At 57.0% G+C, this 57,671-nt stretch carries 47 protein-coding genes and 2 tRNA genes (1 of these 49 only partly in view); 31 read left to right on the top strand and 18 right to left on the bottom strand.

The genetic code is table 11. From position 1 onward, the window contains the following. On the bottom strand, positions 1–212 hold the beginning of the coding sequence (locus tag IEN85_RS01670) for a ribonuclease R family protein (RefSeq protein WP_224772388.1). It extends 2,332 nt beyond the left edge of the window; the window shows 212 of its 2,544 coding nt (coding positions 1–212); its start codon is at positions 210–212; its stop codon lies beyond the left edge, outside the window. An 86-nt stretch (positions 213–298) separates the two neighbouring features. On the opposite strand from IEN85_RS01670, the gene glgA reads away from it, so the two are divergent. The 17 genes from glgA (at position 299) to gatB (ending at position 18,225) form a co-directional block, all read left to right on the top strand. Continuing rightward, positions 299–1,738 carry a glycogen synthase GlgA gene (glgA, locus tag IEN85_RS01665; RefSeq protein WP_191615319.1) on the top strand — a complete coding sequence of 480 codons (1,440 nt, stop codon included), beginning with the start codon at positions 299–301 and terminating at the stop codon, positions 1,736–1,738. A gap of 57 nt (positions 1,739–1,795) precedes the next feature. Continuing rightward, positions 1,796–3,235 carry a cryptochrome/photolyase family protein gene (locus IEN85_RS01660; protein ID WP_224772387.1) on the top strand — a complete coding sequence of 480 codons (1,440 nt, stop codon included), beginning with the start codon at positions 1,796–1,798 and terminating at the stop codon, positions 3,233–3,235. 5 nt (positions 3,236–3,240) lie between these two features. Then, positions 3,241–4,587 carry a TIGR01777 family oxidoreductase gene (locus IEN85_RS01655; protein WP_191615318.1) on the top strand — a complete coding sequence of 449 codons (1,347 nt, stop codon included), beginning with the start codon at positions 3,241–3,243 and terminating at the stop codon, positions 4,585–4,587. 258 nt (positions 4,588–4,845) lie between these two features. Further along, the gene (locus IEN85_RS01650) at positions 4,846–5,931 is read left to right on the top strand and encodes a hypothetical protein (RefSeq protein WP_191615317.1); all 1,086 of its coding nucleotides are present in this window, start codon (positions 4,846–4,848) and stop codon (positions 5,929–5,931) included. 132 nt (positions 5,932–6,063) lie between these two features. After that, the gene (cysK, locus tag IEN85_RS01645) at positions 6,064–7,023 is read left to right on the top strand and encodes a cysteine synthase A (RefSeq protein ID WP_191615316.1); all 960 of its coding nucleotides are present in this window, start codon (positions 6,064–6,066) and stop codon (positions 7,021–7,023) included. A 61-nt stretch (positions 7,024–7,084) separates the two neighbouring features. Beyond that, on the top strand, positions 7,085–7,822 hold the full coding sequence (locus tag IEN85_RS01640; protein WP_191615315.1) for a ComF family protein: 738 nt from the start codon (positions 7,085–7,087) through the stop codon (positions 7,820–7,822). Positions 7,823–7,871: 49 nt separating this feature from the next. Beyond that, positions 7,872–8,732, top strand: a complete 861-nt coding sequence (accD, locus tag IEN85_RS01635; RefSeq protein WP_191615314.1) for an acetyl-CoA carboxylase, carboxyltransferase subunit beta — start codon at positions 7,872–7,874, stop codon at positions 8,730–8,732. Between the two features lie 91 nt (positions 8,733–8,823). Then, entirely contained in the window at positions 8,824–10,128 is a 1,305-nt protein-coding gene (locus IEN85_RS01630; protein WP_191615313.1) for a bifunctional folylpolyglutamate synthase/dihydrofolate synthase, read from the top strand. A gap of 88 nt (positions 10,129–10,216) precedes the next feature. Then, positions 10,217–10,292 (top strand) — tRNA-Lys (locus IEN85_RS01625). Positions 10,293–10,338: 46 nt separating this feature from the next. Then, positions 10,339–10,414, top strand: a tRNA-Thr gene (locus IEN85_RS01620). A gap of 183 nt (positions 10,415–10,597) precedes the next feature. Continuing rightward, a complete protein-coding gene (rpmI, locus tag IEN85_RS01615) occupies positions 10,598–10,792 on the top strand; it encodes a 50S ribosomal protein L35 (protein WP_191615312.1) in 195 nt (64 codons plus the stop codon). 86 nt (positions 10,793–10,878) lie between these two features. Next, on the top strand, positions 10,879–11,250 hold the full coding sequence (rplT, locus tag IEN85_RS01610) for a 50S ribosomal protein L20 (protein ID WP_191615311.1): 372 nt from the start codon (positions 10,879–10,881) through the stop codon (positions 11,248–11,250). 174 nt (positions 11,251–11,424) lie between these two features. Further along, positions 11,425–12,465: a phenylalanine--tRNA ligase subunit alpha gene (pheS, locus tag IEN85_RS01605; RefSeq protein ID WP_191615310.1), complete on the top strand. Its 1,041-nt coding sequence runs from the start codon at positions 11,425–11,427 to the stop codon at positions 12,463–12,465. 38 nt (positions 12,466–12,503) lie between these two features. Then, positions 12,504–14,942: a phenylalanine--tRNA ligase subunit beta gene (pheT, locus tag IEN85_RS01600; RefSeq protein WP_191615309.1), complete on the top strand. Its 2,439-nt coding sequence runs from the start codon at positions 12,504–12,506 to the stop codon at positions 14,940–14,942. Between the two features lie 17 nt (positions 14,943–14,959). Then, positions 14,960–15,250: an Asp-tRNA(Asn)/Glu-tRNA(Gln) amidotransferase subunit GatC gene (gene gatC / locus IEN85_RS01595; RefSeq protein ID WP_191615308.1), complete on the top strand. Its 291-nt coding sequence runs from the start codon at positions 14,960–14,962 to the stop codon at positions 15,248–15,250. 46 nt (positions 15,251–15,296) lie between these two features. Further along, positions 15,297–16,769: an Asp-tRNA(Asn)/Glu-tRNA(Gln) amidotransferase subunit GatA gene (gene gatA / locus IEN85_RS01590; RefSeq protein ID WP_191615307.1), complete on the top strand. Its 1,473-nt coding sequence runs from the start codon at positions 15,297–15,299 to the stop codon at positions 16,767–16,769. Between the two features lie 7 nt (positions 16,770–16,776). Further along, a complete protein-coding gene (gatB, locus tag IEN85_RS01585) occupies positions 16,777–18,225 on the top strand; it encodes an Asp-tRNA(Asn)/Glu-tRNA(Gln) amidotransferase subunit GatB (RefSeq protein ID WP_191615306.1) in 1,449 nt (482 codons plus the stop codon). Positions 18,226–18,371: 146 nt separating this feature from the next. On the opposite strand, the gene IEN85_RS01580 is transcribed toward gatB, so the two are convergent. The 4 genes from IEN85_RS01580 to IEN85_RS01565 form a co-directional block, all read right to left on the bottom strand. Beyond that, a complete protein-coding gene (locus tag IEN85_RS01580) occupies positions 18,372–18,602 on the bottom strand; it encodes a hypothetical protein (protein WP_191615305.1) in 231 nt (76 codons plus the stop codon). 204 nt (positions 18,603–18,806) lie between these two features. Next, the gene (locus IEN85_RS01575) at positions 18,807–20,846 is read right to left on the bottom strand and encodes a hypothetical protein (protein WP_191615304.1); all 2,040 of its coding nucleotides are present in this window, start codon (positions 20,844–20,846) and stop codon (positions 18,807–18,809) included. 4 nt (positions 20,847–20,850) lie between these two features. After that, positions 20,851–21,477 (bottom strand): type II secretion system protein, encoded by a 627-nt coding sequence (locus IEN85_RS01570; RefSeq protein ID WP_191615303.1) that lies wholly within the window; start codon positions 21,475–21,477, stop codon positions 20,851–20,853. Between the two features lie 2 nt (positions 21,478–21,479). Further along, a complete protein-coding gene (locus tag IEN85_RS01565; RefSeq protein ID WP_191615302.1) occupies positions 21,480–22,049 on the bottom strand; it encodes a type IV pilus modification PilV family protein in 570 nt (189 codons plus the stop codon). A gap of 255 nt (positions 22,050–22,304) precedes the next feature. Between IEN85_RS01565 and metG the strand changes: the two genes are divergently transcribed. Genes metG through menD form a run of 3 tightly spaced genes read left to right on the top strand, consistent with a single transcriptional unit; the run spans position 22,305 to position 27,013 of the window. After that, entirely contained in the window at positions 22,305–23,843 is a 1,539-nt protein-coding gene (gene metG, locus IEN85_RS01560; protein WP_191615301.1) for a methionine--tRNA ligase, read from the top strand. A gap of 16 nt (positions 23,844–23,859) precedes the next feature. After that, a complete protein-coding gene (locus tag IEN85_RS01555; protein ID WP_191615300.1) occupies positions 23,860–25,284 on the top strand; it encodes an isochorismate synthase in 1,425 nt (474 codons plus the stop codon). 1 nt (position 25,285) lies between these two features. Then, positions 25,286–27,013, top strand: a complete 1,728-nt coding sequence (menD, locus tag IEN85_RS01550) for a 2-succinyl-5-enolpyruvyl-6-hydroxy-3-cyclohexene-1-carboxylic-acid synthase (RefSeq protein WP_191615299.1) — start codon at positions 25,286–25,288, stop codon at positions 27,011–27,013. A gap of 30 nt (positions 27,014–27,043) precedes the next feature. Here the strand turns inward: menD and IEN85_RS01545 are convergent, their stop codons facing one another. Then, positions 27,044–28,411: an alkaline phosphatase D family protein gene (locus IEN85_RS01545; protein ID WP_191615298.1), complete on the bottom strand. Its 1,368-nt coding sequence runs from the start codon at positions 28,409–28,411 to the stop codon at positions 27,044–27,046. 226 nt (positions 28,412–28,637) lie between these two features. Here IEN85_RS01545 and IEN85_RS01540 point away from each other — a divergent pair, with 226 nt between their 5' ends. Together IEN85_RS01540 and IEN85_RS01535 are read left to right on the top strand one after the other, a co-directional pair. After that, a complete protein-coding gene (locus IEN85_RS01540; RefSeq protein ID WP_191615297.1) occupies positions 28,638–29,276 on the top strand; it encodes a DUF4202 domain-containing protein in 639 nt (212 codons plus the stop codon). Positions 29,277–29,402: 126 nt separating this feature from the next. Next, positions 29,403–31,892 (top strand): beta-mannosidase, encoded by a 2,490-nt coding sequence (locus IEN85_RS01535; RefSeq protein WP_191615296.1) that lies wholly within the window; start codon positions 29,403–29,405, stop codon positions 31,890–31,892. Between the two features lie 108 nt (positions 31,893–32,000). Here the strand turns inward: IEN85_RS01535 and IEN85_RS01530 are convergent, their stop codons facing one another. Then, entirely contained in the window at positions 32,001–33,575 is a 1,575-nt protein-coding gene (locus IEN85_RS01530) for an MFS transporter (protein ID WP_191615295.1), read from the bottom strand. Between the two features lie 321 nt (positions 33,576–33,896). Between IEN85_RS01530 and IEN85_RS01525 the strand changes: the two genes are divergently transcribed. Further along, entirely contained in the window at positions 33,897–34,724 is an 828-nt protein-coding gene (locus IEN85_RS01525; protein WP_191615294.1) for an RraA family protein, read from the top strand. Between the two features lie 121 nt (positions 34,725–34,845). Here the strand turns inward: IEN85_RS01525 and trxA are convergent, their stop codons facing one another. From trxA to IEN85_RS01495, 6 genes are all read right to left on the bottom strand, one after another. Continuing rightward, positions 34,846–35,169 (bottom strand): thioredoxin, encoded by a 324-nt coding sequence (gene trxA, locus IEN85_RS01520; protein WP_191615293.1) that lies wholly within the window; start codon positions 35,167–35,169, stop codon positions 34,846–34,848. A 2-nt stretch (positions 35,170–35,171) separates the two neighbouring features. Beyond that, on the bottom strand, positions 35,172–35,435 hold the full coding sequence (locus tag IEN85_RS01515) for a hypothetical protein (RefSeq protein WP_191615292.1): 264 nt from the start codon (positions 35,433–35,435) through the stop codon (positions 35,172–35,174). Between the two features lie 44 nt (positions 35,436–35,479). Beyond that, positions 35,480–35,731 carry a hypothetical protein gene (locus tag IEN85_RS01510; RefSeq protein ID WP_191615291.1) on the bottom strand — a complete coding sequence of 84 codons (252 nt, stop codon included), beginning with the start codon at positions 35,729–35,731 and terminating at the stop codon, positions 35,480–35,482. A 15-nt stretch (positions 35,732–35,746) separates the two neighbouring features. After that, positions 35,747–36,544, bottom strand: a complete 798-nt coding sequence (locus IEN85_RS01505; protein WP_309026912.1) for a segregation and condensation protein A — start codon at positions 36,542–36,544, stop codon at positions 35,747–35,749. A 136-nt stretch (positions 36,545–36,680) separates the two neighbouring features. After that, positions 36,681–37,940 carry an RsmB/NOP family class I SAM-dependent RNA methyltransferase gene (locus IEN85_RS01500; RefSeq protein WP_191615290.1) on the bottom strand — a complete coding sequence of 420 codons (1,260 nt, stop codon included), beginning with the start codon at positions 37,938–37,940 and terminating at the stop codon, positions 36,681–36,683. A gap of 48 nt (positions 37,941–37,988) precedes the next feature. Further along, positions 37,989–40,292, bottom strand: a complete 2,304-nt coding sequence (locus tag IEN85_RS01495; protein WP_191615289.1) for an LPS-assembly protein LptD — start codon at positions 40,290–40,292, stop codon at positions 37,989–37,991. Positions 40,293–40,534: 242 nt separating this feature from the next. Here IEN85_RS01495 and glgB point away from each other — a divergent pair, with 242 nt between their 5' ends. The 3 genes from glgB to IEN85_RS01480 are packed head-to-tail and all read left to right on the top strand — an operon-like array spanning position 40,535 to position 43,832. Beyond that, the gene (gene glgB / locus IEN85_RS01490) at positions 40,535–42,745 is read left to right on the top strand and encodes a 1,4-alpha-glucan branching protein GlgB (protein WP_224772386.1); all 2,211 of its coding nucleotides are present in this window, start codon (positions 40,535–40,537) and stop codon (positions 42,743–42,745) included. Continuing rightward, positions 42,733–43,245: a gluconokinase gene (locus IEN85_RS01485; protein WP_309026915.1), complete on the top strand. Its 513-nt coding sequence runs from the start codon at positions 42,733–42,735 to the stop codon at positions 43,243–43,245. The genes glgB and IEN85_RS01485 overlap by 13 nt, the downstream gene beginning before the upstream one ends. Before the next feature lie 59 nt (positions 43,246–43,304). After that, positions 43,305–43,832 (top strand): SRPBCC family protein, encoded by a 528-nt coding sequence (locus IEN85_RS01480; protein ID WP_191615288.1) that lies wholly within the window; start codon positions 43,305–43,307, stop codon positions 43,830–43,832. 22 nt (positions 43,833–43,854) lie between these two features. Here IEN85_RS01480 and IEN85_RS01475 read toward each other — a convergent pair whose 3' ends face one another. Next, positions 43,855–44,127, bottom strand: coding sequence for a DUF1294 domain-containing protein (locus tag IEN85_RS01475; RefSeq protein ID WP_191615287.1), 273 nt, complete (start codon positions 44,125–44,127; stop codon positions 43,855–43,857). A 114-nt stretch (positions 44,128–44,241) separates the two neighbouring features. On the opposite strand from IEN85_RS01475, the gene IEN85_RS01470 reads away from it, so the two are divergent. The 3 genes from IEN85_RS01470 (at position 44,242) to IEN85_RS01460 (ending at position 48,431) form a co-directional block, all read left to right on the top strand. Then, positions 44,242–45,333, top strand: a complete 1,092-nt coding sequence (locus IEN85_RS01470; RefSeq protein WP_191615286.1) for a glucokinase — start codon at positions 44,242–44,244, stop codon at positions 45,331–45,333. Positions 45,334–45,522: 189 nt separating this feature from the next. Continuing rightward, the gene (locus tag IEN85_RS01465) at positions 45,523–46,269 is read left to right on the top strand and encodes a GvpL/GvpF family gas vesicle protein (protein WP_191615285.1); all 747 of its coding nucleotides are present in this window, start codon (positions 45,523–45,525) and stop codon (positions 46,267–46,269) included. Positions 46,270–46,520: 251 nt separating this feature from the next. Then, complete coding sequence (locus IEN85_RS01460) at positions 46,521–48,431, top strand: methyl-accepting chemotaxis protein (RefSeq protein WP_191615284.1); 1,911 nt, start codon at positions 46,521–46,523, stop codon at positions 48,429–48,431. Here the strand turns inward: IEN85_RS01460 and IEN85_RS01455 are convergent. The 4 genes from IEN85_RS01455 to ilvD all read right to left on the bottom strand — a co-directional run bounded on the left by IEN85_RS01455 (position 48,428) and on the right by ilvD (position 55,442). Next, the gene (locus tag IEN85_RS01455; RefSeq protein ID WP_191615283.1) at positions 48,428–49,315 is read right to left on the bottom strand and encodes a lysophospholipid acyltransferase family protein; all 888 of its coding nucleotides are present in this window, start codon (positions 49,313–49,315) and stop codon (positions 48,428–48,430) included. The two genes, IEN85_RS01460 and IEN85_RS01455, sit on opposite strands and share 4 nt — an antisense overlap. A 47-nt stretch (positions 49,316–49,362) precedes the next feature. Then, positions 49,363–51,711: an ATP-binding protein gene (locus tag IEN85_RS01450; protein WP_191615282.1), complete on the bottom strand. Its 2,349-nt coding sequence runs from the start codon at positions 51,709–51,711 to the stop codon at positions 49,363–49,365. A gap of 323 nt (positions 51,712–52,034) precedes the next feature. After that, positions 52,035–53,615, bottom strand: coding sequence for a glucose-6-phosphate isomerase (locus IEN85_RS01445; RefSeq protein ID WP_191615281.1), 1,581 nt, complete (start codon positions 53,613–53,615; stop codon positions 52,035–52,037). A 132-nt stretch (positions 53,616–53,747) separates the two neighbouring features. After that, entirely contained in the window at positions 53,748–55,442 is a 1,695-nt protein-coding gene (gene ilvD / locus IEN85_RS01440; protein ID WP_191615280.1) for a dihydroxy-acid dehydratase, read from the bottom strand. Positions 55,443–55,598: 156 nt separating this feature from the next. On the opposite strand from ilvD, the gene scpB reads away from it, so the two are divergent. Both scpB and pheA read left to right on the top strand, forming a co-directional pair. Next, positions 55,599–56,564: an SMC-Scp complex subunit ScpB gene (gene scpB, locus IEN85_RS01435; RefSeq protein ID WP_191615279.1), complete on the top strand. Its 966-nt coding sequence runs from the start codon at positions 55,599–55,601 to the stop codon at positions 56,562–56,564. A 1-nt stretch (position 56,565) separates the two neighbouring features. Beyond that, on the top strand, positions 56,566–57,633 hold the full coding sequence (pheA, locus tag IEN85_RS01430) for a prephenate dehydratase (RefSeq protein ID WP_191615278.1): 1,068 nt from the start codon (positions 56,566–56,568) through the stop codon (positions 57,631–57,633). Positions 57,634–57,671: the final 38 nt, after the last annotated feature.

Raw genomic sequence — 57,671 nt, 5'->3', positions numbered from 1 at the left:
GTTCCGGTCACTAGGTCGACATCCTTGGGGATGGCGAAGCGGTCTCCTTTGATGCGGACGATATCTCCGTTGGCCAGGAGAAGGCGGACTTCGTAGTCCAGTGTGCGGCGTTCCTTTTTGCCGAGTCCAAGTTCTGCGGAGATGCCAGACTTGTCGAGCGGAGCGTAGTCCGCTTGTTGCATGAGGGCGATTATTCGTTCCCTTATTTTCATTTATCTAGTAATTGGCCGATGTTTGGCCTTTGGGCGGTCAGATTGTTGTTGGATTTGCGCCCCTAATCCCTAGGACAGAGGAATCTATGAAAATAGTTCATGCAGCAAGCGAGATGTTCCCTTATGTGAAAACCGGGGGCTTGGCAGACGTCTGCGGTTCCCTCTTCAAGTCGCTGGCCGGTGTAGGGCACGAGGTTTCGTTTTTCCTTCCTGGATATCGAAAGATCATCGAATCGAAGGAATTCGAGAGCGCTAAGTTGAAGGTGGTGCTGCAAGTCGAGTTAGGCGAGCAATTTCTCAGGGGAGAGGTTTGGGCCCTTACTTTGGGGCGTCGCCAGACGCTTTACATCATCCGCCGGGACGAATTTTTCGATCGTACGAATTTGTACGGGACGCGCGAGCGCGACTACGACGACAACGACCGTCGTTTCATCTACTTCAGCAAGGCGGTCGTGCAGGCGATGCGCTTGCTCGAAATCAAGGCGGATATTTTGCATTGCCACGACTGGCAGACTGGGTTGTTGCCGCTCTTCTTGCGCATGGCGGAACAGGAGACGGGCAAGTCGCTGGCGCTCAAAACCTTTTTCTCTATCCACAACCTAGCGTTTCAGGGGCTTTATCCGCGCTCGTCCTTCAAGTTTACCAACTTGCCTAAGGAGTTCAACGGGATCGACGGTCTCGAGTTTTATGAGCAGATAAGCATGATCAAAGGCGGAATCTTCTTCGCGGACAAGATCATGACGGTGAGCCCTAACTACGCCCGCGAAATTTTGACGCCAGAGTTTGGCTGCGGCCTGGAGGGCGCCTTGAAGGTGCGGGAGGAGGATCTCGTCGGCATTGCAAACGGGATCGATACTGAGGTTTGGAATCCGCAGAAGGATCCGTATTTGATCAATCACTACAACGCTTCGGATCTATCCGGGAAGCAGGACTGCCAGGAAACCTTGCTGAAGAAGGTTGGCCTCGCGAAAGGCGAAGGTCCGGTTTATGGAGTGGTTGCTCGCCTCACCCAGCAAAAGGGCATCGACCTCCTGCTGAAGCAAATGAGCTTCTTCGTGAAGAACGACTGCCGCTTGGTGCTTTTGGGTAAGGGTGACCCTAACTACGAGAAGGCGCTCAAGCGCTTTGCGAAAAGCTACCCCGAACACATTGCGGTGTGCATCGTTCTCGACGAGGAGATGTCGCATCTCGTGGAAGCGGGATCGGATTTCTTCATCATGCCTTCGATTTTCGAGCCGTGCGGCCTCAATCAGATGTACAGTCAGCGCTACGGCACCTTGCCCTTGGTTTCTGGGGTGGGCGGCTTGAAGGATACGGTCATCGATATCGTAAGCGATCCCGAGAACGGCACCGGTTTCGTTTTTGAGGCGAACAACGATGGTTTGGCCGCGGGCTTGGAGGCTTCGCTGGAGCTTTACGGGAATGAGAAAGATTTCGTGCACGCGATCAAGCGGGCTATGAAACGGGACTTTTCTTGGAAGCGCGTGACGACCGAGTACGAATCTCTCTACCTCGACAGTATTTGAACTAGTTCGTAACTTATTGAAAAACAAGCCCTTCGCCGGAGTTAAACCTTGTTCTCAATGCGTGCCCGGTCGCATGATTGGGGCATGCCTGAGCAAAAGCCGGTTATCTTGTGGTTTCGCCGCGATTTGCGGCTAGCCGACAATCCAGCCCTTCAACGTGCGGTGGAGAGCGGCCAGCCGGTGCTGCCGGTCTACATCTTGGACGATGGGGGAGAGGGGAGCTGGCCGGACGGAGGCGCTAGCAAATGGTGGCTGCACCACTCGCTTGCGTCTTTGGCGGAGGATCTGGAAGGCGTGGGATCTCGTTTGCTGCTCAGGAGAGGAGCGTCGCGCGACGCGCTCTTGGAGCTCTGTCGCGAAACGGGAGCCGACGGCGTTTTTTGGAACCGTCGCTTCGAGCCGGCTATTGTAGCCCGAGACACTGAGATCAAGAAATCCTTGGCTGAGGCTGGAGTCATGGTTCGCAGCTTCAATGGCTCGCTGCTGCAGTCGCCCTTGAGCGTGGAAAACAAGTCCGGTTCCCCGTTCAAGGTTTTTACTCCTTTCTGGAAGCATATCCAGAACTTGAGTACGCGGGATCCGCTGGAAAAGCCGACCTCGCTTGCGGCGCCGAAGTCGTGGCCGGCGAGCGAGTCTTTAGGGTCCTGTAAGCTATTGCCTAAGCGTGACTGGGCGGACGGTTTTGAGAAAGAGTGGACGCCAGGGGAACGGGGCGCGGTAGAGGCTTTGGAAGGTTTTGCTGATGGTCCGGTAAACCATTACGCTGGTAAGCGCGACACGCCATCGGTTCGCGGCGTCTCCAAGCTCTCGCCGCACCTGCACTTTGGAGAGCTTTCCCCAAACCAAGTTTGGCATCGCATGGACCGCGAAAAGCACGAGCCGTACCTGCGGCAGATCGCTTGGCGAGAGTTTGCCCACCATTTGATGTTCCATTTTTCGGATACTCCAGAAAAGCCATTGCGGCCGGAATTCGCCTCGTTTCCTTGGAAGAAAGACGCTTCCTTGCTGAGGGCTTGGCAGAAGGGCATGACTGGCTATCCGATCGTGGATGCAGGAATGCGCGAGCTTTGGAAAACCGGTTGGATGCATAATCGTGTGCGAATGATCGCTTCGTCGTTTTTAGTGAAACACCTGCTGCAGCCTTGGCAGGCAGGGGCGGACTGGTTTTGGGATACGCTGGTGGACGCGGACCTCGCCAACAACACGATGGGCTGGCAATGGGTCGCGGGTTGTGGAGCGGACGCGGCTCCCTATTTCCGGATTTTCAATCCGATCACCCAAGGCGAGCGATTCGATGGAGAGGGAGCTTACACCCGCAAGTGGGTTCCTGAAATCGCGGACCTGCCCGACAAGTACCTCTTCAAGCCATGGGAGGCGCCAGGCGAATTGCTGGAGAAGGCGGGTATCGAATTGGGCAATACTTACCCTTGGCCGATCGTTGAGCATGCTAAGGCGCGGCAGGCAGCTCTGGACGCTTATGCCGCAATGAAGTCTTGATCCCGATGAAGTTTGAAAAACGTAGTTCGATGCCTGTCTCCGCCCAGGAACTGTTCAATTGGCACGGGCGTCCCGGAGCGTTTGCTCGCTTGTGCCCGCCATGGCAGGAGATGGAGGTGGTGAAGGAGGACCCGGGACTTGCGAAGGGAAAGCGAATCGAGCTGAAGATGAGTACCCCGATCGGCAAGCGAACCTGGCATGCGTTGCACACCGAGTGCGATGCAGGACTAGGATTTACGGATGTGCAGGAGAAGGGACCGTTCAAGAGTTGGAAGCACCGACACCGATTCGAGCCAACCGGGGATGGGCAATGCGATTTGGTGGACGAGATCGAGTTTGAGCTTCCGCTTGGCGGTTTGGGGGAGTCCGTTGCGAGAGGCGAGCTCGAGAAAGGCTTTGCTTACCGTCATTGGATAACGCGCCGCGACCAAGTTCTCAGGCAATCCATCCCGCGTTTCGAAACGCTTAAGGTTGCGATTGTGGGTGGTAGTGGTTTTTTGGGTACGCAGCTTAGAGCCCTCTTGGAAGCCCAGGGCCATGACGTTTTTATCGTGACTCGCAACAAGCGCAGCGAGTCCGACATTCGTTGGGATCCAGCTGCCGGAGAAATTGAGCTGGCTCGTCTCGAAGGTTTGGATGCGGTCGTTCATCTTGCGGGGGAAAACCTGACCTCGGGGCGTTGGACCGAGGAACGGAAGAAGCGACTCTGGTCGAGTCGAGTGGATGCGACTACGTTTTTAGTGGAAGCTCTAGGCAGACTTGAAAGGCCGCCTTCAGTTTTGCTGAGCGGGTCGGGCATTGGCATATACGGGAGCGACCCGGAGGCTGTTTTCAGCGAGGACTCGCCGCGTGGCGAAGGCTTCCTGGCAGAATTGTGTGAAGCGTGGGAGGCGGCGGCGGCGCGCGCTGAGTCTTTGGATACGCGAGTCTGCCTCTTGCGCACCGGAGTCGTTATCGATCCGCGCGGGGGTGCTTTGCCCAAGATGCTTCCTGCCTTTCGATTGGGGGCTGGAGGACCTCTAGGAAGCGGAGAACAGTGGTTTCCTTGGATTGGCCTGGAAGATTGGATCGGTGCGGTCAACTGGCTCTTGTTTGCCAAAAACGCTAGCGGGCCGGTAAACCTGGTGGCTCCCCAAGTGGTTCGCCAAAAGGATTTCGCCAGAGCGTTAGGGCAAGCCCTGAAGCGCCCGGCCTTCTTGCCGGCCCCTCGTTTCGCCCTGAGCGCGCTCCTAGGCGAAATGGCCGACGAGGCCTTGCTTTCCAGTATCCATGCCAAGCCCGGAGTCTTGGAGTCTGTGGGGTACTCCTTCGTTTTGCCGGATTTACGGGCTCTGTTCTCGAAAGTGATTTGAGCTCTCGACCGTTCGGGCTAGCGGCGGACTTGGGGCAGACGCCCCAGTTGGGCTTGATTCGATTTAGGATGATCAACCCGTCCGGCCATGCATTTTCCCGTTTCGCTTTGAGTTGTATCCATGCCGGAGCAGGGCGGTATTGGCGAGTCAGAGCGCTGTTTTTAGGCTTATCACTCGATTGCCGTTAGCGATCGAAGTTTGGTACTATCATCTGCTTGCGCGCTCGCGCTGGCATTTTGGAACAGAGGGATAAGAGTTATGGTATCGAGGGATGAGACGGACAGCCCGCCTAAGGAAACAGGCGGCGCCAGCTTGATTGCTGTTGTTTTCGCGGCAGGGATGCTGGGGGCCTTAAAAATGCTCGCTCCGGAGCTCTTGTCCAGCGTGACGGGAGTCGTGGCTGCATTGGCCTTTTGCGTCGTGGCCGGAGCGACTGTCTTTCTGGCGATTCGCAATGCTTCCCCAGGTCGCGCTCTTTCAAGAAGAGACCTAACGGGAATGGAAGAAGACAAGGCTCGCTACGTGGAAGCCCGGGTTCTTCGTTTTGAGGAGGAGAGGGAGCGATTGGAGCGGAGCGCGTTCGAGTTCTACCAGAACGTTCTGGACGAGATTCCGGGCAAACTGCGTGAATTGGTCGCTTCAAGCCGGGTTGCGTTGGATCAGGTGACCACAGATATCTCGAAGGCCTCCAAGCTGCCCAGGGACATGGGCGTCGCAGCTAGCGCGGAGGAGTGGCGTCGCGTTATCGGCGAACAATGGATGCCTTGGGAAAGCGATTTGGGATACCTTGGGGTCTCGGAGATCGGAATGCGAATCCATCAGGCCAGCGAATCGTGGCGTTCCTACCAGAACTTGAATCCCAAGTCTTTCGAAGGTCGGGAGCGGGATGGGGAGCATGGTCCGGCCTTGGGCCTGGCTCAGGTTATTTCCCGTCTTCGGATGGAGTCCGTAAACGAGCTGATGGAGGGGTACCGTCAAGTGGGGTCGCGTTTCCTGCTTGTTTACCGAAAGGAGCGTGAGTGGATGAGCCAAACGGTGTTTCAGAGTTTGGTTCTATTGAATGAAGTCGGTGAAGAGAATGCGACGCTTGCAGACACGAACATGCGTAGCCGAATTGTTCGTCTGAAGACTGTATTCGATTTAGTGATACGGATGGGGGATTCGATTGAAAGCGAGTTGCTGAACGTCGAAGATGGAGAAGCCAGGCGAAGCAAGGTCGTTCGAACCTGTATCAATCTGAGCATTCTCGGCGCGATGCCACGTTGGTTCGCGGAGGCGGGTAGCCTGGGATGCGACGATGGCGACGAAGCGGATTCGCTGTTCGCGGTTGCAGAATGCGTTTAGCTTTGGGCGGCCTTTGGGATGCCTCCCGTCCTGGCTGTCGACTTGGGGGGGGGAGAGTATCGGCAAACCTCATTACCTTGGCGTCAACAATTGTTGACTAAGGTAAGTCAGAAACCCATATAACCAAGTATTATGGCTAAAGCATTCCCTGATATCACTGCCGCGATTGGCAATACCCCGCTCATCAAGCTCAACCGCCTCACGGAAGGCTGCGTTGCTGACGTCTACGTCAAGTGTGAGTTCTTCAACCCGCTCTCCAGCGTCAAGGACCGTATCGGCAAGGCGATGATCGAGGCCGCCGAAAAGGAGGGCAAGCTGGGCGAAGGGTCGATCATCATCGAGCCGACTTCGGGCAACACGGGGATCGCTCTTGCGTTCATCGCGGCGGCTCGCGGTTATCGCCTGATCCTCACTATGCCGGAAACGATGTCCATGGAGCGACGCGTCCTGCTCGGCATGTTGGGCGCGGAACTTGTTTTGACTCCAGGACCTAAAGGGATGCCCGGCGCGATCGCTCGCGCTACGGAGCTGGTGGCCGAGTACGGCGAGAAGGCTTTCATGCCGCAGCAGTTCGAAAACCCTGCCAACCCAGAGGTTCACCGCCAGACCACTGCGGAAGAAATTTGGGAAGCGACGGAAGGCAAGATCGACGCTTTCGTGGCGGGCGTGGGCACAGGCGGCACCATCACCGGCGTTTCCGAGGTCATCAAGAGCCGCAAGGCGATTACGACCGTAGCAGTGGAGCCGGCTAACAGCCCGGTTATCTCTGGTGGCCAGCCCGGTCCGCACAAGATCCAAGGAATTGGGGCCGGCTTCATTCCGAAGAATTGCAACAAGGACATCATCGACGAGGTGATCACGGTCGAAAACGACGACGCCTTCGCGACTGCTCAGGAGTTGGCTCTCAAGGAAGGCATCAGCTGTGGCATTTCCTCTGGAGCGAACGTTTGGGCCGCCTTGCAGCTGGCGAAGCGTCCGGAGATGGCTGGCAAGATGATCGTCACAGTCGCGTGCAGCGCTGGCGAACGCTACATCTCCACCCCTCTCGGCGAGAAGGCTCGGGTCGCGGCGGCTGCCGCAACGGCTCAGTAGAGCGAACGGTTGATTTTTCCGGGGGCTTCCTGTGTTTTCACGGGAAGCCTTTTTTGTACCCTTGAACCTGCCCCGCATTTTTCGCCGCCTTTTCGACCCCGTCTTGGAGACGGCTTTTCCCAGCCAGTGCGCGGGATGCGGCGAGGCGGTGGAGGAGTCCCGTTTCTCTGGGATTTGTCGAAGCTGCCAACCGCGACTGCAGCTCATAGAGGATCCCAAGTGCTTGACTTGCGGATTTCCGTTTTTTGGCGATTCCGAATCTCACGGCCATTGCATGCACTGCGAGCACCTCCAGCCGGCATTCGGCCAGGGCTGGTCGATCGCCTTGTTTCGCGGACCTCTGCGGGAACTCATTTACGCTCTCAAGTACAAGCAGGGGCTATGGGCCTTGCGCGACTTGCGGGAGCTGGCGGCGACAGCCCCGGGACTGGCTCGTTTTGCGGGAGATGCCGTATTGGTGCCGGTACCGCTGCACCCTCGCAAGCAGCGGGAGAGGGGCTACAACCAGAGCGAGTTGCTCGTGCGTATGCTCTTGGAGACCTTGCCGGATTGTCGCTTCGAGGACCTGCTAGTCCGCAGCGTCGATACGGTTTCGCAGACCCAGTTCGACCGGAAGCAGCGGATTCGGAACCTCAAAAATGCCTTTTCATTGCGCCAAAAGCGTGCCATAGACCCCGCCCAACGCTATATTATTGTAGATGACGTCTTCACCACAGGTTCCACTGTCAATGCATGCGCCGCAGCTCTGCGGCGTGCGGGAGCTCGGTCGATAGACGTTTTGACCATCGGGCACGGCTAGCTTTTTTTCTGGCGAACCGGCCGCATCCAAAACTCATTGCTCAATCACCATGGCGCTTTTCCAAAAACCGAAGTATTCGACCGTTATCGTCAAAAAGAAGGACATTCCGCAGGGCATGTGGAAGAAGTGTCCCGTTTCTGGCGACATCATCTACAATAAGGAACTGGAGCAAAACCAGAACGTGGTTCCCAAGAGCGGCTACCACTTCCCCATCACGGCTCGCAAGCGCATCGGCCACTTGCTTGACGAAGGCAGCTTCACCGAGCTGGAGAAGGACCTCGTCGCGGGCGATCCCTTGGAATTCGTCGACTCCAAGCCGTATCCGGCCCGACTCGAGGCCTATCAGAAGAAGACCGGCGAAAACGATTCTATCGTAAGCGGGAAGGGGACGATCCATGGGATTCCCGTCTCAATCGCGGTTTTCGATTTCCAGTTCGCCGGCGGTTCGCTCGGTTCGGTGGCGGGTGAGAAGATCACTCGCGCCATCGAGCTCTCCATCAAGGAGAAGATTCCCTGCATCGTCGTTTCGGCCTCTGGCGGAGCTCGCATGCAGGAGGGTATCCTCAGCTTGATGCAAATGGCGAAGACCAGCGCCGCTCTTGGCAAGCTAGCGGAAGCTAAGGTTCCTTTCATTTCGATTTTGACCGACCCGACGGCGGGTGGCGTGACGGCGAGTTTTGCGACTTTGGGCGACGTGATTTTGGCGGAGCCTGGCGCTCGCATCTGTTTCGCCGGCGCTCGAGTGATCAAGGAAACCACCAACGAGGAATTGCCGGAAGGCTTCCAGTCGGCGGAGTTCCTTTTCCAGCGTGGCTTGATCGACCAGATCGTTCCTCGCACGGAAATGCGGAATCGCTTGCGCGACATTCTCTCGGCTCTCTACACGAAGAAAGAGCCGGTCCAGGCCTAGTCGGCGTGGGTAGCGACCTTGCGTCGCGATTCTGCACGCTTAGGTCGATGTAAAATCGCGGCGCGAGGCCGTTTCCTACGAGGTATATACAATGCCAGAGCTCGATTCTTACGAGGCTGCTCGCGACTGGTTGTACTCGCTCAAGAACCGCGGGTCCAAGTACGGCATAGACCGTATGGAGCGCTTTGCGGAGGTGCTCGGGCATCCGCAGCGGAACTATCCTTGCATCCATGTAGCTGGAACCAACGGCAAGGGCTCGACTTGCGCGATGCTGGAGCGGATCTTCCGCGACCAAGGTTTCCGCTCCGGCCTCTCGACGTCGCCGCATCTAGTTAGGCAAGGAGAGCGAATCCAGGTGGACCGCCGCATCCTTGGCGAGCCGCAGATCCTCGAGTACGTGCGCGAGCTACTTCCTTTTGCGGAAAAGGTGGCAGAGGAAGATCCGGATCTGCATCCGAGCTTTTTCGAGTTCATGACGGCGATGGCCTTCCTGCACTTTGCTCGGGAATCAGTCGATGTCGCCGTGGTTGAAGTGGGGCTGGGCGGGCGATTGGACGCGACTAACGTTTTGCTGCCCGAGGTGAGCGTGATCACTTCAATCGGTCTCGACCATTGCGAGATACTGGGAGACACGCTGGCGGCTATCGCTCGGGAGAAGGGAGGGATTATCAAGCCGGGTATCCCGGTGGTGGTGGGCTTGCTGGAGCCAGAGGCGATGAAGGCGATTCGCGAGATATGCGACGAGCGGGGTTGTGAGTTGGTTCGCGTGGAGGATCGCTTCGGTCGCGACCTTGCGAATTACCCGCAGACGAACCTGCACGGGAGCTACCAACGAATTAATGCGGCGATTGCTCTGACGGTGGCAGATGTCGTGCGGGAGCGGTTCGGCTTGGACCTGGAAAAGGCGAAGCGGAGCCTGCTCGAGGTCGCTTGGCCTGGGCGCTGGGAGGAACGTCAGCTCGAGAACCGCAAAATCGTTTTCGACGTTTCCCATAACTCCGAAGGGGCTCGCTGGCTGGACGAGAACCTGGCGGATCTCGTCGTTCGTAGCGGTGGCAAGCGTCCTGACATTGTCATGGGGGTTATGGGAACCTATCGCGCTGCGTCTCTGGTACCGGTAGCGGCGAGGTGGGCAGCCAGCCTGCTTTTCGTCATGCCGGAACAAGATCGGGCCTGCACCTTCGATGAGCTAAAGTCCTTCGTTCCTGTCGGTTTCGAGGGGGAGGTGTCGGATGCGAAATTGGCCGAGCTTTTTCCGGAGAAAGGCGTTTGCGCTCTCGATTTCCCCTCCGATCGGCCGGTGGTGGTGAGCGGATCCATCTATTTGATCGGCGAAATCTGGGATCGGTTTTACGAAGAAAGCCCGTTGGGGCAGGGCGCCTTGCAGGACTTTTGATTTTTCTCCAGAGGGGAAAACGAAAAAAAATCAAAACGGGGTTGACAGTTGGGTTCTTAAATAGCTTTTTCGGGGCCTTCCAAATGACGCCTCTCTAGCTCAATCGGTAGAGCAGTTGACTCTTAATCAATTGGTTCGGGGTTCGAGTCCCCGGGGGGGTACCACTTTCCTTTAGGTGAAGCGGTACAAGTCCGATTCACAGACAAGTTTGCCGGTGTAGCTCAATTGGTAGAGCAACTGATTTGTAATCAGTAGGTTGCGGGTTCGAGTCCCATCACCGGCTCCACTTTCGAAAAAACCGCTAGTTCTCGGGCTGGCGGTTTTTTTGTGTTTCGAACGTGGAGCTCGTTGGCTCCCGAAACCGGATTCGCGAACCGGCGAGTCCCTGCTTTTTGAAGATGCAAAATTGCTTTATTTCCCCTTTACACAGGAGAGCTTTTGTATCTTTGTCATCGATTCCTTCAAAGTCATGCAAAAGACCAAGAAATCTATCGCAAAACGCTTCAAGCTCACCGCCAACGGTAAGCTGCGTCGTCGTTCTCCTGGGCAACGTCACCATTTGCACCAGAAGAGCACGAAGCAGAAGCGCAACCTCAACAAGGACAAGGCAGTCTCCGCTGGACGCCAAGCCGACCTCATGCGCGGCTTGCCTCACGGCCTCTAAGTCCCTGTTTCGACGAGAATTATTTCGGCTAGGTAAATTGTAATCAAGGCGACCTGACGAAATCCAATACTAGAAAGTTATAAAACATGCCTAGAGCAACAAACGCACCCGCATACACAAGGCGCCGCAAGAAGATGCTGAAGCAGGCCAAGGGCCACTTCGGTAACAAGTCGCGTCTCTACAAGTACGCCAAGGAATCCGTAGCCCACGCGCTGCAGTACGCATACCGTGACCGCCGCGCCAAGAAGCGCACCTGGCGCGCTCTCTGGATCGTACGCATCAACGCCGCTTGCCGCGCCGAAGACATGAGCTACAGCCGATTTACCGAAGGCCTCAAGGCTGCGGAAATCGTTCTCGATCGCAAGATCCTCGCCGACATCGCTGTCAACGATCCTATCGCGTTCAAGGGACTGGTCGAAAAGGCCAAGGAAGCCCTGAAGGCGAAGGCAGCAGCGTAAGGCCCGAAGCGAAAGCGTTTTTCCGAAGCTCACAAAAAGAGCTCGGACAACACAATTTTCCTTTCACTAGAAGGAGTTCGAGTATCTGCTCGGGCTCCTTTTTTTATTCCTTTTTCCCGCGGCTGTCGATGCGACTCGCTCGATCCGCATGACCATCAGAAAACCTCCCTTCTCATGGAAGACGAACTCAAGACAATCGTAGAATCTGCCAAGCAAAAGGTAGCCGCCGTGACCAGCCGCGCTGGTTTCGAGACCGTGAAGGCGGAAATCACCGGACCCAACGGAGCGCTCACCAAGGTGATGAAAAACATGGGCTCGATCGCCAAGGAAGATCGCCCCACCTTTGGCAAGCTCATCAATCAGGCCAAGACCACCATCCAAGGTTTCTACGACGATGCCATCGCCACTCTCGAGCAAGCGGAACTCGCGGCCCGCATCGGTCCCGCCATCGACCCGTCGCTTCCGTCGCCGAACGACGCGTTGGGCAGCCAGCATCCTTTGACCAAGGTGCGCGAGGAGATCTGCAGCATCTTCAAGCAAATCGGATTCACGGTTACGGAAGGAACGGAAGTTGAGACCGAGTACTACTGCTTCGACGCGCTCAACACCCCGGCCGATCACCCAGCTCGCGATTTGCAGGACACCTTCTACCTGCCCAACAACGCCCAATTCGGCAACGTATCCAAAAAGGCAGACGAGCGCTACTTGCTGCGTACCCACACTTCCTCGGTGCAGATCCGCACCATGCTCAAGGAGAAGCCACCTCTGCGTATTATTTCTCCTGGGCGTTGTTTCCGTCGCGATACGGTTGACGCTACGCACAGCGCCAATTTCCATCAGATCGAAGGCCTCTATATCGACGAGGATGTAACGGTGCGCGACCTCAAGGCTGTGCTCGACTACTTCTTCGAACGCCTGTTGGGGAAGGGGACCAAGACGCGTTTTCGCCCGCACTTCTTCCCTTACACCGAGCCCAGCTTCGAAGTGGATTTCTCCTCCAGCCATCTTGCCAAACTCGGGAGCGACTGGGTGGAAATCGCGGGCTGCGGCATGGTCGAGCCAGCCGTTTTAGAAGCGGTCGGTGTGGACCAGGAAAAGTACTCGGGGTTTGCCTTTGGCATGGGTATCGAGCGTATCGCTATGATCCTCTACGGAATCGACGATATCCGCTACTTCTATCAGAACGACGCCCGCTTCCTGTCGCAGTTCGCGTAAGCTAACCCTGTATCCATAAACTCTAACAAATTTATACTGTGAAAGTATCTCTCAAGTGGCTTAAGCGTTACGTAGATCTTGACGAGTCTCCCAAAGAGCTCGCCGCTTCGCTGACGCTCCTCGGTTTTGAAGTCGACGATATGGAAACGACGGGCGTTCCTCCGCTCGAAAACGTGGTGGTGGGCGAAGTCCTGCAGCGCGACCAGCATCCCGATGCGGATAAGCTGGGCGTCTGTCGCGTGGATTGCGGTCCTGAGATTGGCGAGAAGTCGATTGTGTGTGGAGCGAGCAACTACAAGGTAGGCGATCGCGTTCCCGTGGCTCTTCCTGGGGCTGAGTTGCCGGGAGGATTCAAGATCAAGGAGTCCAAGTTACGCGGGGTTCCGTCCGCAGGAATGATGTGCGGAGCCAGCGAGATCGGCGCTTCCGGCGACGATTCCGGTTTGCTGATTCTTGACGGACGTCCTGAGCTCGGTACCCCGATCAATGACGTGCTAACCGATAGCGATACGATCTTCAATTTGGAAGTGACTCCAAACCGCCCCGACTGCTTGTCGCATATCGGCATCGCCCGCGAGCTAGCAGCTTGGTACCGTCGCGACGTTAAGTATCCAGAGGTCAACGACATTCCAGCCAAGTCGGATCGCGCCAACGGCGACGCTCTTTTCAAGGGAGTCACGGTAGATGCGGAAGAAGACTGCCCGCTCTATATCGCAAGCGTGATCAAGGGCGTCAAAATTGGTCCCAGCCCGAAGTGGCTGCAGGAAGCGCTTTCCTCCATAGGACTGCGTCCTATCAACAACGTTGTCGACGTGACGAACTTCGTCATGCACGAGTGTGGGAATCCAATGCACGCTTTCGACGCTCGCGACATCGAAGGCGGCAAGATTGTGGTTCGCAATGCTGGCGAAGGCGAAGTCATGCACACCCTCGACGGCGAGGAGCGTAAGCTCTCCAGCCGCATGGTCGTAATTGCTGACCAGTCCAAGGCGTTGGCGGTTGCGGGTGTGATGGGCGGTCAGAATTCCGAAGTAAAGGAAGATACGACTGACCTCGTCCTGGAAGTTGCTTATTTCAAACCGAGCACCATTCGTTGGGTATCCAAGAAGTTGGCCCTTTCAACCGATAGCTCTTATCGCTTCGAGAGAGGAGTGGATCCACTTTCTTTGCGTTACGCCAGCGAGCGAGCAATCTCCCTCATTCTGGAAACGGCGGGCGGCGAGCTTTGTTCTAACGGGGCAACCGCTGGGAACGAGCCCGCGTGGCAGACCGAAATTGAAATCACTCCTGAGTGGATCCGCAAGAAAAGCGGCTTTGAAATCGCAGACGAAGAAATCCGCGAGGCGCTCGAGTTGTTGGATATGAGCATCTCGGTGGACGGCGATGATGTATGGACCGTTTCGATACCTAGCTATCGGGGCGACCTTTATCGTCCGGTCGATTTGCTGGAGGAAGTGCTGCGTATCTACGGAACGGATAAGATCCCAGGCGGCCAAGTTCGAGCGACCGCCACGACCGTCAACGACAGCCCGATTACCCAATTCAACCGCAAGGCGGCCTCCTACTTGATCGGACAAAACTTTGCCGAGACGGTGACTTACACCTTGCGCTCGCTAGGCGAACAAAAGCGTTGGGCAGGACACGTTTCTGCGGAAGAATTGGCTTTGCTCAATCCGATTAGCGAAGACCAAACGCAGCTTCGCCACAGTCTGTTGCCGGGAATGCTAGAGGTCTTGCACCTGAACCAGTCGCGCAAGACAGGAGCGAACCGTTTCTTTGAAACCGGTCGCGTCTTCCGCGAGCTTAATGGCAAAGTCGTAGAGATGGTTGCCGTCGCGTTCCTCGAATGTAACGGAGGAACCGAGCGCACTTGGAAGGAGAGAAGCTTCGACGACTTTTATGCGGCCAAGGAGCGTATCAAGACGATTGCCAGCTATGCGGGCATCGATCTTGGAAAGTTCAAGATTCGCAATGCAAGTGACAACGAGGGAGCTTGGCAGGAAGGCCACAGCGCGGCGTACGAAGAGCCCAAGGCTGGCTTCTTTGCTCGCGTGGGACTAATGAGTTTGCCGCGTATCAAGGAAATGGATATCCAAGGCGAAGTCTTTGGAGGCATTTTCTGTTACTTGCCCGAGCGCTTGCGCGAACCGAAGCGTATCAAGTTCAAGCCCTTCAGCTTGTATCCAGCTTCAAGCCGCGACTTGGCGTTGGTAGTCGACAAGTCCGAGCCAGCCGAGGAAGTCGTCCGTACCATGAGCAAAATTGCCTCCAAGGCGGCAAAGGGCTTCGAAGTCGAGAAGGTTTCGGTCTTCGACGTCTACGAAGGCGTAGGCGTGGCGGAGGACAAGAAGAGCGTGGCGGTCAGCATGACGTTCCGGGCCCTGGACCGCACGCTTAAGGACAAGGAAGTGAACAAGGCTTTTGAAACGATCCAGAGCCAAGTGCGTGAGGCGTCTTCGTACAGCATCCGCGACTAAGTTAATATCGAACTGTCATGTCTGAGAAAACGCACATAGATATCGAGTACACTGCGAAACTCGCCCGTATCAATCTTACGGATGCGGAGAAGGAAAAGCTTTCGGGGCAACTGGATTCGATAATTGGATACGTCGAAAAGCTTGAGGAACTCGACACGGACGGTGTGGAGCCCACAGCTCATCCGCACCCTGTCTACAACGTTTGGCAAGAAGACGAGGTAAAGGGAGAACTCTCCACGGAGGAGGCTCTCAAAAATGCCCCAGCCCAGCGCGACAACATGATTGTCGTCCCGAAGGTTGTGGATTGAGCCTTTTCGATCATCCGCCCAGCGCACGAAAAAACACGAAGATACGGTGTCAGAAGAATTGTACTACAAGTCGGCTAGCGAGCTTTCGGAATTGCTAGACAAGAAGGAACTCTCAGCGGTTGATCTGATGAAGGCCACCATCGCTCGCACCAAGCAGGTAGAGGAAAAGGTGGGGGCGTTCAATTCCTATGACGAGGTCGATGCCTTGGCGCAGGCCGATGCTTCGGATGCTCGACGGGCTGCTGGGAATTCGCTTGGACCCTTGGACGGAATCCCGGTCGGTATCAAGGACAACCTCGCTGTCAACGGTCAGCCGTTGACCTGCTCCAGCAAGATGCTGGAGAAGTTCGTTTCGCCTTACGATGCGACTTGTATCGAAAAATTGAAGTCGCAGGGCGCTGTGCTTTGGGGACGTCTCAATCTCGACGAGTACGCGATGGGCTCTTCCACGGAGAATTCTGCGTTCAAGACGACATCCAATCCATGGAATCTCGATTGTATACCCGGTGGCAGTTCAGGGGGATCCGCGGCAGCTGCGGCAGCCGGGCAGGCGGTGATGACCTTGGGCAGCGACACGGGTGGGTCTATTCGTCAGCCGGCTTCGCATTGCGGAGTGGTAGGGTTGAAGCCAACCTACGGACGTGTTTCCCGCTACGGTTTGGCGGCGTTTGCCTCTTCGCTTGACCAGGTCGGTCCGCTCACGCGCAGCGTTAAGGACGCGGCTTTGCTCTTGCAGGCAATTTCAGGGCACGACGAACGAGATTCGACCTCTTACAGAACGGAGACCCAGAATTTCGTCGCAGCTTTGGAAAAGCTGCGCGGTCGCAAGTGGACGCTTGGTTTGCCGAAGGAATACTTCGCGAGCGCGGCGGATACGCCAGCGATGAAGCCTGTGCTCGAAGCCATCGAGTTCTACAAGAGCTTGGGGTGCGAGGTGAAGGAAGTGTCCTTGCCGCACACAGATTACGCGGTGGCGACTTACTATATTATCGCGACGGCGGAAGCCTCTTCGAACCTCGCTCGCTACGATGGCATCCGCTACACGCATCGGGCTGAAAAATTCGATGCCAAGGATTCGGTCGATATCTATTGCCAGTCGCGGGCCGAAGGTTTTGGGGAAGAGGTGAAGCGTCGAATCATTCTCGGGACTTACGTTCTGAGCAGCGGTTACTACGATGCGTACTACTTGAAGGCCCAGAAGGTTCGTACCTTGATTCGCCAAGACTTCGAAAAGGCTTTCGAGAATGTGGACGCTTTGCTTACTCCGACCTCCCCGACGCCAGCTTTCAAGAAAGGCGAAAAGTCAAGTGATCCGCTTTCCATGTACCTGAGCGATATCTACACGATTTCCGCGAACTTGGCGGGCATTCCAGGTATGTCGTTACCGTGTGGATACAGCGATGGCTTGCCGGTCGGCTTGCAGATTCTAGGCAAGCCCTTCAAGGAGGACGAGCTGCTAGCAATCGCAAACGAGTTCGAAGCCGCTCACCCCTTCAAGGATCAACACCCGAGCCTCTAGTTTTAAGATGGAATACGAAGCAGTAATTGGCCTGGAAGTTCACGTTCAGATCAAGGCCGAATCTAAAATCTTCTCCCGCGTTCGCGCTGGTTATGGCCACGAGCCGAACAAGCTAGTAGATCCTGTGGTGATGGGCCTGCCTGGTGCTTTGCCAGTGATGAACAAGGCTGCGTTGGATGGAATCATCAAGGCGGGCTTGGCTTTGAACTGTACCATCCCCGAAACCTGCAAGTGGGATCGCAAGAACTACTTTTATCCGGATAGTCCGAATAACTATCAGATCACCCAGTACGATCAGCCGATCTGCGATGGCGGCTACGTCGAAATCGAGTTGCCGGGAAAGAACCGTGGCGAGATGGGAGAGCACAAGAAGATCAAGCTGACTCGCATCCACTTGGAGAACGACGTGGGGAAGCTCAACCACTTCGCCGACGATAGCTTGGTCGACTACAACCGAGCCTTCACCTCCTTGATGGAGATCGTGAGCGAGCCGGACATGCATTCGGGTGAGGAAGCGTTCGCGTTTCTTACCGCAATTCGCCAGACCATGATCTACTGCGGAATCTCTGATTGCGACATGGAGAAGGGGCAAATGCGGGCGGATGCGAACATCTCGGTGCGTCCGGTCGGGCAGAAGGAGCTGGGGCAAAAGATCGAGCTGAAGAATCTGAACAGCATCACGGGCGTGAAGAACGGCATCGAATACGAGATCAAGCGCCAGACCCGAGAGCTGAAGAAGGGGAACGTGATCAAGCAAGCCACTTGGCGTTGGAACGCGGACCTTGGACAGACCGAGATGATGCGTGAGAAGGAAGACGCTCACGATTATCGCTACTTCCCGGATCCCGACTTGATGCCGGTGCGCATCGACGAGGAATGGAAGGCCAAGCTTCAGGCGGAGATCCCCGAACTTCCTTGGGACAAGCAGCGCCGTTTCATGGAGGAATATGGGCTTCCGTATTCCATCACGGCGGTCTTGGTTCCGGACCGCGTTTTGAGCGATTGGTTCGAGTCGGCGGCCAAGCAGCAGCCGAAGCTGGCTCAGGCGATCGGAAATTTGGTAGCGAACGACTTGCTGCGTGAACTGAGCGAAGCGGGCCAGCGTCTCGAGGACTGCAAGATCACGCCGGATTCCTTGCTTGGCTTGGTTCAAGTCGTGGAGAAGGGAACGATTCCCAAGAACGTGGCCAACAAGGACGTCTTCCCTGAGATGTTCAAATCGGGCGAAACGGCGGAACAGGTAATCGAGCGCAAAGGCTTGAAGCCGGATTTCGATGAGGGCCAGGTGAAGGTTTGGTGCCAGGAGGCGATCGACGAGAACCCTAAGCCGGTGCAGAATTACAAGGACGGAAACGAGAAGGCTCTCAACGCCTTGCTTGGGCCGGTCATGAAGAAGAGCAAGGGCAAGGCCAACCCGCAGCTGGTAAACAAGCTGATTCGCGAGCTGATCGATTAGCTCGCCTTGGCGGGAGCTCCCTTGTCGCCAAACAGCCGGCTTTTGCGTGACAAGCAGGCCTCCCGCGGAGGGTTCCCAGTTCAACAAAAAGCCAATCGCTTAGGAAGCGATTGGCGAGAAAGACATTAGCGAACGAGAGAGTGTGCTTACGCTCTCTGGCGCCGCGTCGCTATTACCACTGCCATGGCGGCTGCGCCGATAACTCCATACATGGAGGGATCGAAGTTTCCTACTTGGGCGATCGAAGCTCCCGATTCGGCGCTTTGCGTTATGGCTGTGTCCTCGCCTGAGGCGAGGCCCAAGTCGCTGCTTGAAATGTGGGCACAGACGACAGTCGCAGCGAGGATACAGGCGGTTGTCGTGAGGATAGGCTTCATAAATTATCTCAACTTTCTAATTTATGAGAAACCCGACGCTTCCGCCTTACAACTACTAGATCATGCGAGGGCGAAGAAGCCTGCCTTTGCTTAGAGGCCTCTCGTCCAAACCCTGATAGCTTCTTGGGTCTGCTGCCTGAGTGGAACGTTAGGTTTAAGTGATTACCCTTATTTGGCGGCGGTCGGGGAGGCTCTGGATCCAGTCTACCAAGGTAGGTTTTGCATCGCGGTTTCGTACTCTTCCTTCGTCAGGTCAGTGTAGTCGACCCGCCGGTAAGTGCGGAGGAGTGGAGTGCCTGGGGGAAACGTTCCGTTCAGGAAGAGTTCGCTGAATCCCCATTTTCTTCCGGGCGGCGAGTAGTAGTTTATCTGCCAGGCGCTGTCATCCGCTTCGCTTTCGTAGAGGCAGACGAGGGATCCGCGGATGTAGAGGTCTCGTCCCGACCAATTTTCTAGGAAGCGGGGAAAGTTGTGGACGCCTCCGCTGCTTTTTCCGTTGTTGTCGGCGTCGGAGGGGATGAGTCCGGATACGATGGCTGCGGCTACTTCGGTGCTGCTGGCTCCTGGCTTGCTCGAGGTGACAGAGTCGTTCCAGTTGTTGGAAAGGATCGTGACGCTATCTCCGTACAGAGCGACCGGGACTTCCCCGATTTCCGGCACGATGGCGCTGTTGTAGGAGCTCGTGGTTCCGTGGAGCGTGCCGTCTGCGTTGAAGTGTCCGCGCACGTAGAGGGCGTTGTTGGTGACGAAGGTCATTCCCGGATCCTCGCCGCGGCTGGGGATTCCTTGGCCGGCTACGTCGGTTTCGCCGCCCCAGAGCCGTATGCCAGAGTAGTTGAGGCGAGCTTGGTCTTTGGCGTTGCTGGAGCTGGTCGAGGTTTCGAAGTAGACGATTCCGTTCCATTTTTGGTCCGGATGATAGAAGGAATTGGGAACGTCGGGATCGTAGTTGCCGATGTGGCGGCTGGGGATCGAGGTGTCGGTGTTCTCGATCAATTGCTTCAGCTTGCCGACGTTGAAGTCCAAGATGTCGATCCATTTGTTGCGGCGGCGGTCAAGAAACGCGTTTTCCTTGATTTCGTAGAGGTAGTCGGAACCGCTTCCTTGCAAGGCGGAGATGTCGAACTCGTTCCGCTCTCTGTCGAAAGCTCGGACCTCGCCGGTTTCCACGTCCCAGCTGAAGTAGAGGCCGGCTTTGGTGGAGAGCTTTTGTTTCTCGATTTCGGGATCGTAAGCCGGGTCGCTGGAGGCGACCGGTGGTTCGATGAGGGCATGGCCAGAGTTGATGGGATCGTAGTCGTGGGTACTGGGGTCGTCTGGCTGGTAGTTGGGGAAGGCGACCGGCTTGTATACTTCGATGCCATGCTCTTGCGTAAGCAGGTTGCCGTTCCAGCGGTTGGAGGCGTACTCGCGCCAGTTGGCTAGGTTCGAGTCCATGTAGTTGCCGTTCACTTTCATGGAGACAAGTTGTCCGCTGCGGTTCTTGAACTTGACGTGTCCGTTTTGCAGGCGCTCGCCGCCGGATCCTTGGGCCGCTCGTTTGTCGGTTCCCCAGCCGTAGAACATGTCTTTGGCTGTGGAAACTGGGTAGTGGAAGTCGACGCCATCGATTCCCTGCAGGTAAAGGTCTCCGTTGGTGTGGACGGGGCCGTGGATTTCCATCTTGGGGCCGGGTGAAATCTCGAGGTCGAGGTTGTAGAAGATGGCGTGGGCGAAGAGTGGGGCGTCGCGTACCTGCAGCTTTTGCGAGACGTAGCTTTCGATAGGGGTGCCGCCTCGCGGGTCGTTGACCACCGCTTTCGCATAGATGCCGATGTTGCGGGCGTAGACGGCTTGACCCTTCAGTGGGTCGAATTCGTTGGCGGGATCGTTGGGGTCGATGAAGGTCAACTGTGTCGGATAGTCCGGTATGGTGCCGCCGACCAATTGCGAATTCTCGTGGTCGAGCACGCTTCCGAAGAGCGATGGGTCCGGAAGGGCGAGGGCGTCAGTGGTGCCGGGTTGGAGAGAGGTAAGGGTGAAGTTCGTACGCGTGTCGAACTTGTGGCGCAGCTGGGCGAAACCGTATTCGGCGAGCGCCTCCGACGCATTTTTAGAGATGAGCCTGAGCTCGTGGCGGGCGTTGATTTTCCTCTCGGTAAGGGAGTGGCTGAGTATACCAGTGCAAACCAGCACCATAGCGGTCGAGATGACGAAGGTGGCGGCGAGAGCTCCGCCTCGTTTAGAGCTTAGGGTTTGTCTCATAGCTTTATCCTCTTGGTGAAACGGTGAAGTTGTAGGTGTTGGTGGCTTGCTTCTTGAGGCTGCCTTCGTGGATGATCTCGCCCTGCACGGTAATGCTGCGATTGAAGAAATTGTAGAACAGGCGCTGGTCGCTCAGGCCTTTGGAGAGCTCGATCACTTCCGGGTGGCTGCCGGCAGTATCGATGTCAGGCAGCAGGTCTTCGAGATACTCGTCGCTGGGGGGATCGAAGCTGAGGCTGAACTTCTGCACCGGTCCCTCGGTCGTGGGAGTTGCGGAGCGATAGTAGCCGATGAGTTGGGTGAATTTCGAGGGCGCGGCCGGATCGACGAATGCGAGCACGAGAAAGTCGCCGCTACCGCCTTCGTCCACAACCGTGCGATCTTCGAAGCTCTTGAAGATTTTGAAGTAGTTGGAGTAGGTCGCGTGGTCCGAGAGCTCGCTGGTGAATTTTCGGATGTCGCGATTGATGAGCAGCTTGCCCTCGTTGTAGGCGGCGAAATTGGCGCCATTGACCAGAAAGGTCATGGCGATGGCCATCACGATGGAGAACACGCCGAGCGAGATGAGGAGTTCGGCGAGCGTGAAACCGCCTCGCCGGCGTACGTTGGAGTTCGCGGTCGACTGGCGCATCGCTAGAAGGTCGGAACTCGCGACCGGATGGCGTAGAGGGTATTGGTAAAGGGGACGGGGCCTCGGGGAGTGGAAGCGGTATAGCTCCAGCGCAGGATAATGCGGCGGGAGTTGCCGATCCCGTTTGCAAAGTCGGTGATGTCCTGGATGTAAACGACGTAGTCGATCACTAGATCATCGTCGGGATCGTCGGGAGTGTTGTTGATGTCGAGGGGGCGGGAATTGAGCAGGTCGGTGTCCGCATCTCCGGTCTCGGGATCCTCGGGCAAGGGGGAAACAGCGAGGGAATCGAGGGTGCCCTGACTCATGAAATCGGGAATGACCGCTTCGTCCAGCAAGCGATAGTCCATGTTTTTCATTTGTTCGATGTACCCTTGGGCTACTGTAGTGGCTGTGCCTTGGTAGATAGAGCCCTCGGTCATGCGGCGTGACTGCAGCATGCTGCTTAGAACGCCTACTGCCATGAAGCTAAGGATGACCAGCGAGACCATTAGCTCGACCAAGGTGAAACCGTCTCGCCTGCGAAAGGAGCGAGGATGGGTTACGAGTTTACGTTTGCGAATCGGGTGCATTCGAGAGGTGGACCGAAGGCCAATCGCCCGCCGCTCCCTTTTTTTTTACTTTCTTCTAGGAATTGATCGATACACTCCACCTGCCGATAGCGGCTTAGGGCGAAATCCTTATGTAGAAATTGCTTACTCCCCTTGGTGGAGCGCCGTTCGCATCTCGGGCAAATAGGAAGGCTTGGCCGGCTTGGGAGAGGCTTCGCTTATTTAGGTTGCGACCGAAACGCTTGAGGCTTATGCACTCCCGCTTTCTATTGATCGATGAAGTCCTTTTACATCACCACCGCAATTGACTACGCGAACGGCTCCCCGCACCTCGGGCATGCCTACGAAAAGGTGCTGACCGATGTGGTCGCGCGCTTCCGCCGCTTGATGGGGGATGACGTTTATTTCCTCACCGGAATCGACGAACATGGGCAAAAGGTTCAGCAGTCCGCCGCCAAGCGTGGCATCGAGCCGATCGAGCTTTGCGACGAGGCTGCGGAGCAGTTCAAGGAGCTTTGCTCGAGCCTGAACATTTCCAACGACGACTTCATTCGCACTACCGAAACGCGCCACAAGGACGTGGTACGCAAGATCCTGCAGGACTTGTTTGACCGCGACGAGATCTACAAGGCTGAGTACAAGGGCTTTTACAGCGCTCGCGCCGAGCAATTCCTGCAAGAGAAGGACATGGTCGACGGCAAGTGGCCGGAGATCTTCGGCGAGGTAACTGAAATCACCGAAAGCAACTACTTCTTCAAGCTGAGCAAGTACCAGGACTGGCTGATCGAGCATATCAACTCGCATGAGGATTTCATCTTCCCCCGTTTCCGGGCGAAGCAGGTATTGGAGTTCCTCAAGGAACCGATCAACGACCTCTGTATTTCGCGTCCCAAGGAGCGCTTGGAGTGGGGCATCCCGCTTCCCTTTGACGAGGAGTACGTGACCTACGTCTGGTTCGATGCCCTGGTCAACTACATCAGCGCGATCGGCTACGGAACCCCGGACTTTGACAAGTATTGGCCGGTCAACTACCACGTGATCGGCAAGGACATCCTTTTGCCTCCGCACTCCGTCTACTGGCCCATCATGCTGAAGGCGATTGGCGTAGAAGTTCCCTCGAGCCTTCTCGTGCACGGGTGGTGGTCGATCAATGGCGATAAGATGTCCAAGAGCACCGGCAATTTCATCGAACCCTCCGAGTTCGTGAAGGAGTACAGCGTGGACGCGCTTCGCTACTTCCTCATTCGCGAAATGAGCGTAGGCCAGGACAGCGATTTCTCTGACGAACTCTTCACCAATCGCTACAATAGCGATCTGGCGAACGATTTGGGCAACTTGCTCAACCGCGTGCTCACCATGACGCCTCGCTACTGTGGCGACACTTTTCCGGCGCGTACGATCGACGAGGAACCGGAGAAGGAGCTCGAAGCGGCTTGGTCCAACACGGAGTCCAAGGTGGTTGAGCTCTACGAAGAGTTCCAGTTTCACAAGGGCTTAGAACTCGCTTTCAGTTTCATTCGATCCATCAATCGCTACGCCGAGCAACGCTCCCCTTGGAAACTCGCGAAGTCGGAAGACCAGAAGGACAAGGAAACCTGCGCAACAGCGCTCTCTCTCATGGCAGAATCGCTCCGCCGTGCGGTAGGCCTGCTGGAGCCAGTGATGCCGGAGACGACGGCTCGTGTGTACGAACTTCTCGGATACAAGAGCGACGCGTCTTGGTTGGAACGTATCAAGCCGTCTGATGCTCTCACGGGCGCCAAAGTTGGCGAAAAGGTAATTCTCTTCCCCAAGCCGCAACAGGAAAAGAAGTAAGCGCGTTTTCCTCTTTGTGGATACGATCCAGCTAGATCCCAGCAAAGCTAAAAGCTACGAAGCCTTGCATGCGTTCTTGCAAGGCTGTCAGCTCAAAGCGGTAGAAAAGGGGCGATCCCAGCTGGTTAGCATTGCTGCCGAATCGTCGATCCTAGATCCGCTAGCGGTCTTGGAGTCGATCTACGAACAGCGGCAGCAGCACTTCTACATCGAACGTCGACGCGACGACTTGGCGATAGCGGGAGCGGAAGACGCGATCCGATTCTCGCCATCGGGCCCTCATCGCTTTGGGGATGCGAAGGAGTGGATGGCGGAGGTTTTGCATCATACCATCGCGGTAGGGGATCCAAGCTTGCCGTTTTTCGGGCCGCATTTCTTCTGCGGGTTCACTTTTTTCGACGAAGTGGAGGAAGCTTCGCCGTTTCCTTCCTCCACTCTTTTCGTGCCTCGCTGGCAAGTCGTGTCCAGCAAGGGGCGTTGCATAGCGATCGCTAACGCGACCATTGGCGGTGGAGACGATGTTGAAGCCGTCGCCAAACGTATTTGGAATGCAAATACGAAGTTTCGGACCTTTGACTACACGGTAGAAGACGAACGTTCCAAGCGAGGTCGTTTGGAGGTTTTGCAGACCGACGAATGCGGTGGAGAGAGCGCCTTCCAGGACGCGGTCAGCCGAGCCCTCGACCTGATCGATGAGGGCGAGTTCAAGAAGATCGTCTTGGCGCGCGCGTTGGATCTACAGGCTGACCAAGCCTTCCACCCGCTCGAAATTTTGAATACGCTACGGGAGCGTTACGAAGACTGCTACGCGTTCTCTATCGCCAATGGCAAAGGGCAGAGTTTTATAGGAGCCAGCCCGGAGCGGCTTGTCTCTGTCGCCGAAGGGCGAGTCAATGTCGACGTGTTAGCGGGAACCGCTCCTCGTGGCAAGACAGCCTCCGAGGATGCTCGACTGGGAGCGGGGCTGTTGGATAGCGAGAAGGATCGCCGCGAGCACCGGATCGTTCACGAGTCGGTCTGCCGGCGTTTGCAATCGCTTGGTTTGGAGCCCAAAGGCGATTGCCATCCGGTGTTGAAGAAGTTGCAAAACGTGCAACATCTCTTCGTCGATGTGGAGGCCAAGCTAGCTGGTGGTATCCATTTGCTGGATCTCGTTGCCGAACTGCATCCAACTCCGGCTGTAGGCGGAATGCCCAGAGAGGCTGCTGTGCCTAGGATCAAGGATCACGAATGCTTCGAACGCGGTCTCTATGCCGGCCCGATTGGCTGGATAAACGCCAAGGGCGAAGGCGAGTTTTTGGTGGGTATCCGTTCTGCTCTGGTCGATGGCGAAAAAGCGCGGCTCTATGCGGGGGTTGGCGTGGTCAAGGGGTCGGTACCGGCCCGCGAGCATCTCGAGACCAACCTCAAATTTCAGGCCCTAAAGGAAAACCTCCTCTGATATGGAAAAGAATTGGGCGAACGCGAACGAGCTTTGGGCTGACGTGATAGCGGAAACCTTGTTTCGCAAGGGCGTTTCCTACGCCATCACTTGTCCCGGCTCGCGAAGCTCGCCGCTTACGTTCGCCTTTGCTCGACACGAACAGATCGAGGCTATCCCCGTCTTGGACGAGCGTTCGGCAGGCTTTTTTGCTTTGGGAATTGCGAAGCGTTCGGGCAAGCCTGTGGTCTTGCTCTGCACGTCTGGATCCGCGGTAGCCAACTTTTTCCCTGCAGTGGTAGAAGCCAGCGAGAGCGGTGTGCCCCTTTTGCTGTTGACTGCGGATCGACCTCCAGAGCTGCAAGACTGTTCTGCGGGACAGACGATCGACCAACGAAAGTTCTTCTCTCGCTACGTGCGCAAGGAAGTGGAGCTCGCAGTTCCAGAAGCGAACTTGGGCTTGCTTCGCTACTTGAGGCAGACGGTTTCCCATTGCGCGGACTTTGCGTCGGTGCTGCATCGCGGGCCGGTCCACGTGAACGTGCCGTTTCGGGATCCTCTCATTCCCCTGGAGCAAGAAGGGTTTAGCTCTCCGATCGAGCCGAGTGCCTTCGGCGCCTTCTTCGACCACCTCGAGCCGACCGACGGCCTGCCGCTCTTGCAGGCGGAGCTGCCGGATTCGATCTCCAGCTTGCGCAAGGGCATGATCGTGGTGGGAGCGGTATCGCCGGTCAACGAAGACACTTGGTGCGAAAACGTGGCTTCGTTTGCCCATCGCCTAGGTTGGCCGCTGATTTCGGATGCTTTGAACCCGATCCGTTCGCATGCGAATTTTTTCGAGTCTTTGATTTGTGGATACGAATCGATCTTGAGAAATGGTGAGTTAGCGATCGAGCTGATTCCCGAGCACGTGATCGTGATTGGCTCGCTGCCTACCAGCAAAAGCTTGCGCAATTGGTTAAGCGGATTGGATGTCGCGATGACGATCTTGCACGATCGTCCTGTCAATCTGGATGCAACCCATTCCCGTGCGACCCAGGTTTTCGCGGACTTTGAGTTTGGAGGCGTCCCGGTGAGCGATGGCAATGCGGCTGACTATGCGAATCGTTGGCTGGACCTGGACCTTCAGGTCGCGGCAGAGTTCGAGTCGCGCTTCGCGGCCACGGATTCGCTTTTCGAAGGCAAGCTCGCGTGGACCCTTGCGAAGCTGCTGCCGGAGGGAAGTTCGCTTTGCGTTTCGAACAGCATGCCGCCGCGAGACATGGAGTTTTATTTCGGACGCAGCAATTTGGGGGTCTCTGTTTTTAGCTCGCGGGGAGCCAATGGCATTGACGGTATTTTGTCGACGGCCCTCGGCGTGGCCCACGAGGCAGAGCGGACTTTCCTGCTTACGGGCGACTTGGCCTTGTTGCACGACACCAATGGCGCCCTGATCGCTAAGGAGTTGAAGGGGAGTTTGACGATCCTTCTAGTGAACAACTCCGGAGGCGGCATTTTTGAGATGCTTCCCGTCTCGAAATTCGACGATGTATTCGAAAAGCATTACGGTACGGACCAACGAGTCGATTTCTCGAATTGGTCGAAGACCTACGGAATCGATTACGAGTTGATTGGGAGCTGGCCGAAGCTGGAGGAAAAACTAGCCGAGCCATCGGAGGGGGTACGCGTCCTAGAATTGCGTACGGATCGCAAGCTGGACGCAGCCCTGCGCAAGCAGTGGTTCGCAGAGATCAGTGGCCTGCTATTGTAGTCTGCAGCTTCGGCGTGGAAGCTGCGTGAACTATTGCACTACTGCGTTGCTGGGGGCGACTGGGGCGAGGCCGGCGTCAGCATAGGCCTCAGGGTCGTCCACTTTGGTCTGCCAGGACGAGACTCCGTTCTGCAATTCGCTAGCCTTTACTTCGAGGGTGGGGAATACGCTCTCGCCCATAACGTTGATGACGTCGTACGCGAAGCTTGGATCGTCGCCGGTCATGTCGAAGCTCAGCAAGCCGAAATTCATGGTCGATGCGTAGGGCTCGTGTATGTTGATGGTGGAAGCTTCCTGTTCGTCGTAGCTTGCCACCGGGTCCTGGGCGAGGGGACTGCTCACGAGTTCATAGAAATCGTATCCACCTTTTCGTGACATAGGAATCGCCTTCACTTCGGCTTGGTCGTTGTCGCCGGAGACAAGAATTACGCCGCGGATGTCGGATTGGGTAATGTATCCGAGCAAGTCATCGCGCTCGTGAGCGTAGGCAGTCCAAGTGGAGTCGCTGCTTTCCTTGATATCGGTCCAGCTGCTGGAGCTGAGCAGCACCTTGAAGGGAGCGGCGCTGGCGTCGAGTTCCGCCTTGAGCCATTCGAGTTGGGAATTGCCGAGCAAGGTGGCTCCTTCGCCGCTCTGTCGGAAGCTGTAGGTGTCGAGCACGAAGAAGTCTACGCCGCCGTAGTTGTAATTGAAGTACGAGCCGCGGTTTTCGTCCGTTCCGTAGCTTGGGTTGGCCCAGTAGCGTTGGAAGACGTCGAAGGACTTGGCGCTGTCTTTTTTAGGTCCGTCCCAGGTTGCTAGTTGTGGAATGGAGCGCAGGAGGGGTTGGAGGAAAGGGATGTTGCGTTGCTTGCGGTATTGCTCCGCTTGGAAGGCCGGCTCGAGGCCCTCCGCTGACTCGTTGTCGCCCAACCAGAAGAAGGCGTGCGGGCGGGCGTTTTGCACCTGCAGCCAGATGGCTTGCATGCCGTCAACTTCCGTCTTGGCGCCCGCGCCGAACGCGATGGTGAACTGGACCTCCATGTCGGAAGGCGGCGCTGTGAGGAGCGGATAGCCTTCCCGTTCGCGAACGGCGTCGAGCGGCTCGCCGTCGACGAGTACTTGGTAGTAGTAGAAGGAGCCGGCTTCGAGTCCGTCGATCGTCGCTTGTACGCAGTAGTCGTTTTGTGGGAGGGCGCGTACGGGAGCGGATTCTCGAGCGTCGGTGAAGCTCGGGCTCTCTGAGTACAGGATGGAAAGGTTGGCTTCGCCAGCGACGCGGGCCCAGATCTGGGCTGAGTTTTGGTCCACGTGGCCGAGCATGGGGCCTTGCATGAGCTTGGGCGCGGCGACGGCGGAGAGGGCGGAAAGGGTGGCGCAGCTTGCGATGAGAGCGAGGCGGATAGATTGGATGCTCATGTGTTAGGAGTCGGGGAGTTGATGTTAGCCGGCGGGTTGTTAATTCACCGTAAATTTAAAAACATTGTTAAAACTGGGCGCGAGATAGGGAAGCTTCAAAGGTATCGGGGAGCGACCAACTGTGGCTGGGGGATTGGCTTAGGGTCGGCTTGCGCTGCTGCAAAAAAGGAGCTGCCAATCCGTGCAGCGCTATTGCCTTACGGGCTGGCAATTGTAGTGTCGACCTATGGAACGTACCTTTGATAAAGACTTGCTTGAGCGGCAGTTGGACCGTGTGGCGGACGCTGGCCTTTTTCTCAAAACCATTGGCGAGATAGACCTGTTAAACGACGACGATCCGAAGCGGGTGGCGCTTGGACACCGCAACGTCGGGTATGAACTCTACTTCGCCACGCAGCTGACAGCGTGGGTGCTGAAGCTTGCTCCCGAGGCTTCGGAAGCCCTGATGCTCGCGGCGAGAGGGCAGCATATCTGTCGATGGATGATCCCGCGCGAGGATTATTCCCGCGATCGCGCCGGCTATCTCAGCTGGCGGGCGGACTTGAAGAAGTTCCACGCCCACAAGATGGTCAGCATTTTGCAAGAGATGGGCTACGACGAAGCCATGCAAATGCGCGTCGCCGACCTGAACTTGAAGAAGGGCATCAAGAAGGATCCCGAGTGCCAGACCTTGGAGGACGCTCTTTGCCTCGTTTTCCTGGAAAAGCAGTTTGCGGAGTTTAGCGAGAAGACCGACGAGGAAAAGATGGTCGGTATCCTGCAAAAGAGTTGGGCCAAAATGAGCGAGGCCGGGCGCGATGCTGCCTTGAGTCTGGAGCTGAGCGAGCCTTGCAAGAAACTGGTCGAAAAGGCGCTGGCTGGCTAGGGCGTGCTCGTGCACCTGTTTCCGATAGCTTACGCTATTTCTCAAATAAATTAAGTTCTGGAGCACGGGGCCTTTTTGCGCTCCTTTGTGCCCTCGAACTTGGAAACAACAACCTACCCTGAAAGTATGATTGAAACGCTCTCTCTCGATGGAACTTGGACGCTGAAGGGTCCCAAGAAGATTAATATCCCTGCAACCGTGCCGGGATGCGTGCATGCTGACTTGCACCGGGAGAAATTGATCCCGGACCCCTATTTTCGCGACAACGAGAAGTTGGTCCAGTGGGTGGGCGAGAAAAGTTGGACCTATTCGCGCAGTTTCGAAGCGAGCGAATCCATGCTGGAGAGAGACAGGGTTTTGCTCCGCTTCGATGGCTTGGACACCCTGGCGAAGGTGACGCTAAATGGCAAGGTGCTAGCGGAAACCAACAACATGTTTCGCGAGTGGGAGTTTGACGTGAAAGATCGTCTCAAGGTAGGCGAGAACACGATCTCTATCGTTTTTTCCTCGGCGCTTGCCTATGGACTCGACAAGCAGAAGGAACGCTTCCTCTGGCAAACGGGCATTGGCCATCATCGCTTGGAAGGAGGGCAATGGGTCCGCAAGGAGCAAAGTAACTTCGGTTGGGACTGGGGTCCCATGATCGTGACCATGGGGATTTGGCGTTCGGTGCGTATTGACGCATTCGATACGGCTGAAATATCCGAACTGCTGGTCAAGCAAAGCTTGAGCAAGGCGTTCAAGAAGGCTGAGCTCGAAGTGGAAGCGACCGTGAATCTCGCTCGTCGTACTAAGCTGAGCGCTTTCGTAACGGTCTCCAAGGACGGTGCAGTAGTGGCCAGCGGGGAGGCTGCTGTCGTTCGCGGCAAGGCAAAGACGAGCCTTACGGTCAAGTCACCGCAGCTCTGGTGGCCGAATGGCTTGGGAGAGCAGCCGCTCTATGTGGTCGCGGTCTCTTTGCTTGATAGCGAAGGAGAGGTGATCAGCCAGTCTAGCAAGCGAATCGGCATTCGCGAGCTGAAGCTCGTACGCGAAAAGGACAAGTGGGGTGAGTCGTTCTGCTTCGAGGCCAACGGAAACCGTTTCTTCGCCAAGGGAGCGAATTGGATTCCTTCGGACCAGTTTGACGTATGGGGAACGGACGAAAGAAATCGCGATTTGCTGAAGTCATCCGTCGAGGCGAACATGAACATGATTCGAGTCTGGGGTGGCGGCAAGTATGAGCGTGACGACTTCTACGACGCTTGCGACGAGCTGGGCATTTGCATCTGGCAGGACTTTATGTTTGCTTGCGCCGCGTATCCAGGATTCGACGACGATTGGGTAGCGAATGTTGAGGTTGAGATTGAGCAGCAGGTGAAGCGGATTCGCCACCATGCCTGCCTGGCGATTTGGTGCGGGAATAACGAGTTGGAACACATTTCTCCGATCCTCGGCGACGAGCCGGGGCAGATGCCATGGGATGAGTACATGAACCTTTTCGACAAGGTGATTGGAAAAATTGTGAAGCGAAACGATCCCCAGCGCGACTACTGGCCCTCAAGCGAGCACTCGCCGGTTGGCGACCGGAAGTTCTCTCAGAATCCGGATTGCGGAGACGCCCACCTTTGGAAGGTTTGGCACGGCCGCGAACCGTTTGAATGGTACCGCACCGCCTACCATCGCTTCTGCAGCGAGTTCGGCTTCCAGAGCTTTCCGGAGCCTAGCACGATTGAAACTTATACGAACAAGGAGGAGCGCAATGTTACTTCCTATGTGATGGAGCAACATCAGCGTAGTCCGATCGGAAACAGCGCCATAATCGACTATATGCTAAGCTGGTTCCGACTGCCGGTAGGCTTCGACAATACTATTTGGCTGACGCAAATCCTTCAAGGCTTGGCAATCAAGTACGCGGTCGAGCATTGGCGCATGAACAAGCCTCGTTGCATGGGGGCTTTGTATTGGCAGCTCAATGACTGCTGGCAAGTTGCGAGCTGGTCCTCGGTCGACTTCTTCGGCAAGTGGAAGGCCTTGCATTATGCGGCCCGCAATTTCTTCAATCCGCTGCTGGTTGCAGGTGTCGAGGATCTGGATACCGATTCGGTTGCGATTCACGTCGTCAATGACTTGCTGGAAGCGAAGAGCTTGAGCATCAATTGGAAAGTTGTGGACGTGGAGGGCAGGGAGCTCGAAACGGGGTCCAAGAAGATTCGGGCGGGAGCGAATTCGACGGGTGTTTTCAAGACCTTGAAGCTCAAGAAGCTCGTAGCTAAACACGGGCAGCGTGGGTTGATCGTGAAGTTGGCCCTTAAGGACGGGCGCAAGGTCGTGAGCGAAAACCTCGTGACCTTCGCGCGTCCAAAGCATCTGACCCTAGAGGATCCGATGTTGTCCGTTAAGGTGAAAGCCGCGACTCGCGGTTCTTTCGATGTGACGGTGTCGGCCAAGAAGCCTGCGCTTTGGACTTGGCTTGAGTTGAAGGGGATCGATGCCCGCTACAGCGATAATTTCGTGCACTTGATGGCGGGCGAGTCGAATACGATTCGCGTGACGCCGCAGATCAAGACGACTGCTATCGCCGTCAAGGCGGCCTTGAGAGCTCGGTCCGTTTTTGATACGTATCAGGAAATTTAGTACAAGGAAGGGCGGCCATTTGGTCGCCCTTTTTTTGTGGTAGGTGTAGGGCATTCCGCGATGCAGTATCATGCTCATGCGGCGTGGCGCGAGCGCCAGCCCTACCTGCTACACAGTGCCGCGGCGCGCTTCGAGCTGGGCGCGGATTTCTTTCATCCGGTCGGCGGTGAGGGGGAAGCGGGCGATGAAAACAAGTGAGATGATCAGGCCTGCAATGGGTACGGCTGCGAGAAGGAAACGTATCCAGAATATGGCGCTTGCGGGCTGGTCCCCTCCGAGTTCGGCGTCGAAGCCGGTACTCTCCAGAGCTACGCCGGTGATGAAGGTCCCGAGAATCATACCGATTTTCATGATGTAGCTGCCGCATGCGGAAAAGGCTCCCTCGCGGCGAACCCCGTTCTCGAGCTCGTCGTAGTCGATGACGTCAGCTCCGATCGATCCGTACATCATCCAGAAGCCAGCTTGAGTGAGGGCGATGAAGCCGGTGGCCAACACTTGCAGCATCTTGACCTCGGGAGTATAGAGCCACCAGGTGGCGACGAAGACGGCGATGCCAAAAAACTGGATGATGAGGATGACGATTTTTTTGTCCAACTTCGAGGCGAGCAGGCCCCATATCATGGGGCCGATAAAGCCGAAGAGCATGCCCACGATGCCCATCTTGAGGTTGAAGAGATTCCCTTCGGTGCGGTTGCCTCCGCTCACGAAGTAGACGGTGGTGTAGAAGCCGAGGGTTCCGACCATGCTTAGGCCGAGCGAGTAGGCGAGGCCCATGGAGAGCTGCACGCGGAAGGGGCGGCAACGCAGGGCGCCCCAGATGGAGGAGATGATCTTGGTCTTGGCCTGGTGCTTGTTGACGGTTTCGTAGTAGCGCTCTTTGAGGCCGAAGAAGAGGATCAGTCCGATCGCGATCATGGCGGCACCGAGCAAAGTGGCGTAGACGCGGGCCGAGAGAACGATGTTGATCTCCTCGGTGCCGTCGCCGGTCTGCAGGCCAAAGGGTGTCTCTAGGGCGGCCCATGCCGCAGCGAAATCGAGGGTAAAGAGGCTGGCGATGAGTCCGCTGACCCAGGCGGCGGCAGTGCTAAATATGTTGCCGATGATTTGCGGGACATCCGAAGCCGTGGCGTTTTCCCAATTAAGGGCGGTGACGAAGGCGCCGGCCCCGAAGGAAGCGACCTCCATAACTTTTTGGATACTTCCCTTGTACTTGAAGATTGAGTTACGCTCAGAGTAGTCGGGGGAGAGTTCGGCTCCGAGGCTGTTGTAGGGCATGTTGAAGCAGCTCACGAAGGTCATGAAGATGATCGAGGTGAGGAGCATCCACCAAAAGTATTCCATGTCGCTGGCTCCTACCTCGACCATGAAAAGCACGGGGAGGAAGAGTCCGGATAGGATGGAGCCGATCAGGATGAAGGGACGGCGACGGCCGAAGCGGGTTCGGGTGTTGTCTGACCACCAGCCGAAGACCGGGTCGGTGATCGCATCCCAGAGCAAGCGCAAGCTCAGGGCGGTGCTGATGAGGGAGGGAGACATCCCAAGGTACTGGTTGAAGAACAGCCAGACGAATGAAACGTAGAACCAGTTGCCCCACATGTCGTTACCCGAGCCTAGTCCGTAGATGATTTTGGATCGGGTGGAAACGGGGGCGGAATTAGCGTTGGAGCCAGGGGCCGAAGGCATATTTCAGTAGAATGACAAGTGCGGGGAAGGGGTTGGGGAATACCGTCAATTCGAGCCAAGCGAGTCAAACGCGAAAGCGTGTGAATGCGCTTGGTTTACCGTAAGGTGCTGGCCTCGCTGAAAGATCTGAGAACGCCAGCGGTGGATTGAGATTTTTGCAGGCTTGATTGGTGGAAAGGGCGATGAGGCAGGCCTCTTAAGGATGAGGAGATTGGGGTTAGCGAAATGGGCGAATCCGGCTATCTTGCTGGATGTCGCAAGCAGATCGTTTCGTTGTTCTGCTGTTTTCCCTGATCCAAAGACCCTCAACCCCAGCGCTCCATGAAAGTTAAGCTGACAATTCGCGTATTTGTTTCCTCGATACTAGCCTCGACGTTTGCCTGGCCTGCCTTTGCGGGCAAGGGCGAGCCTGAGAACTACATCGAAACGAAAACCTACACCCAGGAGGAAAACGATGCCTTGCTGGGCTTGTTCGAAGGTTTGCGAGTGGCGGATGTGGCAGATGGAATGCATTCGGTGGGCTTGCCGCACACGGGGTTCGTGGATCCCGCGATTCATGCGGACTGGCTGGATCGCAAGACGATGAAGCATGTGATCCGCGGCATCGCGGTCACGGTACGTTATGTGCCGACCCAACGTTCGGAGCACCCCGCGGCAGGACAGGACTTTTCCGAATGGGAAGGGAATTTCTACAACCAGTATTCCTCGGAACCGTTCGCGGACCACTTGTTTCCCGGTTCGGTGGTGGTCATCGATGACGTGGAGGAGCGGGACATCGGCTCGATTGGGTCCTACAATATTTTGGCATGGAAGGACCTGGGCGCGGTGGGAGTGGTCACGGATGCGGGCTCGCGAGACACCGACGAAATCGCTCTGCAGGAAGTGCCGCTTTACTTGAGGAAGCGTACGCGGGGAATTCGCCCGGGCCGCAACGAGATCGAGTCGATCAACCGCCCGCTGTCATTCGGAGGGGTTTTGGTGATGCCGGGTGATGTGGTGGTCGCCGATGGGGACGGGGTGATCGTTGTGCCGAGAAGGGTGGCCGAGGACGTTGCGGCCCACGCCCAGAAGGTTTTGCAAGGGGACAAGGAGGGCCGCCGCGGATTGTACGAGAGGATGGGAATTCCTTTGGACCAGACCGTCGAGTAAGGCTTTTGGCAGAAGGCTGCTCTTTCGTCGCTCGTTGGGCGAAGGATTATCTTCGACACGAAAAAGCCCTTCGCTTGCGAGCGAAGGGCTGTGTTTTTGAAATTGTTTGGAGCTCGGAACCTTAAACGTGGGCTTCGATCTTGGCCTTGAGGTCGTCCTTGCCGATCATGCCGACGATGGTTTCGACCTGCTCGCCGCCTTTGAAGAGGATCAGAGTCGGGATGGCGCGGACGTTGAACTTGGCAGCGATGGCGCTGTTTTCGTCTACGTTGACCTTGGTAATGGCGGCTTTTCCGTCCAGTTCGCCAGCGATTTCTTCGAGAAGGGGAGCGATGGCCTTGCAGGGGCCGCACCAAGGCGCCCAGAAATCCACGAGGACCGGTCCGCTTGCGGTGGAGATTGCTTCGTCGAAGCTTTGTTCGTTCAGGTTGATGATGTCTGCCATGATTAGTGCGTGTTAAAGTAGATGAGAGCCGCGAATGCAAGCGAAGCTGTCGCGCAGACGAAGCTGATTCCAAATTCGATCGGGCGAACGCGGCTTTTTTTGCGCAGGGCGTACTCCTCGAGCAGGGTCAACGAATTGCCCTTCGAGTCGGTTGCAAGCACGACCTGATCCTTGTCCTCCGCCTTGGCGCCTAGCACTTCGTGCCCCTCTCCGTCTTCGATGGAAAGGGAGCTGCTGCTTTTGGGGTCAGGCTGATGGTGAGACACGGAGCTGGTAGGGACGGCTCGAGAGCGAGTCCGTCGGTTTTACATTAGTCGGCGGGGCGGTTCTTCTCGATGAGTTCGGCCAGGTGCTTTTTCTCGATGGTTTCGAGGTGCTTGCCGGCCCTCTTCATGTCCTCGAAGGTTTTTACCACGGTTTCGGTCATTCGCTCGTGGGTTTCCTGGGATCCGCCCACGATGGAAAACTTCTCGGCGCGGGTGATGCGTTTGTGCCCGTCCTGGTTGTCCAAGCCGATTCCGAGGAGGTGAGATTGTTTGTTTGCTAGGCTTTCGTCTCGCACGCCTTCTAGGTTGGGCTATGGGGCGGGCTGTTCAAGCTCGTTTTCTTCCTCGAAAGAGAGGCTCTCTCCGCCTTCCAACCCGGTTACGACGAAATCGCAGAAAGCCTCGTCCTGCTCAACTTTGAGGCGCTTCAAGCGGGTGAGCTCCAAGATGGCGATGAAGGTCGTCACCAGAGTCCGCAGACCGATATGGCCGTCGAAGAGACTCGAGAAGTTGAAGACTGGCTCGGTGCGGATCTTCTTGATGAGCATTTCCATCTGGTCGACCACGGTGACGGAGTCGTCCTGAATCTCGCCTACTACCAGTTTTTCGGTCAGGCGGCGGAGGACGATGTTGTAGGAATTCCAGATGGAGATCTTGTCCTCGGGCTTGAGGGGACGCTGGGGCGTTTCGGCCTTGTTGACAGAGTTGTAGTCGCGTTCCTTGAGCAATGCGGCTCGGTCGGAGAGCTTGTCGAGCGAGTCGGCGGCTTCCTTGAACTTCTTGTATTCGAGGAGCTGGTGCACGAGTTCCCAGCGCGGGTCGATGTCCGCATCTTCGTCCTCGTCCTCGTCGGAAACGCTGCGCTTTTGCTTGGGCAGGAGCAATCGGCTTTTGATTTCCATGAGGGTGGCGGCCATGACGAAGAAGTCGCCGGCGACTTCCAGACTGACTTCCTTCATGGCATTGATTACGCCAAGATACTGGTCCAGAACGAGTTCGATAGGTATGTCGTAGATGTCGATCTCATGCTTGCGGATGAGAAAGAGCAGAAGGTCCATTGGACCTTCAAATACGGATAGCTTGATTCTGGGATCGTTCTCCTCGGACACGGCGGGAATTCACGTTTGACGGGCGGCGACTGGCAAGTGCGAAGTTGCCTGCCTGAGCTTTCGCAGGTCCGAGGCGGCGGGCTTGCGCAAAAAAACATAAGGCTGTGTTATTTTCGCGCAGGGCTTCGAAGGGCGGCTAGGATTGCTTGCGGAAGGTGGCGACGTAGAGGCCGTCGCCGTTGTGGTCCTCGGGATAGACGGTGATGCCTCGCCCTTTGTCCTCGTAGCCGAAGCGTGGCGAGAGTGGCTGGTGGCAGAAGTCCTTGTAGGCTGCGAGGAACTGCTCTTGCACGGCTTGGTTTTCGTGGCGGGAAAGGGAGCAAGTGCTGTAGACGAGCACGCCGCCGTCTTTCACGAGAGGCGCGTAGCTTTTGAGGATGGCGAGCTGGGTCTTGGCGTAGTCGAAAACGCTCTCTTCGCTGGTTTGACGCATGAGGTAGGGATGGCGTCGCCAGGTTCCAGAGCCGCTGCAGGGGGCGTCCACGAGCACGCCGTCGTAAGCGCCGGCGGTGGGCCGCTGGTCGAGGACGCCGATGTTGGCGAGTCCGGAGCGCTTGGCTCTGGACTGGAGCTCGCGCAGCGCAGCGGTGCGCTTGTCGTAGGCGTCGACCTTGCCGTAGGGCTTGAGGAGATTTGCGAGTTGCAGGGTCTTGCCTCCGGCTCCGGCGCAGGCGTCGAGCCAATGCCCTTTGGGAGCGTCTTTGAGAAGGTGGAGGAGGATCTGCGAGGAGATGTCTTGGATTTCGACGTATCCTTCCACGTAGCAGGGGTGGTTTGCCAATGGGAAGTCGGCCGGCGCGTGCAAACAGTCGGGAACGAGCGGATGCTTGGCAATTTGGTCAGCTTGCTCAGGGCTGGCTCCCGCCCTGAGCCGTTGCAGGAGGTCTTCCCTGGGATCCTTTTGGATTCGTAGCCAGAGAGGCGGTCGGGTTACTAGGTGGAGAAGTGATTTGGGGCTGATGGCTCGCTCGGTGTGGCTGGCGAACCAGTCGGGCACCAGTTGGGGAAGGTCGTCGATCTCGCGGTCGAGCGCCAGGTAGCGATGGTCGACTGGAATTTCCAGCGGTTTCCTGTCTTTGAGGGTTGGATACAAGGTCTGGATTTCGCTGGTGGGAGCGGCGAGGCAGATGAGCTTGTCCATAAACGCGTCTTGCTGCGCGTAGCTGCCTTCCAGCCAGGGCTGGTAGCGGAGGTAGGTATAAATGAGCTCGCGGTAGAGACGGCGGTCTTTGGAGCCAAACTTGCCTTGGGCTTTGAAGAGCTCGTGAATTTCGCGAGTGAAAGGGGTGCCAGGCTTGAGCAAGGTGCGGGATCGCTCGATGAGCGAGTAGGCGATGCGTCGCTGGTTTTGCAGACGGTGGATCTTGAGTCCGGCGTTGAGGAGAGGTTTGGCCACGGGGGATTTGCGAGGAATGGATGTTGAGTCGCGCCTTTGGGGATGCGTTTACTCGTCGAAGAGGTCGATGCCGATGGAGATGCCGAAGTCGTCTTCGCGGCGGTCGCCGTCGTAGATGCGCAATTCGTACTTCAAACCGTACGCATCGAGAGCGCGTTGCATGATGCCGATACGTTGCTCGTAGAAGACGCCGGTTTGGTCGTCGTAGCGGGCGGTTGCGTAGAGCTTGAGGTTTTCTGAGAACTGGTACTCGAGGTGGGCGAAGTACTGTTCGAGGCGCAAGTTACGGTACTCGGGCCAGCTGCGTCCGTAGTTGGGCCAAGTTTGCCAGGAATAGATGGGGTTGAGAGAGCTGAAGTTGACGGCGTTCAAATTGGAGACGCCATCGAGGAAGTGGGATCCGAAGGTGACGCGCCAGTACCCCTCGTCTTGAATGGAGACGCGCGGATTGAATTCCTGGACCGAGAGTCCGTCTTCGGGATCGAGGCGAGTGAAGAGGCCGAGCTCCAGCCAAGGGGCGGGAGTCAGTTCGATGTCGAAATTGACGAGGGAATAGTATTCTGCCGCGTATTCGGAGCCTGGGAGGTAGTAATCTGCCGATAGGTCGAAGCGGGCGAGGTCGCGGGAGCCGCCATTCTTCTGGCGAGTTTGTATCCGGTTTCTCAATTCGAAGCGAACTTTGTGGTCTTCGCGGATGTTGTCTGAGTCGCGTCGGTCTGCGAGGTCAAGGGTCGGAAGATAGCTGGCGAAGGCTCCGTTGTCCGCGTAGAGCATGCTTTGGCCGAAGGGGGGTCCGTAGATGGCGTAGGCGGGGCTCTCTGGGATTCCGAGGCTGTCGTCGTAGCTTAGTTCGGGGACGTAGCGATAGGAGATGCGGGGCTCGATGATGTGGCGGATGCCTTCGATGTTCCAGGTCTCGTTCTTGAAGTCGAAGGTGGCGCTGGCCTTGAAGTTGAGGTCGGCGCCGAGTTCTCCGTAGGCCTTGGAACCGCTGGATTTTCCCCAAGTGGCTATCGTGCCGGAGGGATCGTTGAGATTGTAGCGAAGGTAGTAGGTTTCGGCGTCCTCGTAACGCAGTCCGCGCGCTCCTGCGGTGAGACGCAGGCCGACTCCCTCGGTCAAGGTGCGGTTCCAGTCCAGACGGTAGGCGGCGTCGAGCTTGGTGCTGTTGAGGTTCAGGTCGAAGTCGTCTTTCTTTTGCAGGGCGGCGGCTGAAAGAAATCCGCTGTGGCTGAAGCCGTGGCCGAGGTTGGTAGGGAAGTAGGTGAAGCGGACTTCGGGGAGGCGTTCGGTGTAGGTTTGGAACTCGCCGAGCGCGGCGCGGCTGAAGAAGGAAAGCTGCCAATTGTCCGCGTTGTAGTTGGCTTCCAGATACGAGTCTGGATTTTGCATGCGGTCGAAGGATTCTTCGTAGAAGTCGCGGGTCACTTCCGAGTCGGACCAGTAGCGAGCGTAGGCGGAAATGTTGGCCCGATTGCCTGACCAGGATTGCTGGTGCCGCCATTCGGCGAAATAGCGATCTTCGTCGATCTCCTCGCCGTCGACGTCGAGCCCAGGGTCCTCTTGATCTTTGATGTAGCCGGAAATGAGGGAGCCGTTGGTGGTAGAGCCGGGCGTATCGAAGGCGTAGCTGGCGGCGGGACCGGCGAGAATGCCGCGTTTTGAGGAAAGTGCCACGTTGCCTCCAAGGCGGACGTGATCGGTGACGGGAACGAGCGCTTCGGCTCCGACGAGGGCGCCGATGTGTCCGCTATAGTCGAGGGTGGGCTTGAAGAGGTTGGTTTCGGCGTCGAGCGGTTGAGTGATATTGGGGATGAGGAGGAAAGGCACGGCGCCCACCTTGAAGAAGAGGCGCTTGCCGCGGATCTCGTTTTGGTCGACGATGGCGAGCTCTCCGGCGCGGGCGATGAAGAGGAAGGTGCCCGGCTCGCCGGGGTAGAAGTTGATGTCCTCGAAGCGGAAGTTGTCCGGATTTCCCTCCAGGAGTGAGCCGTCGACGTAGTAGAGTCCGTTTCCGGCTCGGAAATTCCGGGCGCGAGCGAATTGCTCCTTGGGCTTGTAGTCGAGGGAGTCGGCGACGAGGCGGAGGTCGGAGCGAGAGAAGACCACATCACCGGTGGCTGCAGCTTCGCCGGTTTGCTGGTTGAAGCGGATGGTCTCGGCGGAAAGCAGCCATTCTCCGTATTGGATCTGAGCGCCTTCAGTAGCGACGACTTCTCCGGTTTTCTGATCGTAGGTGAGTGGACCGCTGGGGATCAGCTCCATTTCTTGAGCGCGGAGCGAGACGGCGAGGCCGGCAAAGGTCGCGGCGGCCAAGGCGAAGCGTGGAAGTTGGCGGAGGAGCTGGTTCATCGTATCTGGTTCGAAGGCTGTTTACTAAGGTAGGAGGAAGGGCGGCTGGCAAGGTCCAAGACGCGATGGCTGGGACGCCCGCGCAGGGAATCGGTTCCTTGATTGGACAAGCGACAAATTGGCAACTATGTTGGCAGGCAGCTTGCTGATAGCCACGAGCTTGGTCCGGTTTTGCCTTGTCTATTTGGGATAGGGCTGGCATCGGGTTCGAGAGTCAATCGCCACATTCTTTGGCCAGTTTTATGTATACTTCGAAGCAGGATCTAAAACGGTTTGTCGACGCGAAGGTCGGCACGCCCCACGATATTTTAGGGATGCACCCTTACCAAAAGGGGAAGAAGCGCGGCATTTTGGTGCGCGCTTTTCTCAGTGGGGTAGACAAGTGCGAAGTCGTCGACTCCAGCGCCGAAGGCGCCCCTCGCTACGCCATGGAGAAGGTGGACGACAGCGGCTTCTTCGAGGTGCTGATCGAGGATCGCGACATGGTTTTCCCTTACCGCTTGCGGTCGGAACAGCGGAACCGTGAGATTCGCCAATTCTACGATCCTTATTCCTTTCTGCCGACGATCGGAGAGTCGGACCTGTATCTGTTCAACCAAGGCAACGAGCATCGCATCTACGAAAAGCTGGGAGCACATCCCAAGGTGGTAAATGGGATTCCGGGCGTTTCTTTTGGGGTTTGGGCTCCGAACGCGGACCGTGTCTCCTTGGTGGGCAGCTTCAACGACTGGGACGGTCGCTACCATCCGATGCGCTCCCTGGGCGGCAGCGGCGTTTGGGAGCTTTTCATTCCCGGCATGGAAAAGGGCGAGATGTACAAGTTCGAGCTGCGGGCCAAGAACGGCGATGTCTTCCTGAAGACCGACCCGTACGGAAGCTACTTCGAGGCTCCGCCCAACAACGCTTCGATCGTTTACGACCATTCGTCCTACCAGTGGAACGACCAGGCTTGGATGGCCAAGCGGGTTGACCATCAGGCGCTGGATCGTCCGATGAGCGTCTACGAAGTGCACCTCGCCTCTTGGAAGCGACGCTGGGAAGAAGACAACCGTCCTCTGACCTACAAGGAATTGGCAGTCGAGCTAGCGGAGTACGTGATCGACCACGGCTTCACGCACATCGAGCTGATGCCAGTAGCGGAGCATCCGTTTGACGGATCTTGGGGGTATCAAGTTACTGGATACTATGCGCCGACGCATCGTTTCGGTACGCCCGACGACTTCAAGGCTTTCGTGGACTACATGCACCAGCGGGATATCGGTGTGATCGTGGACTGGGTGCCTGCTCACTTCCCGAGGGACACCTTTGCGCTGCCCGGATTTGACGGGACTTGTCTCTACGAGCATGAGGACCCGCGCTTGGGGGCTCATATGGACTGGGGTACCTTGATTTTCAATTTTGGTCGCCATGAGGTGAAGAGCTTCCTTGTCGCCAACGCCCTCAGTTGGCTGGACCGCTACCATATCGACGGATTGCGTGTGGATGCTGTGGCGTCGATGCTCTACCTCGACTACTCCCGAGAGGAAGGGCAGTGGATCCCGAACCAGTATGGCGGCAACGAGAATTTGGAAGCGATCGCCTTCTTGCGGGAGACCAACGATCTGGTGCACAAATATTATCCCGGCACCTTGATGATTGCGGAAGAGTCGACCTCCTTTGGGGGGGTGACCAAGCCGCCGTCGGAAGGAGGGCTTGGCTTTGACCTGAAGTGGAACATGGGGTGGATGCACGACAACATGTCCTACTTCGAGAAGGATCCGATCTACCGCAAGCATCACCAGAACAACCTCACTTTCGGCATGCTTTACCAGTACGCGGAAAAGTTTGTTACGGTATTTTCCCACGACGAGGTAACCCATGGCAAAGGTTCCATGCTCATGAAGATGGGCGCCGGAACGATCACGGACAAGTCGCGCACCTTGCGTTCGCTCTACGGTCATATGTGGGGCTATCCGGGAAAGAAGCTGCTCTTCATGGGGAGCGAGTTCGGTCAGTCCGAGGAGTGGAACTACGACAAGAGTTTGCAGTGGCACCTCAACGAGTTTGCCGACCATCATGGAATCGCGTCTTTGGTACGGGACTTGAATCGCGTCTACAAGGAGGAGCCGGCTTTGGCGGAAACGGACTTCGATGACCAGAGTTTCCGTTGGATTGCCTGTTGGGACGCGGATTCGAGCATCATCAGCTACGTGCGTACCTCTCGCGACGGTCGCAGCAAGATAATGGTGATTGGCCATTTTACGCCGATGACGCATGAACGCTACCGCATCGGTTTACCGTCGGCAGGGCACTGGCGTGAGATTCTGAATACGGATTCCTCGTTCTACGGCGGGTCGAACATTGGCAACGTGAACGGCGTGAATTCCGAACCTGTCGAGTACGATAGTTTCGCCCAGTCTGGCGAGTTCACGATTCCTCCGCTTTCGACGATGTTCTTCAAGTGGGAAGGATAGCGTCTAAAGGTTCTGTCCCCGTCGCGTATTTCGTGATGGGGATTTGCGGCAGTGGAAAGTCTACCATCGCGATCGAGGTCGCGAGGGCGAAGCGTATCGAGATGCTGGATGCGGATGATTTCCATCCGCCGCGCAATGTAGAGAAAATGAAGTCCGGAACTCCTCTGACCGACGAGGATCGTGCTGGCTGGCTGCAAGCCTTGAACGAGGAACTTAAGTCTCGCTTGGACAAGGGAGATTCCGTGGTGCTCGCCTGCAGCGCCTTGAAGCAGCGCTACCGTGACGTCTTAAACGCGGGCTTGCCTCAAGTTCGCTGGTTGTACTTGCGCGGAGATCGGGAAACGATCTTGCAGCGGGTTAGTCAAAGACAGGACCATTTCATGCCGAGCTCTTTGGTGGATTCGCAGTTAGAAGCCTTGGAAGAGCCTGTTGACGCGGTGGTAGTGGATATTCGACTACCGATCGAGGAGATTGTAGCGAAGGCCTTGGCTGAATTGTAGCTCAGCTCTCGCAGCGCTTTCGCGTTGCCTGCAGTGAACATGCGCCCAGAACGTTGAGAATGAGAAAATTCTTCGTCGCCGTATTTACCGTATTTTCCCTCTTGTTCATCGGAGCGATCGTAGTGGGATTTTTCCTGCCCAAGGACTTCACGGTTTCACGTTCCATTGAAGTGCAGGCGACGCCGGAGGAGGTTTACGCGCTGGTGGGAGACTTGGAGCAGTGGCCGGTTTGGGGGCCTTGGAAGGATGCGGACGAAGCTCTGCAGGTAACGCTCGGCGAGCGCACCAAGGGTGTAGGGGCTTCGCAAAGCTGGGTGGGCACGGACGGTGACGGACGTCTTGTCTTCACCAAGGCGGATCCGCAATTGGGAATCGAGTTCGACCTTTTGTTCAACGAGGACGCTTTTGCCAACGTCTCCTCCATCACCTACGAAAAGAGGGGCGATGGATTGTTGGTCACTTGGGAAATGTCTGGCGAGGTGCCAGCCCCGGTCGTGGGCGGTTACATGGCTTGGATGATGCCGGACATGGTGTCGCCCATGTTCGATAATGGCTTGGCCAAGCTGAAGGCTGCGGCGGAGAACTGATTGGGAGCTTCGAGCCGGAGTCTCAAGCGTAGGAAAGCCAATAGCTGAGGGCAGCATGAGCAATCAGCAAGCCCGGGACTCCGTAGCGGAATTTCGGTTTGGAGGTCTTGTGGTTGAAGACGACCATGCCGAGCAAGGCTCCGGGGGAAGCGGCGACGGCGCTGGCGAGCAACAGCGCTTTTTCGGAGACGCGTCGTCGGCTGGCTTTGGCTAGCAACTTGTCGATTCCGAAGAGCAAGAAGGCGACTGCGTTGAGGATGGCAAAGAGGGTGATGAGTTGGTTAGGATTGGGCATTGGTCGCTGTCTTCCTAGGTTGAAGGAGCGGATATGGTTTTGGAAGAGTGATTTTGTGGTGGAGTCGAAGGGTTGTTTTGCTTTTCTCTGCCGCCCTTCCGACAGAACTCTACGATGCAAGCGAACACAATTCAGTCCCTCTGGCACAGCGAATCTTGGAACGGCGAGCCGATCGTGCTCGCTGGAGATATCGGTGGCACCAATTCGAATCTCGCCTTAGTCAAGGTAGCGGACGGAAAGTTCGACATCCTGTTGGAAACGGTCGTTCCGAGCGCCGAGGTAGACTCGATTTTGCCTTCCATCAGGGTCTTGCTGGAGACTGCGAACAAGAAGTTCCCCGATCTCAAAGTCGAAGTAGCGGGCATCAGTGGAGCGGGACCCATTTCCAAGAACCATTGCGACCTTTCCAATCTGGATTGGAACCTCGACGGTACCGAGATCGAAATGGCTTTTGGTTTCCCGACTAAAATCATCAACGACTTCGAGGCCATCAGTTATGGCGTGCCGCTTCTGGACTTGAACAATCCGGAGGAGGTGACGCACCTTCCGCACACCGATGGAGGCGACCCGGAGCCAATAGGTTCGGTGAGCTTGATTGTGGGCGCCGGCACTGGATTGGGAGTGGGGATGCTGGTGAAGGATGGCGATCGCTATCGAGCCCTGCCGTCAGAAGGGGGACATGCTTGCTTTGCCGCCTTCGACCTCGAAACGGAAGAGCTGCGCGCCCATGCCCAGGGGGCAGCCAATACGATCGTGGAAATCGAGGACCTGCTCTCCGGTCGCGGGCTGAATACCATCCTAGACTACTTCATCGTGATGCGCGGCATGAAGGTGGACGACACCTTGGCCAAGATTTTGGACGCGGAACCGCTGCAGCGTCCCGCCCTGATTTCGCGACACGCGGATAACCATCCGGTTTGCCGGGACGTGATCCGGCTCTTCGTAAAAGTTTACGGGCGGGTGGCGGCTGACTTTTCGGCCACGGTTCTGCCGCGTTGCGGGCTGTTCCTAGCGGGTGGAATCGTGGGAAAGAACGAGCGCCACTTCTTGGATGGCAGCCAGTTTATCTATTTCTTCGAGCAAAATGCCCGCGAACAGGTCAAAAAAGTGCTGCGCAAGATTCCTGTCTACATCGTCAAAAACTACTCGATCTCGCTGGTGGGCGCCGCCCATGCCGCTTGGTTGTTGAAGGACGAAATCGTCTAGCCAACCAAGGTCGTTTTTTGGCCTTATCGGGCGAACTAGCGTCTCCATACTAGGGGGCGGGGAATGCTTGGGTCGAGGAAACCCTGATCCCGAGTAAAGCAGCAAGGGCCAGATTGACTCTGGCTCCGAGTATCGTTCACATCTTTTTTACGAGTTGGGTTTAGCAACTTTTTAAAGAGACCGAACGACATGAGCATCTTCCTTTACGCATACACTTTGGCCGAGGCTCCTCACGACCTTGAGGACTTGACGGGCGTGGAGGGGCGAAACCTGTTCATGGTGACGGTCGGCAAAGTCTCGGCGATCGTGAGCGCCTACGGTCAGAAGACGTTGACGCTGAGCGGGGACGATATTTTCGCTCACCAGCACGTGCAGCGCCTCCTGATGTCGCAGGCGTCGATCATCCCGTTGCAGTACGGCTTGACCTTGTCCAGTCTCGCTCAGGTGGAACGGGTCCTCTCCAACAACGAGGCCGTTTTGGAGAAGGAGCTGAATCGGATCTATCGCAAGGTCGAGATGGAGGTGACGATGCGTTTCGACGTGCCGGACCTGCTTGATCACATGATCGAGAAATATCCCTTCCTTCGAGACGAGAAAGGTAAAGTCTTGAACGGACGCTTGCTCTACTTCCTCGGCGACCGAGCCAAGAAGGGAGAAAAGTTCACCCGCATGCTCGCGAAGGAAAAGGAGATCTACAAAAGCAAGCTCCAGGAAATGATCGGTCCTTGGTGCGCGGAGATCAGCGAAAGCCGCTTGCCTCGCTCCGAGGCGGATGTCGTTACGTTTAACTGTTTGGTTAATCGAGAGCGTCTCCGCGTATTCGAAAAGTCGATCTACGATGCGGGAGACCGCTTTGCTCCTCACTTCGCGTTTTCCTACAACGGACCTTGGGCTCCGCAAAATTTCTGCAGCCAGAATCTGATTTCGTACAAGTAGGAATGCCGCTGCTGCGTCGCTCGAAGAGCGGATCAGCAGCAGGGGCTTTGATGAGATAGGAGTGTTTAAAAGATTCCTTGGGGTGTCTCTACCTCATGCTTGGGTGGTTTCTGATCAGGTTACGCAATCGTAACAAAGAACGGTCTAAACCCTTAATTAGGTCGCGTCGTTCCATGTGGCGTTGACCGCAGGGTATCTGGAAAAGCCAGGCGCGGTTTGGTGTTGGTCTTCTTCAAACCTAATTCCCACAGATGAGTTTAAAGTTACGAATCCTCCTAGGTTTTCTAGGGAGCATTGTCCTCGTAGTCGTCCTATCGGCTTTTGCGATCCTAACGATCGGCGATTTGTCGAGTCGCATGGAGAGCGGAAAGAATCGCATGGTGTCGAAGATGGAGCGGGAATCCGCGATCGTTCGCAAGGCCAACGATATCGTGGGCATCTCGCGGCAGATTCGGGCGGTATCGACGTTTTCTGGCTTGGAGAGCTTTCCCATCGAGGAAAAGTTAAACGCGGTGCTTGGTGGCGAGGAGGTGGCAATCAAGGAGTTGCCGGAAAACATCCGTACCGAAGTGACCCAGCTTTACCTCGCGAGGCGGAACTTCCTGGAACTGATGGAGACCATCCCGGCCTCCTTGGACGATATCGAGTCTCGCCTCGGCAGGCTTACTGCGTCGTACCGAAAGCGGCTGGAAGCGATCCCCATGGAGCAGCTTTCGGAAGCGGACCGTGCCAAGGCGAACGGGGCCTTGCTGGAGTTGTCTTTGGCAGCCTCGCAAATCCTGTCAGCTGCCCAGCGTACGGTGGCTTTGTCTCATGATGATGGCGCTTTTGCCCGTTTCGAAAAGAAGGTCATGGATTCTGTGGTGGCAGCCCAAGGAGGGTTCGCTCACTTGGAAGAGAGTCTTGCTGCGAGCTCTGCTGGCGAAGCGCTCGCGGAGGACGCGTTCGGCGAACTGGGGGCGATACTTCTTGGATTCGTGGATGAGGAAGGTTTGTCGCAACGCCTTGAACAGCTTTCCATCAAGGCGAATTCCATCGATGCCGCGTCGGAGAACTTGTATGCGTCGATCTATGAGATTCAGGACGGAGCCCGCGAACGTTCGACTGAGATGGTGGAGGACTTGGACGAGCAATTGGCTGGCGTGGTCTCGCGGGCGATCCAGGGCCGCCATACCATTTTTTGGATTTGTGGCGTTGGCTTGACGCTATCGATCGTCATGGGCGTCTGGATACCAAGAGTCGTGAATCGCAGGTTGGTCTCCGCGTCCAGCAAGATGTCTGAAGTCACTGCGGCATTGAGCGCTTCCTCCGAGCAAGTCATGGCGGCGAGCAGTGTTTTTGCTTCAGGCTCGGATCAGCAGGCTGCTAGCTTGGAAGAGACGCTGGCAGCTTTGCAGGAGATTTCAAACCGCTCCGACGAAAACATTGGCAATGCGGACAAGACAGTGGAGGCGACTCGCCTTGCCCGCGAGTCCGCTGAAGATGGCGTCGTTGAAATCCAGGAACTCGCGGTCGCGATGGAGAGCATCCAACGGAGCAGCGCGGAGACGGCTGACATAATCGGGACCATCGAAAACATTGCCTTTCAAACGAACTTGTTAGCCTTGAATGCAGCGGTCGAAGCGGCTCGGGCAGGAGCGGCTGGAGCAGGTTTTGCGGTGGTCGCCGACGAAGTGCGTGGTTTGGCGCAACGTGTTTCCAAAGCAGCTAACGAGACGAGCGGTAAGATAGAGCAAGCGATCCATGACTCGGAGAGGGGCGCTCGAATTTCTCTGAAAGCCAAGGAACGCTTGGAGGAGATTGTATCCAGAATCCGCGAAGCGGACGGTTATGTGGAAGTGATTGCGCAGGCGACATCCCAGCAGTCTTCAGGGATTTCGCAGTCTACGGAATCGATGAAGCAAATGGATCAAGTAGCTCGCGGCACAGCTCAAAGCGCTCAGCACACGGCCCAAGCTGCGGACTCTCTCGAGAGGCAGTCGCACCGTCTTCGCAATGCGGTCGACGAGCTCAATGCCTTGCTGACCGGGGCCCGGGCGGAGAACTCGCCGGATGAGCAAAAGGATCTTCCCGGGGGCCGAATCGAGGGTGACTGGAACGAATCGTTTGCTGAACCCTTTTTGCGAGCCTCGCCCCGAACGGAAAGATCGAGACTCAACTAGCTTGTCGGAGTCTCGCTCTCTTCACGCCAGCGGCGATGGTACCAAAAGTATTGCTCCGGATTGTCGGCGATGACTTTGCCGAGCGCTTCGTTGTAGGCTTCGACCACAGCTACTTTTTTCTCGTTCGGCGTTTCGCGCTCGGGGATGGGAAGTTCGGAAATCGTTACGGTATGGGAACCGTCGGCCTCGCGGCGTCCTGACATCATGAATACAGGCGCATTGTATTTTACTGAGAAGGAGCCTGGCAGGGGCAAGGTGGACGCGTTCTTTCCCAGGAAAGGCACTACGATGCCGCCTGCTCCAGCATGTTGGTCAGCCACCATGACGACGGCTCGGCCAGCTTTCAGTTTTTCTAAGATGACTTTAATCGCGGTGCGGCCCTTGGTGATAAACTCGACGCGATCGCCAGGGATCTTGTGGATAAAGGCGTCAACCTTCGCGTTGTGCTGCTTGCCGACGAGGAGAGACAGAGGGATGTCCCGCATCGCAATGGCAGCGAAGTAGATGGCCCAAGCTCCGAAGTGTCCGGTTAGGAGGATTGCTCCGTTTCCTTTGGCCAGCGCGTCCGCTACGAGTTCCAGGTTCTCGATTTTCACGAGCTGGGGCACTTGGTCTCGGTCCTTTATCCCGTAGCGTATGAATTCGGCGATGGTGCGACCGAAGTTCTTAGCGGCTTGCTTGCCGATTTGCTTGAGTTCGCTCTCGCTCGCTTCGGGGCGAGCGTTGGCAATATTCGAGAGCACGAGACTGCGGCGCATGCCGGTGACCCATCCGAACCAGCCTATAGCTGATCCGAGGTTAAGCGCCCATGAGCGAGGAATCGCGCAGATGAATCGGGCGAGGCTGACGAGCGCTAGGTACTGAATCTTGTGGGAAAGTCGCATTTCGATTTCCCGGCAAGATTGGCCTTAAAGCTGATCGGGGCAAGTGCCTATGCGTCGTTAAGAGCGGTTGGCCCGGAGCTCGGTTTTTGGAACGTGTAGCGATTGATGGACTCTGCGATATCGATGATGAGAGCAGGCTTGGCAAGGTAGTCGTCCATGCCTGCCTTTTCGATCTCCAGCAGCGCTTCGGGTTCGGTGTTCGCGGTGAAGCCGACGATCCAAGGTTGCGGTCGGTTTTCTGGCAGGGTGTCGCGGATTTCGCGGGCGGCGGTGAGGCCGTCTTTGATAGGCATCCTCACGTCCATGAAAACGATATCAAAGTCGTTCTCCTTAACGAGCTCGCAGGCGGCCTTGCCGTTGGAGGCCGTCTCGATATTCAGCCCGATTAGCTCCATGTGGTGGATGAACACGTTGCGGCTCAGCTCATTGTCTTCCGCGAGCAGGATCTTGAGCTTCCCCCATTTCTCGGTTGGGTAGGAGGCAAAGGGAGTGGTGTCGTCGTAGTGAGGCGTTTCGCTGCTGTCGGCATGCTTCAGCAACATATTTCTTAGATCTCGATGGCGTATCGGCAAAGTAAGGACAGCGGCTGCAGTGGTCTTGCGAATCAAGATCGAATGGTCGGCATGGGAAATAAGCACGACTCGCTCGAAGTTTCCGATACGGGTCGCTTTTTCGACCGCCCTGAACTCGTCGTCCGAAATTACGGAGACGAGCGTCAAGTCGGCTCGGGTATCCTTTTCCTCGTCGGCGGCTAGGACGCGGCAGTTCCAAGAGCGCAGGCTAGCGGTGAGCGATTCCTCGAGCGCGGGCGGCATATCGCGCAGGCGAACGCAAACGGGAGTTTCTACATCCAATGGCTTGCTGATCGGACCGCCGAGGCTTTCGATGCGCCGGATTGGCAGCGTGAGGTGGAAGGTGGAGCCTTTCCCCGGCTCGCTCTCGACGCTGATGTCGCCTCCCATGGCGAGCGCGAGGCGGTAGCTGATGGTCAACCCCAGTCCGGTGCCTCCGTAGTGGCGGGATGTGCTTCGGTTCGCTTGGGTGAAGGATTCGAAAATGCTCTGGTGGCGATCCTTGGGAATTCCGATTCCGGTATCCTTGACGCTGATACGGATGCGTTCCCCCTGGCTGCGATCGGCTGGAATGTGAGTGGCGCGCAGCGTAACGGAACCGTGATCGGTGAACTTGAACGCGTTGCTGAGAAGGTTGACGAGGATCTGGCGAAGTCGAGTCACGTCGCCTGACATGTGTGACGGAAGCTTGGCGTCGAAGTTGGTGCAGTGGATGAGCCGATTGTTTTTCTTGGCCGCAGCTGCGATATCCATGGCTTCTTCGACGCAGGCGAGAAGATCGAAGGGGGTGTTTTCCAGCTCGAGCCGGTTTGCTTCGATCTTGGAGAAGTCGAGGATGTCGTTGATGAGGTCGAGCAGGTTTACCGCGCTTTTTTGGATGATGCCGATTTGGCGGGCGCGGCTCTCGTCGAGGTCCTCGAATTGCAGGACGGAACTCATGCCGATGATGGCGTTCATGGGCGTTCGAAGCTCGTGGCTCATGGTTGCCAGGAAATCGCTTTTCGCTTCGAGGGCGCTTTCCGCTTTCTCACGGGCTTTCACGAGCTTTGCCGTGCGATCGGCGACCAGTTGTTCGAGGTTGCGATTGGTTTCGAGGATTGCCTGGTCGCGCTGGCGAACGGTGGAAAGCATGAAGTTGATGCTGTCTACCAGCATGCCGACTTCGTCGTTCCCCTGTTTCTTGGCCCGTAGCTGGTAGTTGCGTTCTTCCGATACGCGATGGGCGAGGTTTGCGAGCTCCTCGATGGGGCGAGTGATCAGCGGGAGCAGCCGTTTTGCCAGCAAGATGGAAACAGCGAGGGACCCGATCAGGATGATGCTGTTGATGAAAAGGCTCGTCGTCAGCTGAGCGAAGAGTTCCGAATTGTCGGAACGCAGGTAGATGCTTCCGACGGCTGAGCCGTTGAGTTCGATTTCTTGAGCAATGGAGAAGGAGGTGGCCGACGATTGCGATCCGGCCTGCGGCGGAGAGATTGGGAGCTCGCAGTTTTCGTCGCGCAGGTATTGGGCGAAAAGCTGTCCGTCGGATTGGTAGATCGCGGCGCAAGTGATGTGCGGTTCGCTGCGAAGCGTCGCCAAGTGTTCTTGAGCTGTGATGTTGTCTTCGAAGCGGAGGGCGGCGACGGAGTTGCCGGCGAGGATTCCAGCCATGGAGCTGAGCTTGTCGCTCTCGCGTTGGGCGACGATATGGTACTCCCGCAGAATGCTGGAGCCGGTGATGAGCCCCAAGGAGAGCAGGCTGCAAGTGGACACGATAAGCAGGATCTTGTTGGCGATCGATGCTTGCCAGTAGCGTCTCACCAAGGTCTTGACGGGTCCCCTCATACTAGCGAGGGGATGCCGTTATGCTTGTAAGCGAGTGATTTAGGTACGCCTGGTGCCTCAAGCCGTTGCCAGCTTTTCTTGAGTCCGAGATTTGCTTTGGGAGATCGCTTCGCATTGCGCCAAAGTGCACTGGATGGAGAAAGCGGGGACGGGGGTCGAGCGCAGGATTCATTCGAACGTGTATTTCGGGTTAACCACTAGGGTTTGTCGGAACGGAACCCTCAATGGGAGACCTTCTGCAGGTGGGTGGATTCGTGGAAATAAAAAGCCTGACTTCAGGTTTTACTGAAAGTCAGGCCAGAAAGCTACGGTAGTAGCGCGGGTTATGCAAGCACTAGGAACTTGGCCTCGTGCCAAACTGTCCCGTCGATCTTAGAAATCCCCGCCTTGGCGTTCGCTGCCATGTGCAGAGCGATCTTGAAGATGAGCTCGGTTGACTCCGGCTTGCCCAGCTTGGCTGCGATCGCAGGAGCGTCGAGGGCCTCGCCCTTGTTCGCTTCGAGAGTTTCCACGATGGCCTTGCCGAGTTCGATGGCGGAACCGGCAGCCTTCTTGCCCGCTTCCACGCCCGGCTGGTGGTAGGCGTTGATGTTGGTCAAGGTGGCGTAGTAGCCGACCGCGCGCTCGTAGAGGGCGATGAGGTTGGCCACGCTGGCTTCGGAGATTTCGGCCACGGTGAGGGTGACGGATTGGCGGTCCTTCTCGGCGAGCGCTTCGCGGGTGCCGAGGAGGAAGCCTTGCAGGTAGTCGCCGGAGGTGACGCCAGGCTCGACTTCGATGGAGGGGCCGTTGCGGTCCTTGAGGACTTCGATGAGAGTGGCGAAGAAGTTGGGCACGCCTTCGCGCAGCTGCTGGACGTAGGCGTGTTGGTCGGTGGAGCCTTTGTTTCCGTAGACGGCGATGCCTTGGTTGACGACGTTGCCGTCGAGGTCGAATTCCTTGCCGAGCGACTCCATGATGAGCTGCTGGAGGTAGCGGGAGAAGAGCAGGAGGCGGTCCTTGTAAGGAAGGATGACCATGTCTTTCTCGCCCTTGCCGTTGGTGGCGTAGTACCAAGCGAGCGCGAGCAGGGCGGCCGGGTTCTTCTCGATTTCCTTGGCGCGGGTGACCTTGTCCATGGCGGCGGCGCCGTCGAGGAGGGCTTGGATGTCGAGGCCTTGCAATGCGGCGGCGACGAGGCCTACGGCGCAAAGCACGGAAGTGCGTCCGCCGACCCAATCCCACATTTCGAAGCGCTCGAGCCAGCCTTCGGAAACGGCGACCTTGTCCAGCTTGGAGTCGACGCCGGTGATGGCGACGGCGTGCTTGGCGAAGTCGAGTCCCATGTCGGCGTAGGCTTTTTGGGCTTCCAGCATGCCGTTGCGGGTTTCGGCGGTGCCTCCGGACTTGGAGATGACGAGGGAGAGGGTGTTGCCCAGGCGGTCGCCGATGGCGTTGAGGGCGAGGTCCATGCCGTCCGGATCGGTATTGTCGAAGAAGTGGACCTGGGCTTTGTCTTCGCTAGGGACGCCGAGGGCGTGGGCGATGAACTGGGGGCCGAGGGCGGAACCGCCGATGCCGATGACGAGAACGTCGGTGAACTTGCCGTTGGCGCCCTTGACGGCACCGGAGTGGACCTTTTCAGCGAAGGCTTTGATTTGGGCGACGCTGGAATTGATGGTGTTCTTCAGTTCCTCGGTCGGAGCGAGGTCGGCGTCGCGCAGCCAATAGTGGCCGACCATGCGTCCCTCGTCGGGATTGGCGATGGCTCCTTTTTCCAGCTCGTCCATGGCGGCAAAGGCCTTGGCGAAGGCGCCGCGCTGGGAGTCGATGTAAGCTTCTGGAAGGCCCAGACGGCTGAGATCGAGCGAGAGGTCGACTTCAGGAAAACTGAAGGTGAGTGCTTTGTAGGTGTCCCAAGACATAGTATGTGTGGTTTTCTCGTGAGAGATGAATGAAATTTCTAGTGGTTAAAAAGGAAGAGCCCGGGACGGCGCCCGGGCTCTACCTGAAGAAAGTTGGCAGCGTCCGGGCGCCGGCCCGAACGATTAAAGCGATTATAGGTTTTTGTCCGTGACGGCTCCTTCGGAGGCGGAAGCGGCGAGGGCGGCGAACTTGCCGAGCACGCCGCGCTTTTCGCCCGGACCTTTCGGGACGAAGGCTGCCATTCGCGCTTCGTACTCCTCCTGAGGAATGTTGAGGGAAATGGTGTTTTTGACGGCGTCGATCTCGATCTCGTCGCCGTTTTTCACGATGCCGATGGGGCCGCCGCAAGCGGCTTCCGGCGTGATGTGGCCGACGTCGAAGCCGTGCGATCCGCCGGAGAAGCGTCCGTCGGTGATGAGGGCGACTTCCTTGATGAGGCCGCGTCCGGCGACGGCGGAGGTTGGGGAAAGCATTTCGCGCATGCCGGGGCCGCCGACCGGGCCTTCGTTGCGGATGACCACGATATCGCCTGCCACCACGTCGCCGCGCAGGATGCCCTGCAGCGAGTCTTCTTCGTTCTCGTAGACCTTGGCGGTGCCCTTAAAGTAGAGGCCTTCCTTGCCGGTTATCTTTCCGACCGCTCCAGTGGGAGCGAGGTTGCCGCGCAGGATGCGCAGGTGGGAGGTTTCCTTGATGGGGTTGTCCCAGTCGCGGATGATGTCTTGGTCTTTCGGATACGGCTGAACGTCGGCGAGGTTTTCGGCGATGGTCTTGCCGGTGACGGTGATGCAGGAGCCGTCGAGCAGCCCGCGATCGAGCAGCATCTTCATCATTGGCTGGATGCCTCCGATGCGAATGAGGTGGGACATGTTGTACTTGCCGAAGGGCTTCACGTCGGCGAGCAAGGGGATTTGTTCGCCGAGGCGCTCGAAGTCGTCGATGCTGAGCTCGACGTCGGCCGCGTGGGCGATGGCCAGCAAGTGGAGAATGATGTTGGTGGAGCCGCCGAGGGCGATGCAGGTCTTGATCGCGTTTTCGAAGGCGGCCTTGGTCATGATGTCGCGTGGCTTGAGGTCGAGCTCGAGCAGCTTGGCGACTTGTTTGCCCGCGTTGAAGCAGTCCTCGCGTTTGTCCTTGCTGACGGCGAGCTGGGCGGAGGAGCCGGGGAGGGACATGCCGAGGGCTTCGATGGCGGTGGCCATGGAATTGGCGGTGTACATGCCGCCGCAGGATCCGGCGCCGGGGATGGCTTTGCACTCGATCTCCTTCAGCTCGGCTCCGTCGATCTCGCCCTTGGCATGGCGGCCGACCGCTTCGAAGATGGAGACGATGTCGATGGGCTTGTCCTTGTGCAGGCCGGGGAGAATGGAGCCGCCGTAGACGAAGATGGACGGGCGGTTGAGGCGGGCGAGGGCGATCATGCAGCCCGGCATGTTCTTGTCGCAGCCGCCGATGGCGACCACGCCGTCGATGCTTTCGCCGGCGACCACGGTCTCGATGGAGTCGGCTATGACTTCGCGGGAAACCAAGCTGTAGCGCATGCCTTTGGTCCCCATGGAGATGCCGTCCGAAATGGTGATGGTGGAGAAGTTGACCGGTTTGGCTCCGCCGGCGTCGGCGCCTTTGGTGGCGTGGGTGGCGAGCTCGTCGATGTGCATGTTGCACGGGGTGAGGTCGCTGCCGGTGGAGGCGATGCCGATCTGCGGCTTCTGGAAATCCTCGTCGGTGAAGCCCACGGCCCGGAGCATGGAGCGAGCGGGGGCGCGGTCGTTGCCGTCCACCAATGCGGACGAGTGAGGGCGGTTGGTTTTGGCTTGGTCGCTCAAGGGAGGATTGGGTTAAGAAAGTTTGATTTGCCTTCTTCCGCTCAGCCCGTAGCGGTCTGTGCTGAAAAAAGAGAACCTTTACATCAGAGGGCCCGATTGCGATCAAGTTATACTTTGGCCCAAATTCACCGACGATTTTCCCTCCTTACCTAACCCATGGCATTCAGCTTAGACCGAGTTTTAAAAGCCCTCCTCTTTGGCGCGTCCGGACCTTTGAGCGTCAAGGAAATCCAGGGCGTGTTTACCAAGTACCATGCGGCGAGGGAAGTGCCGGAGGGCGAAGAGGTGGAAGAGAATCCGGACTACGAAGAGCCGGAGCAGCCCTTTTTGCCGGGCGACGGCATGCCGACTACGGAAGTGCCCGACTTGGTGACGGCGACTCAGATTCGCGAGTCGATGGACCGCATCGCGGCTGAGATGATCGACAAGGACGAGGTGTATCGTCTGATCGAGCGGCCGAGCGGCTTTTTGATGGTGACTTCGCCGACGGTGGGGGAGTGGATCAGTTTATTGCGGGACGAACCGCGTCCGATCAAGTTGAACCAGTCGGCCCTCGAAACGCTGGCGGTGATCGCCTATCGTCAACCAGTGGTGCGGGCGGAGATCGAGAAGATCCGCGGCGTTTCGATCGATTCGCCGCTCAGCAAGCTGCTCGAGCGCGATTTCGTGCATGTGGTGGGACGCGCGGATTTGCCGGGACGTCCGATTCAGTACGGGACCACGGAAGCGTTTTTGGAGTTCGTGGGCATTCGCTCCATCGAAGAGTTGCCTGCTTCCGACGTTTTGTCGCCGGGCCAGCTCGACGAGTGGCTGCATGAAGTTTCCAACCAGCAGGAAATGACCGAGAAGGAAATGGGACTGCCGGAGGGAGACAAGCGAGAGGAAAGCCAAGAGCCGGCGTCGGAGTCGGAAGAAGCGACCGAGGATGCAGCGGATGCGGCGCCAGAGGATCAGGAAGAGGAGTCCGCTTCCGAGGAGGAAGTAGCGGATACGGAGAATTTGGAAGAGGAGCCGGAGGACGCGGAAACGGAAGGGGACGCGTCCGATGAGCCTGCGGAAGCAGACGATTTGCCCGAAGAGCCCGAGGAAGAAGCCGAGGAGGAAGTAAAGCCTGTCGAGTAGTATGGATTTGGATACGCTAAGAAAGAAGATCGACGAGATCGATCAAGAGGTTCTCAAGTTGCTCAACGAGCGCGTTCGCACTGCGGCGGAAATCGGGCATGTGAAGCGTTTGGAAGGGTCGCCGATCTATGTGGCGAGCCGGGAAGAACAGGTCCTGCGCAAACTCGGAAAGCTGAACCAAGGTCCTTTGAGCGACGAGGCAATCCGCGCCATCTACCGCGAGATCATGTCGGCGGCGATTGCTTTGGAAAAGCCGATGCGCATTGCGTATCTCGGTCCGGAGGCGACTTACACCCACCAGGCGGCGATCAAGAAATTTGGCGCCAGCATCGAATACATCGCGGCTCCAGCGATCCCTGACGTTTTCCATTTGGTGGCTAAGGGCGAGGCGGATCATGGCGTGATCCCGATCGAGAATTCGACGGAAGGCGCGGTATCGCACTCGATGGACATGTTCTTCGAGTCCGACCTGAAAATCTGCGCCCAGATCTTCACGCCCATTTCGCACAGCCTGATTTCGCAGTCCCAGCCGGGTGAAATCGAACGCGTTTATTCCAAGGATCAGGCGATCGGGCAGTGCCGCAAATGGTTGCACGCGCACTTGCCGCATGCGTCGCTGCAGGCCTGCGACAGCACGACCAAGGCGGTGCAGATCGCGAGGGAAGATCCGAAGGCGGCGGCGATCGCGTCGATCCTAGCCTCCGATCTTTATGGGGTGCCTGTAGTTGCGGAGGGAATACAAGATCGTCTGGACAATACGACTCGCTTTCTCGTGATCGGCAAGGAGTCGAGCGGATACGCGTCGGGCGTCGAATTTAAGTCGAGCTTCTTGATCTCGGTCGACCACTCGGTGGGCGCTTTGGAAAAGGCGCTGCATGTTTTCTCGTCGCGTGGCCTGAACCTTAGCAAGATCGAGTCGCGTCCCAGCGGCAAGACGGCGTGGGAGTATTGCTTTTTCTTGGATGTGCTTGGGCATTTCGAAGAGGAGCCAGTGGCTGAAGCGGTCAAGGAGCTGAAAGCGTTTTGTCCCTTCGTGAAGTGGCTGGGTAGCTACCCGAACGCCAAGTAAGCGGCGATAATTCCGTTCTCCCTTGGAGTTCGGGATTG

It is taken from the genome of Pelagicoccus enzymogenes, assembly GCF_014803405.1.
In the GTDB taxonomy this organism is placed as follows: Bacteria; Verrucomicrobiota; Verrucomicrobiia; order Opitutales; family Opitutaceae; genus Pelagicoccus; species Pelagicoccus enzymogenes.
This window is presented reverse-complemented; position numbering and strand designations above follow the sequence as displayed.

Excerpts from the sequence above, each read along its gene's own strand:
- IEN85_RS01630 (WP_191615313.1), top strand. The coding sequence starts at position 8,824 with ATGCCAGAGCTCGATTCTTACGAGGCTGCTCGCGACTGGTTGTACTCG.
- IEN85_RS01570 (WP_191615303.1), bottom strand. The coding sequence starts at position 21,477 with ATGCGCCAGTCGACCGCGAACTCCAACGTACGCCGGCGAGGCGGTTTC.
- IEN85_RS01495 (WP_191615289.1), bottom strand. The coding sequence starts at position 40,292 with ATGAACCAGCTCCTCCGCCAACTTCCACGCTTCGCCTTGGCCGCCGCG.
- IEN85_RS01470 (WP_191615286.1), top strand. The coding sequence starts at position 44,242 with ATGCAAGCGAACACAATTCAGTCCCTCTGGCACAGCGAATCTTGGAAC.
- trxA (WP_191615293.1), bottom strand. The coding sequence starts at position 35,169 with ATGGCAGACATCATCAACCTGAACGAACAAAGCTTCGACGAAGCAATC.
- IEN85_RS01575 (WP_191615304.1), bottom strand. The coding sequence starts at position 20,846 with ATGAGACAAACCCTAAGCTCTAAACGAGGCGGAGCTCTCGCCGCCACC.
- IEN85_RS01460 (WP_191615284.1), top strand. The coding sequence starts at position 46,521 with ATGAGTTTAAAGTTACGAATCCTCCTAGGTTTTCTAGGGAGCATTGTC.
- IEN85_RS01650 (WP_191615317.1), top strand. The coding sequence starts at position 4,846 with ATGGTATCGAGGGATGAGACGGACAGCCCGCCTAAGGAAACAGGCGGC.
- IEN85_RS01525 (WP_191615294.1), top strand. The coding sequence starts at position 33,897 with ATGAAAGTTAAGCTGACAATTCGCGTATTTGTTTCCTCGATACTAGCC.
- gatC (WP_191615308.1), top strand. The coding sequence starts at position 14,960 with ATGTCTGAGAAAACGCACATAGATATCGAGTACACTGCGAAACTCGCC.
- IEN85_RS01545 (WP_191615298.1), bottom strand. The coding sequence starts at position 28,411 with ATGAGCATCCAATCTATCCGCCTCGCTCTCATCGCAAGCTGCGCCACC.
- IEN85_RS01480 (WP_191615288.1), top strand. The coding sequence starts at position 43,305 with ATGAGAAAATTCTTCGTCGCCGTATTTACCGTATTTTCCCTCTTGTTC.
- IEN85_RS01540 (WP_191615297.1), top strand. The coding sequence starts at position 28,638 with ATGGAACGTACCTTTGATAAAGACTTGCTTGAGCGGCAGTTGGACCGT.
- glgB (WP_224772386.1), top strand. The coding sequence starts at position 40,535 with ATGTATACTTCGAAGCAGGATCTAAAACGGTTTGTCGACGCGAAGGTC.
- IEN85_RS01465 (WP_191615285.1), top strand. The coding sequence starts at position 45,523 with ATGAGCATCTTCCTTTACGCATACACTTTGGCCGAGGCTCCTCACGAC.
- pheA (WP_191615278.1), top strand. The coding sequence starts at position 56,566 with ATGGATTTGGATACGCTAAGAAAGAAGATCGACGAGATCGATCAAGAG.
- glgA (WP_191615319.1), top strand. The coding sequence starts at position 299 with ATGAAAATAGTTCATGCAGCAAGCGAGATGTTCCCTTATGTGAAAACC.
- scpB (WP_191615279.1), top strand. The coding sequence starts at position 55,599 with ATGGCATTCAGCTTAGACCGAGTTTTAAAAGCCCTCCTCTTTGGCGCG.
- IEN85_RS01445 (WP_191615281.1), bottom strand. The coding sequence starts at position 53,615 with ATGTCTTGGGACACCTACAAAGCACTCACCTTCAGTTTTCCTGAAGTC.
- IEN85_RS01455 (WP_191615283.1), bottom strand. The coding sequence starts at position 49,315 with ATGCGACTTTCCCACAAGATTCAGTACCTAGCGCTCGTCAGCCTCGCC.
- IEN85_RS01565 (WP_191615302.1), bottom strand. The coding sequence starts at position 22,049 with ATGCACCCGATTCGCAAACGTAAACTCGTAACCCATCCTCGCTCCTTT.
- gatB (WP_191615306.1), top strand. The coding sequence starts at position 16,777 with ATGGAATACGAAGCAGTAATTGGCCTGGAAGTTCACGTTCAGATCAAG.
- IEN85_RS01530 (WP_191615295.1), bottom strand. The coding sequence starts at position 33,575 with ATGCCTTCGGCCCCTGGCTCCAACGCTAATTCCGCCCCCGTTTCCACC.
- IEN85_RS01660 (WP_224772387.1), top strand. The coding sequence starts at position 1,796 with ATGCGTGCCCGGTCGCATGATTGGGGCATGCCTGAGCAAAAGCCGGTT.
- IEN85_RS01475 (WP_191615287.1), bottom strand. The coding sequence starts at position 44,127 with ATGCCCAATCCTAACCAACTCATCACCCTCTTTGCCATCCTCAACGCA.
- IEN85_RS01655 (WP_191615318.1), top strand. The coding sequence starts at position 3,241 with ATGAAGTTTGAAAAACGTAGTTCGATGCCTGTCTCCGCCCAGGAACTG.
- accD (WP_191615314.1), top strand. The coding sequence starts at position 7,872 with ATGGCGCTTTTCCAAAAACCGAAGTATTCGACCGTTATCGTCAAAAAG.
- cysK (WP_191615316.1), top strand. The coding sequence starts at position 6,064 with ATGGCTAAAGCATTCCCTGATATCACTGCCGCGATTGGCAATACCCCG.
- menD (WP_191615299.1), top strand. The coding sequence starts at position 25,286 with ATGGAAAAGAATTGGGCGAACGCGAACGAGCTTTGGGCTGACGTGATA.
- IEN85_RS01580 (WP_191615305.1), bottom strand. The coding sequence starts at position 18,602 with ATGAAGCCTATCCTCACGACAACCGCCTGTATCCTCGCTGCGACTGTC.
- rplT (WP_191615311.1), top strand. The coding sequence starts at position 10,879 with ATGCCTAGAGCAACAAACGCACCCGCATACACAAGGCGCCGCAAGAAG.
- IEN85_RS01450 (WP_191615282.1), bottom strand. The coding sequence starts at position 51,711 with ATGAGGGGACCCGTCAAGACCTTGGTGAGACGCTACTGGCAAGCATCG.
- metG (WP_191615301.1), top strand. The coding sequence starts at position 22,305 with ATGAAGTCCTTTTACATCACCACCGCAATTGACTACGCGAACGGCTCC.
- rpmI (WP_191615312.1), top strand. The coding sequence starts at position 10,598 with ATGCAAAAGACCAAGAAATCTATCGCAAAACGCTTCAAGCTCACCGCC.
- IEN85_RS01535 (WP_191615296.1), top strand. The coding sequence starts at position 29,403 with ATGATTGAAACGCTCTCTCTCGATGGAACTTGGACGCTGAAGGGTCCC.
- pheS (WP_191615310.1), top strand. The coding sequence starts at position 11,425 with ATGGAAGACGAACTCAAGACAATCGTAGAATCTGCCAAGCAAAAGGTA.